Source organism: Candidatus Chlorohelix allophototropha (genome assembly GCF_030389965.1).
Lineage (GTDB): Bacteria > Chloroflexota > Chloroflexia > Chloroheliales > Chloroheliaceae > Chlorohelix > Chlorohelix allophototropha.
Genome location: NZ_CP128402.1, coordinates 115,343 through 173,013, shown reverse-complemented (window position 1 = coordinate 173,013; position 57,671 = coordinate 115,343). Strand labels below are relative to the sequence as shown.

Below are 57,671 nucleotides of genomic sequence, written 5' to 3'. Positions count from 1 at the left end.
GCGTGTGTTACAGGGGTTGGGAACCATGGGTCACACTCTGATGCCGGAAAAAACGAAAATCTTTGCTTAGGTTGGGCTGTGCTGTAACACAACCCAATTTTTATTTACCTCGAATTTTCGTCAATTTATTTTGTTTTAGCTTTTCACTACAATTTTTAGTTGCCTGCTTTTTCTAACCCTCCCTTATCGCACCTTCCTACTTTCAGGCAGATATGGTCATAGGATAATGCCCAGATATCAATATAGGTCATAGATCGGTATTCCCGATCATGTTTCCCTTCTGCTTGCTGGAGACGATTAACTATAATTGTTATTACCTCCGGCAGAACGGGATTTATTGTGATTGAACTGTGCCTCATGGCAGAGCCCAGGGTATTTTCTAGGGTTAATTCTCCGACTCTTTCGGATGGCTGCTTCCAGGCAGCTTTAAGAAAGCTGAAGAGGTGTCTCCAAGCGCTATTTTCTTTGGGGCGGGAGGTTATTCTAGGCAGAAGTGCCGGGTAGGAAGAAACATAGCCTACGCCAAGCCACTCGTAATGTGCTGTCCACATCGGAGTGACCATGCCCAAATGCTTTGGACTAATACAACCCAATGTCAGAAAATTGAGCATAAACTACACCCCTAGCCCTTGACATGGAGTCATGCTTATGTTAATCTTTTACGTGAGAGGACAAATCCTCAGGAAAAGATAACACAAAACCCTCCCTGATAGGGCAAGTTTTAGAGAAAATCCCGCTAGGCCGCCAAGCAAACCGGGATTTTCGGTTTTATAAGCCTTTTTTGGCTGACCGGTACAACGCCGGTAACCTTATCTCTATAATTTCGAGTTGCAGCCGATACCCCACACCGTACATAAGGATTCTAATTTTGAAGTTGATATCAGGTGAGCTTGTCCAAAGTATTGTTACGGCATTATACCCCATGATTTGTTCATCATGCGAGTCCCAAATTCTTAAGGCATAATATATCGGCTGCTCTTAGTCTTCCCAACCCGTTTCAGAACACCCCTTTCAATTAAAAGTTCTAGGTCTTTTTGCGCGGTGCGTTCCGCAACTCCGGCTATCTTGGAGTACATAGGTGATGTTAGTGAACCGTGCTGATGCACATACTGCATGGCAATTCTCAATCGGCTTTCTTGACTCCCACCTACTACCTCTTCTGGCGGAGGTTTTAACAACCCACGCCCTTGGAACGTAACGATGAATTCTTCCATCTCCCTAAAGGTTGGTGTCGGAAGTTCCAACCGTTTGGTTTCATTTAGCATAAAGCGCACACCACTGCCAAGTTGCTCAATGTAGCCACCTGGCCATCGGCTCAGTAACTGTGCCAGAATGGGATTGCGTAGGCGAGAGATCACCTTTCCTCGTTCCATCATCTCTACTTTTATACCGGGCATAAGCAGACCAGGGCTGTGTATCTCGATCCGATCTGGATAGAAGAATAGCCGAATCCGCTCTCCATGGCGGCTGTAATCCCGATGTACCACCGCATTTACTATAGCTTCTCTGAGCGCACCAATGGCATGTTCCGGATAGTCGTGCCGCTTCCAGCCGCTGATTTCTCCAGCCACTGTCATATGTCGGTTCAAAAAAGCGATACAACCGTCTATCAATTCTGGCAATGTCCCAGTTACAACCCGCCTATCCAGAAAGCCGCCTGTGCCCAGTTCATCCTTCAACAATACGCAAGAGATTTCAGTATGAGGCAGGTACAACTGTGGCTCATAGCCAAAGAATAACAAGCCAGCGTTTGTGGGTATTACGAGATTGTTTTGCTCAACCGCGCATTTAAGCGCTAATAGTATTCGTTCCGGAGTATCGAATCGATTCTGGTATTCTTGCTGCTTAAAAGCCTCCCTCTGCTTCAAGAACAACCCAACCTTTTGCATATCTAGATCCGACATAGTAGTACCTGTTGCCGATTGTAGTTCCCAATGCAGAATTCCCCTTTCATTAGCCAGCCGCATGACCTCGTCCATAGTAAGAGGGTGCGTATTAGTACCACGTCTCACCCAGAAAACACCACTAGCTTGGTAAATCGGACCGGTGCTGGGGGGAATGGTGGCTACTACCACTTTTTTCCCGTCTAGGTTAAATACTTCTGGTTCATGTGGGGTGAATTCAAACATAGGCGTAATAAAGCGGGTGGCTCGGTAGAGAGTGTCAATAGTCGGAGAGGGGTCAGTGCCGACTATCCGTAAGGTTGCATCTTCCACACCTATAATAATATAGCCGCCTTTGGCATTGGATAGACCAGCAATACGTTCGGCCAACTCGGTGGGGCGAGGGGCGTTTAGTTTTAACTCTACCGAAGAGCTTTCCCCTTCTTTAATCAGCTTTCTGAGTTCTGTTTCCAATAACGACTGCATGCTCTTTGCCTATTAATCCCGCATTATTCCCGTTACCAATGCGGGATTAGTGCGGGATTCTAACTAACTATTTTCCAACAAATGCCGTAACTGTCTGTATATACAGACATATGTGAGATTTATAACAATACTTAAAGTGATTTCACAAACTCTATTTTGTAAAAACTTCCAAAAGTGTCTGTATATACAGACATATGTGAAAATCATAACAAATCAACTAACTCTTACCTATATCTCACCGTTGACCCTGCTTAATTGTTCTTCTAGGCGGGTAAGATCGTTCTGTAATTGTCTTACATATCCTAATAACTCCCCGTCTATCACCTGATCTTGTCCTGCTGTCGTCTGCCACTTTCGTATAATTGATATCACCACGCGGTATTCTCCTTCTGGCAATTTGCCAGGAGAATGGCGCAACCTTTCTCTGATGCCCTCAGTGGTGATTTCCCTGGAAAGTACCCCGTTTATCAGGATCTGGCGTTCCTCCGGATTTTCCAGATGCGAAATCTCGCGGGCAGCTCTGAGTGTGTCAGGACGACGAGCTACCATCTCTCGGACATCCTCTGGCGCTTTAAGTAAAGCCAACCGATTCTCGATATAACTTTTGTCCTTCCCGATTTTCTCGGCCAGCCCCCGGATAGAGTAACCCATCTCCTCGGTAAGAGTTCTAAAAGCATCTGCTTCTTCAAGAGGATCAAGATCTCGACGCTGAATATTTTCTGCCAGACCTATCTCGATCATTTCCTCGTCCGAGTGATCAGAGATTTCACACGGCACATTTTCCAACCCAGCGATAGCGGCGGCGCGTAAACGTCGCTCCCCGTAAACCAACTGGAAATAGCCATCCTGGGAAGAATCTGGGCGCACTCTCAGCCGACTGATAAACCCCTGTGCTGTAATAGAGGCAGCAAGGTCTTCCAAATCTTCAAAGCGTCGCCGCGGTTGGTAAGGGTTTGGGCGAATGCGGGCTATTGGCAAATTCTGTACCACGGTCTGGCGTGGTGCAATAAGAGCCTCTAGGTCTTCCAGGCGTGCCTGCTCGTCCTCTATCCTTGTGCTCTGTCCAAAACCGAAACTTTTACGCTTTGCCAAACATTACCTCCAGATTGTTCATCCCTATTTGCGATGAATTTCGTATCTTATTTCTAAAAAGCAATTCTTTAGAGGATTGCCGGGTTACCTAAAAGCAACTACTTTACGGTTACTTTGCTGGACAGCACTTCTGCCGCCAGTGCTCTGTATGCTTTTGCCCCTTCACAATTTGGGTCATATTGCAAAATACTCTGATGGCGAGCCTGTGATTCGGTAAACCTCACCGAACGTTTGACCATCGTATCAAAAACAGGCACTTTGCTACCGAAGGTTTTACGCGAATATGCAACTGCCTCGCGATTTATAACCACTCGCTGATCAACCATCGTCAATAGAATACCAGTTATCTGTAGTTTCGGGTTAAGACCGGAACGACGCATAAGCTGAACCTGGTCAAGAATTAAAGAAACCGATTCAGTGGCTAAATATTCAGCTTGTAATGGAATGATGACCTCATTAGCCGCTACTAGAGCATTTACCACCAATACTCCCAGATAGGGTAGAGTGTCAATCAGGATGAAATCGTAGCGGGAGGCTATTGGTGCCAAAAGTTTTTCTAAAACTTGCTCCCGTTGAATCGCTACAGCTAATTCATCGTTTGCAAGATTTAAACGCGCGCTGGTTGGTACTAGGTCAATATTGGGAGCGACATTCTGGATAGCGAGTTCCAATTGTGACTCGAAGCGGGTCAGGAAATATTTGATAGCGCTGTAAACAGTATGCTCTAGATCGGCAGGACGCAAACCCATTGCTTGAGTCAGATTTCCCTGAGGGTCAAAGTCCACTAGTAGCACTTTTTTGCCTTGTTCAGCCAACGCCGCTCCTAGATTGATGGTCGTGGTAGTCTTGCCCGTCCCACCTTTTGGGACACCAATAGCTATAACACGTGTCATATGTTCTCCTTCATCAGGTGGATTAGAATGGGTAGGGCGGCGTTGGCCATCCCTTAAAAACCTTTCAACCTCCGAAGGTAATACCAGCCATTGATTACCGACCCGACGGGCATGCATTCGACCATCCCAGGCGGCTCTACGCAACCTGTCCGGCTTTACTCCGAACTGGCGGGCAACTTCTTGGATGGGAATAGGCTCTTCCAGAATAGACCTCCTTATCGTGAAAACATAGGTTCGCTAGCAATATCTTAACATACTTTCACAAACTTGTGAAGATGTGAAATGGAATTATTGTGCAATTTATTTATCGCAATGTTTAGGCGGTATGGCTATTATTTTGGCAGCAAGTCAATTTGTTTAGGCTTCATTTCAACTTGACATAAATAAATATAATACAACTACACTCTCCTGTTTTCAAAAGTACAAGCGCCTTGTTTGTTACCCCAATGCTAAGGTATTGGTGTGGTCTCTTTTAATTTAAGAGCCAGCGCTTGCAAGGCTTCCACCATGGCAGGATTGCGTCCATTCTCTTGCGCTGCAAACCCTTCCGCCAGTTCTACCAGAGCAGGGAGTTTATCCTGATGCTTCGCTTTCAGGGCAGCCAGTTGCACCGCATCAACCTGCAACATCAGTTGTAGGATACCGATCAAATAGCGCAGTTTGGCGGCTTCCTCACCCTCTGCCCCTACCTCGCCCTTTGCCAGTTGCACCATCGTCTCGTAATTTTCGCTCACCCCGACCTGCACTTGTCCCTCTGCCTCAAATTCCTCCCCTGCCACCTGCCTGAGCATACTCACCAACGGTGCCACCAACTCCTGTCGCGCTTGCTCCGACATCGCCTGAAAGTGGGGAATAAAGCAGGTGACTCGCCCCGGTTGGTACAGCACAAAAGGTACCAGCAGATAACCACTTTGCCCGCAGTGAGGGCAGGTACTCCGGTTCAACTCCGCTTGCTTGAGCGCCTCAAAAGCAGGGCTACCGGGCAGTACAATCGTGTGTACCTGTGTTTCAAAAGGCTTGCCACACTGAGGGCAATCTAGCGGGTAAGGTTGTGGCGCAGGGTAAAGCAAGAGCGGTTCCTTTCAATAATTCTGACAAGCTTGGGGAGATATGCAAGGGATTTAGCCTGTTGGGTAAACGTATCTATGACTGCTTGCTGCACTGCAATTGTTAGGCGCAGCAATGCGTTTTCTTCTTTTAATTTTAGTAGTATACTTTCGTGTTCGGCTGTCATTGCTAAAGTTTACCAAACCAGTCAAGCCTACATATTTGACCCTCCCAGAGTTGTTACTATTACAAAGCCTTAACCACTCTTTAGAACTTCAGTACTGACCACTCATCGTAGTATTGTTTTGATTCCCTCTAGTAGGCGCACTTTAAGATCTGTACTGGTAAAAGGAACATCAGGGCGATGAGGTTTTTCACCGATTTTAATCCTAATTTGGTTGACCTCTTATCGTAGCAATAGTTTGATTCCCTAAACCCATAGTTGACAACTTAAGCTCCAACTGAATTTGTCAAGATAATTACGATGCCACTCAAAGTGGTCAATTTTCAGTAAAAATAATTGTTTGGCAACAAAAAGCCTATAATTTGCCCGAGTAGTAATTGCCAAAGCAGTCAGATTTGCGAAAATTAAGAACATATCAGCCAAAATTGGTATGGAATTCGCCTAAAAATTCCTAGTTTTGTACTTGATAAGTCAGTCAAATCCTTAAGTTGTCAGCTATGCTCAAAACCCCAGTTATTGTGAGAGTTGTGCCAATAGATTACCAGTGAACCAGGAACCGCTTCCGGTCAACTCAAGGCTACTATCTTCCAGCCATTTTACCAACCCATGCTCTAGCCATTGTTTGATCAACTCGGTCTTGTGTAAAATAGCTAATTCTTCGACCAATGCTGGTTGTAGCTTTCCAGATAAAAGGGCTACCCTGAATGGCTGTAACCTTGATTCAATAAAATTCCGTTTCAGCCCTCCCTCTAGACCAGGTAAACCTTCTCGGGCATCTCTTAGGTAGGGCGCGTAACGAGGGTGTCTATAATGATAGTCCCCAAAAACACCATCGGCGATGGTTCCTACTGCTAATAAATCCTCATCGCGTGTTGGAAAAGTAAAATATATATTTTTATCTCGGCAAGTAGCCCAATGGTTGAAAAGATTTTTTGAAAATCCCCGCATTTCTAGAATTTGCACTCCGGCTAGGAACATCAGGAAATTGGGCAAATGGTTTTGCTTAGAAAGCTCGTTTTTCTCTGCCCATCGGCTATTTTGTGGGTAAATTAGCAATTCGTATAGCGAAACCCCATCAACACCTGCTTCAAGCAAGGTTTCAAGACCGGTGATAAAGCCCTCTAGAGTCTGATAAGGTAACCCACACACAAGATCAACCGTTACCACCCAACCCAGTGCTAGGGTATCCTGTATTTTCTTCACTACTTCGTCCGGGGTATTTCTGCGCCCTATTTCTAGGCGCACTGGTTCCTCAAGACTTTGCACTCCGATATGTAATCGCCGAAAGCCCAAGCGGTGCATTTCAGTTATCACGCCGGGAGTCAGAGACTCAACGGTGGATTCCAAAGCCCATTCGGTATCAGGAGAAATATTAAAGAGTTCTTTGCAACACTCTACCAGCCTTACCAAGCCTTTTTCTCCCAAGAAGGTGGGAGTGCCACCACCTAGGTGTACGGTTGAGATAGGGCGTTCTCGCAAATTACCTTGGTTGCTCCACAGGCTTAGTTCGTAACACAGGCGTTCTACGTAGGTCTCAATATGTTGTGCCTGATGCCCACCTAATTTAAAGGAATAGCTATCGCAAAAACCGCACTTGCTAGAGCAGAACGGCACATGTAAATAAATGCAAAACGGTTTAGAATTATTGCTGGCAATTGCAAAGTTCTGGCATAATTTGTTCCAAGCTTGTTCACCTGTATCCTTATAAGGACGTTGTGCCCAAGGAGGCAAGGGGAGTAACCACTTGTTTATATCGTAATTGGGTGACAGCAACAGCCAATCGCGTTTTAACGCAGCTAAGTCTAGTTTAGAAGAGGCATTTCTAAAAAACCATTCAAAAAAATTGAGCTGTTCTGGGTTTACCATCGCCCCACCTCCTTGCCAGTTACTCCTGACAAACGGAAGGCATCCTCCTTTATAGTATTAGCTATTTCCTGAAGTTGAACACTTATAAGCATTTGTTGAACCAAACAGCGAAAACTCTTTTCTGGTATATTCTCTTCCAACACGCAAAAATCTGGACAACCACGCGCACAGTGATAGAGGTTAAAACAGCTTGAGCATTGAGGAATGGTATTTTGTAAAGTTTGCCTCAGCATCCGAACTTTTGGTTGGTCTATATTGAAAACCCCATCATTTTTCTCAAACTGACCTATCAAAAAATCATTTTGACCGTGCCGAGTGGTGTGCGCGGTCTTGAAACAGGCTGTAGCTTCGCCCCCTGGTAACAGATGCAATACATCTCGCAGCACTTGGCAATATGGACCATGAATTTCACCGGGACGGCTACCCGACATTAACAAGCGAACTCCATAATCCCTTGCAATTTTTCTTGCTTCCAGAAAAGCTTCTACAAAGTCCCCTGCCATTTCCGGTTCGAGAACACCCGTGGCTCTCCCACCCCGATAAACTGGCTCCACGTTTATTTCCTTTGGTTCGATCTGGCAGCACAAATATCTGGAAATAGCGGGCAGTAGAAATAGCGTCTGTCGCGTAACCGTAACCCTGACATGCAGTGTTTTTCCCGATTCACGCACGATTTGCGCCGTCCGTTCCATTTTTGGAGAGCTATCACATCCATTCCGTAGTGGTCGCTGAACCGCCTGTACTGGAGGGGGACCGTCGCAAGAAAGGCTGATCAAGTCAAAACGCTGTGCCAACCACCTTGCTCTTGCCTCCTCCATAACCCCATTGGTCGAAATATACCGGAATAAAGCCAGACCATATTCAGTAGTCAGTTGTTCCAACCCATCCAACAGAGTATCCAATATAGGTTGCTCCAGAGTAGGTTCACCACCGCCAGTAAAAGCAACTGTTAAAGGGTATTTCTCTATCAAGCAGTTTTCCGCTACAATTTTTGCTGCTGCCAGTGCAACTGTCGGAACCAATCTTTGCGGCTGTTCCTCCCCGGATTCTGCAAAACAATAGACGCAGGACAGGTTGCAGCGATTGCTAAGGTAAAGGGTCAATCCTAGCGGGGAAAAGGGTCGGTTTTGCTGCTCCTCTAAGGTTTGTTGCGCCCGCGCGGCATAATTGCGCAACTCAGCTACCTCTTTCCAGTATGCCGGATCGTTTGAAATTAAATTGTTTTCGAAAACTGGCGCTTGGCTTGCTTCGACCAAAGTCAAGTGTAGAATACGGGAAGGAAAGGAAAAGGATTCCGGGATAAAAATGCCGTTTTGGGTTTCTCTTAGAAGACCAATTTTGTAGAATAGTTGTTCTAGCAACACTATTGGCAAGAAGGGTGAGAAGAGAGGAGCTACGAGAAGGAGATGTTAGAAGTTATGGCCAGAAGCGCAATAAAGTACCACCGGAAACGAGGGGACAACTACAACGTAATTGCGGGCAAAGTGCAACATGATGCCCGTACCGTAAAAAGAGTGCTAAATGAACCTAGCGACAAGGTACAAACCCGCCCCAATCGTGAAAGTAGTGTGGCAGTCTTCAAAGAACAGATTGAAGGCTGGCTAGAACAAAAACTACAAGTGAAAAGAATGCTGGAACTAGCGTGGGAAGATCCCAAACAGCCCTACTGTGGCAGACCCACCGCCTTCTATGACTATGTGCGCAAGCTCAAAAAAGCCAGAGAGAACCAGGCTCATCAGGTACAGATACGTTTTGAGGGCTTACCTGGAGAGTTTTTGCAAATAGACTGGGGTGAAATTCGGGGAGTGCTGTTCAGTAAACAAGATAGTGTACCCCAAACCTTCTACTTTTTCTGTGCCCGGCTGAAATACTCGCGTTTTATGTATGTGAGCTTTCAGAAAGATATGGCCGAAGAAACGCTGGTGCGCTGCCTGGTGGAAGCCCTCAACCGGATGGGGGGAGTACCGTGGGTAATTACCACGGATAATATGAAGACGGTGGTACTGAGGCGAGATGAAAAGAACCAACCAGTGTGGCATCCGGTGTGGCAGAAACTGGCACTAGAATTCGAGTTTCACCCGGAAGCCTGTGCCCCGGCCAGCGGAAACCAGAAAGGTGCCGTAGAAAATTTGGTAAAGTATACCAAAAACAATTTTCTAGCTGGTCGTACATTCTACGATGCGGCGGATCTGGTAAGGCAGTTGGAAGAATGGTTAGGGGTAGTGAATTACGAGCGTACATGCGCAGCGACCGGGGAAATTCCGGGTAGCTTACTGGAAATAGAGCGTAAACACTTCAGCCCATTGCCTGCTAGTGCCCGGGATTACGGTTTATTTACCAGCCTGGTGGTAAACCGGGAAGGGGTAGTCATTTTTGAGACCAACAAATATAGCGTACCGGCGGAACTAATGGGACAAACCCTGACAGCCCGGATACATCGGGAATGGCTGAAGTTATGGCGGGGTACGGAACTGGTGGCACAGCACCCCCGTTGTTATTCCCGAAACCGCCGCTTAGTAATACCGGAACATTACACCCAAGCTTTTGAGATCAAACCCAGAGCCAGAACCATGGTGTGGCGGGATTGGTTGTTAAATTTAGGACCGCAAGTGTACCAGTATGTGGCGGTAATCTGTCGACGGCAAAGAGCCACCATGAGTGAACAAATCCACCAACTATACGCGCTGGCCCAGCAGGTAGGGCTGGAAGAATTCCAGGCGGCGGTGGAATTGGCAACGGAACAACAGCTTTACGGGGCGGAATATCTCAAGGGTTTATTACTCAAGCCAGCGGGTTCAGGCAGTAATGCCGCTACCCTCAAGCCCACTCAACCAGCGGTGGAACGGCTACTCAGTGAATACGAACCACTGGTGGCCAACCGTTTTTCGGCCATACCTGAGGAAAATGAAATAGAAAGGGCGGTGGGATGAATAGTCTGGAACATAAACTCACCAGCCTAAAACTGGGCAGGGTAAAACAGGTATACAGCGATTGGATTGAACGGGCACGCGAAACCGGAATGGATTACGGGGAGTTTTTAGAAGAATTGTTAAGCGAAGAGTTGCTATCTCGTCAGGAGAACCAACTCAAAAAGCGTTTGCACTCAGCCAGTTTCCCTTTTGAAGCCAGCCTGGAACAATTCGATTTCAGTCGCCACCCGGAACTGAAGCGCAGCGTGATTTTACGCTATTTCGACAGCAGTTTTGTAGAAAAAGCTGGGAATTTACTCCTAATCGGGGCAAGTGGGCTTGGGAAAACCCATCTTTCGATTGCAGCCGGAATTAAGATGGTGCAGTTGGGTTACACCGTAAAGTTCATTACGGCTCAACAACTGGCGAACCAAGTGATTGCGGCTAGCACTCGCCAGGAAATAGCCAGGATTTTAGAGCCGCTTTTGAAATGTCAGGTGTTGGTATTAGACGAACTGGGCTATTTACCGATGGACGCACGTGTAGGTCCGGCCTTATATGAGCTGATCAGCGGACGTTACCTCAGAGGTGCTACGATCATTACCAGTAACAAAAGCCTTTCTAACTGGGGCGAACTGATCGAGGGTGGTGATACTGCCTTGATGGTGGCGATTATTGACCGTTTATTGCATCACGGAGAAGTTTTTTATTTAAGAGGTAGCAGTTACCGCACTTTAGGAAAGGAGAGTTACGGCTTAGAGCGTCGGCAACTTCCACCAGAAGAAAAGAAACCGGAAGCGGGAACTGGTTCTTAAAGATTTCAAGAGGCTAAGATTATTTCAGCCTAATAAGAGCTGGTTGAGCGCAAAAGCTTGGCTTTTGTGCGAACGCCAGCGTGCGACAGGCCACTGCCTGGAGCTTTTTCTTAAAAAAGTGGGTTAAATTCAGATGCATTTTTAGCCCGGAATATTAGGTCTTGACAACCGCAATCTACAACTTTAACCTAGCATATTTTTACGAGCTTCTCACTTCTCCATATTTTAACAGGGAGTCTGCCCAATTGCGAAAATCGGTAATATAAGTGAAATAAACTGAAACAATGCCCTTTACTTTGCAATAAGCTATCTGGACTTTTAAACCGCTGGCAATATAAAGTGGGCTGAATCCCTGCTGCGATGCGAGGTCGCACACTTTGAGTGAGTAGCCTAAAGAACTACTCCAGGTTAGTATCCAAGCCTGTTCCCAATACCTACGTGCGTCACTGGTAACGGTGGGGTGCGAAGCTAGAGATAAAGCCTAAGGAAGTAACCTAACCACAAGGTCAAACCGGGCCAGGGAAAGATTGGACGGGTAAACGCAAGTGAATTCTCATTGAGGCTGCGTCACAGCCAGTCAGCGGAATGTGGTTATAGACGCTGATATTTGGGACGAGGTGATAGTCGAATAGCTATCCCAACTGAGAAACTCAGCCAGGGAGGAGTTGAACGGATACCAGAGGTCCCCGCAGTATAGAGAGTGCCCACCCCAATCGTATCTCAAAGGTGCGGAACGCAGTAACCCCAATGTGGTCTGGCACAAGCCAGTAAGTCAATCGTAAGAGCGAACCAAATCCACAGTGGGAAAGGGAGGTATCAAGAAGCGAAGGCTGCCAGCCGTAAGGCAACGGGAATACATAACCGGGCAGATAGGGCCACCAAAGCAAGTGGAGATACCCTCGCTGAAAGGCGGCTGACGTGATACTGGTAAACCACCCGAATTACGCCGTAATAGTTACTAATGAAGGTAAAAGTTAGATGCAAATTGATAACAATTTAGCAAACGGAGCCAACACATCAACCGACTGGAATATGGTCGACTGGCCAAAAGCTCAGCGGATGGTGCGTAACTTGAGACAGCGCATATTCCGGGCTACTTGTAAGAGCAACTTCAAGAAAGTGCGCTCACTTCAGAAACTCATGCTACGAAGCCAATCTAATCGACTGGTTAGCGTACGACAGGTTACTCAAATTAACCACGGCGCCAAAACCCCAGGGTTGGACAAAGTGGTAGTCAAAACCCCAGCCGCCAGGGGTAAATTGGTGGATGAACTGTGTCAATATCAAACCTGGAAGGCCCAGCCAGCCAAAAGAGTATACATTGCCAAAGCCAACGGCAAAATGCGTCCATTAGGAATAGTGTCCATTCGAGATCGTTGTCTGCAAGCTATTGTGAAAAACGCCTTAGAGCCAAGCTGGGAGAGCCGTTTTGAAGCCAGTAGTTATGGCTTCAGACCGGGTCGAGGCACCCACGACGCGATGTATAGAATTTATACCCTCGCCAACGCCAGAAGCACCAAAAAGTGGGTGCTTGATGCTGATATTTCCGGTGCGTTCGATAATATCTGTCAGGAGTATTTGTTAAACACACTTGGTCCTACTCCTGGTCGAGAACTAATTCGCCAATGGCTTAAAGCTGGTTATGTTGAAAAGGGTGTGTTCCACCAAACGGATCAGGGTACAGCCCAAGGCGGAGTAATCTCCCCTTTATTATTAAACATCACTTTACACGGAATGGAACAGGCCCTTGGCATCTCCTCGAGCGAAACCGGGTACAAGCCTTCCAAGCGGGCCCTGGTAAAGTATGCCGACGACCTGGTGGTTTTTTGTAAAACCCAGGCAGACGCTCAAGCTGCTAAACAAGAACTCAGTCAGTGGCTAGCTGAACGCGGTTTGAGTTTAGCGGAAGAAAAGACCAGAATAGTACATCTCACTGAAGGTTTTAATTTCCTGAGTTTTAACGTTAAACACTATCATAAACCAGGGACTACCAAAACTGGCTGGAAACTTTTAATCAAACCTAGCAAGCAGGCAGTACAAAAATTCCGAAACAGATTAAAGCAAGAATGGCTACAATTCAAAGGTAAAAATGTTAAAGCGGTGTTGAGCCGGCTTAACCCGATAATTCGCGGATGGGCCAACTATAATCGAACTGAGGTAGCCAAGAAATGTTTTAGTGATTTAGATCGTTATATGTATAACCGAGAAGTACGCTATGTCAAACGCAGTCATCCGAAAAAGTCGTGGAAGTGGCTAAAAGCTCGCTATTGGGGGAAACTAAATCTGGACAGAGAGGATGTGTGGGTGTTTGGAGACAAACAAACCAAACGCTATCTGCTCAAATTCAGTTGGTTCCCGATAGAAAGACACATTCTGGTTAAAGGAAGAGCTTCGCCAGACGACCCAGAATTAAAAGACTACTGGAAAGCTCGGCAAACCAAAAAGATAAAAGAACTAATACCCAGCAAACAACGTCTTGCCCAGAAACAACAAGGTTTATGCCTGGTTTGCCGACAAACCCTCTTTAACGAGGAAGAATTACACGCTCATCATAAAATTGCTAAAGCAAAAGGGGGTAAAAACCGTTATGAAAATCTTAGTTTGGTACATCTCTTTTGCCACCAACAACTTCATGCCAAAGAAAAGGTTGAGGACGAGGAGTAACTGAAGACAAGTAGTTAGTGATTTGCTTGAGCGAATTGCGTCGAAAGGACGCACGGTTCGTTCTTAGGGGGCTGAGTGGCAGCAATGTCACTTGGCTACCCGGCTTTAAAATCCTAAAAGAGTAAACGCGGCCCAGTAATAGGGATGGCTGAAGGGATATTTAGCAGCATTTTGACTGCTTTTATTTTCTTCCAAAATTGGTTGAAGATGCCTGTCATTTGCCAGATAATTTTCTAATTTTTTAATTTCACTTGCACTTTCTTCTATCGTTAATTTACGCAACCAATTTTGAGCCTCTTGCAAGGCTACAGGCGGTTGTAAGCCTTCTCTAAAGCATTTTTGATAAAAATATCGCATTAGTAAAAAAGTAGAACAGTCGTCGACTGCCCACAGCGTCCCGAGTACATACTGGCTACCAGCAAACAGAAAACCACTTGTAAGACCCAGATACTCGTCTGCAAGATCTTCAGGATCAGTAATATCGGTTTCGCAGGCAGAAAGTACTGCCAGACTCATTCCAGGAAAAGTCAGGTTATTATCAAAGAATTCCCCTAAAACCAGAGAGTGGTTTCCTGCCAACCTCATATTTGATAATAATGGATCATTCCAATTGTAATTGCCGTGGCCAGCATAGTGAAAAACAGAATAAGGTTTTGTTTTAAGGAAATTTTTCCTGGTGGCAGTTTTACCATTTAATACTTTTACCTTTGCAGCTGGAAAATATGATTTAATAATATTTACTTCTTCTTCTGCATATTCGAGATCACAGGTCGGATTTGAAATTGCCGTTAATCCAAATTCTCTTTTTAATTTTGAAGACCGCTCTCGGCAAATTTGCATGAGAGTAGCGCTGGGAGCATACCGAACAGTGAACTTTTCAATCAGATACTGCCGGTCCCCGTTCTCGAGGGTTTTATAAAGCGCAGCAAATGGAATTAAATGTAAAGCTCGGTGCGGGACTATCTGGAGGTGTTTTATATTATGCCCCGTTAATTCAGATTCTATTGGTTCGATTAGTTCAGAATAAAGCCACTGTTGTTTTCGGTCTAATGCTTCCTTCCAACCGTTAAATCCATCGGAAATATGCCTGTCAGCATATAACTTAAACCAGCTATCAGGAGCTGCCACCATTTGCTCTTTCAATTTTGATAGGGTAAGTTTTTTATTTGTAAAAACCTTAATCCCGTGCTCACCTTTTATATCCGGTAGCAGGTCTGGGGAGTTGGGTACACAATCCTGCCCAAATACTAGGTAGGTAACGGTTCCGTATTCCGAAACAAAAAACTGTAAGAAAGCAGTATTTGCTTCACCAATAAACATAGCGGCAAGCTCACGATAAGTGCATATTTCCCCCCGTGCAAGTTTAAAAACATAGCGCCAGTCGGTTTCCGAATGCTGTTGCATTGTTGTTTCGATAGTGGTTGACCTGTGACTTAAAGAGAACGGGTTCTCACTGCCCCCTTGCCGGATTTCTAGTATTGGTCCAGTAGTTTCCATCTCAAATGGTTCAGGGTAAGCTGCATAAATGGGTTCGTTTTGTAAAATAGAGTTTAAAGCCTCCATAATTGCGTCAAGGAATTCAGGACCACCGTCTACTAGAGGGCTTCTGAGCACCTCACCAAGAGAAGATATAAATTCTCGAAAGACCCAGAACGGTGCTGATGGATTATCCCTTCTAATAATTTCTGCTGTTTCCGTATATTGGTCTAATAGCCCCTCTATCTGACCCCCTGTCAAATTAGTTCCCGCATTCCTACGCCACCAATAAAAAGGAAGAAGTGTCTGATAAATCTCTTCCAGATTTGAACGAACCTCCCCATCATCTGAGGCTAACACCCAGGCAGCAACCTCCCATATACCATTTACCATATCAAGGCGCCACTGGTAATTAGTATTGGTTTTGATAGTATCCTCAAGGGCTAATAGTCGTGCCGGTCTGGCAACCTCAGCACCGGCCTGAATGGTATCCCAACCTGACAAAATTACTTCTGGTTTGCTGGCTTTATGTAATCTGGCAGAAGCCAACCCAACCCTGTAACTTCTGGTGTCCCCCACATTCTCCCAGAAATATCGCAAACTCCGCTCGAGTTGTAGCTTTGGATCCTTTTGTCGACGGGCAATCAGATCCCCCAGAAAACGGGTTTTAGCTTTTTCCCCGAATTCAAATGCGAGTTCGTAGTACCCCAGGCGCAAAGAGCAGAGTGCAGCACGGTCATATAAGAGGGCTTTATCCTCAAAAAAGTGTTGGAGCTTGTCTTCGTCCAAGACGGCGTACCACCAACGATCTATTACACCAATAGCCAAACGATAAGCTTCCAGGGCTTTCTGGTCCTTTTTTAATTCCTCATAACATTTACCAATCGCATAGTGAATACGCCACTCCATATTAGGCGCTTCTAATAACCTGGTGTTATTGAGTGAATTGCGGTAAATTTCAATCGCTGCATTCCATTGTTGATCTTGCAACATCGCTTCAGCACAAGCAAGAGATAGAACTAGGGACATACCCACCGGGGCGAGTGTAGTTGCGCGTCTTCCAACGCTGGTAAGACGATCAATCTTATTGAGAATTAACGGGAGGGGACTCCCGCTCTTAATGCAGGCTGTGCCAAGCCCGGTCAAAAACTTGCCGATAGTGGTATTGTCCATTTTTTCAAAGTTGCATACCCGACCAGTTTTTATTACCTTTTCGGCATAAACGACCAGATCAAAAGGTTTCGAAAACTCTTTTTCTAGCACTTTTGGAAAAAGGTTGTTTACACTCAAAATTCTTACTATTGCTTTATGAACCGCATGCCTTATTTTTTTATCTTCATCATAAAGTTGTGCCATTAAGTAAACGCATGCTCTGAGATCTGCTTTCTTATGGAGGGCTTGGGTTGCAAGTAACCGTGTTGGCGAATCGGAATCAGACACGGCTTCAAACAAAGCTGTTTTAACCTCCAGATTAGGTCTGTCATTTAAAACTTTAGCAGCACCACGGCGAGAATATACGGATTTTGCTTCAAATGTTTTAATAAGGGCGGTGGTTTGATCATTTAAAAGGAAACTCCAAAGCACACTTTTGAAAACTTTCTGAAGATTTTTGTCCTCCTCACTTCCTATAGCTCGAATGATATGAGATAAAGCCTCAGGACTTTTGATTTTTTCAAGAGCCTTGCATGCAGCGATTTTTACTTCAGGATCTTCACCCTGTAGCAGTTGAACAAGCCATTTGGTGGCTGGCTCAAAACGGCGTTTTCCAAGATTCGTTATCCCTTCAAGCCGAGGTTTATTGTCATCGAAATTAAGGAGCAGGATATCCGGGTCTTCAAGTTCATAAACAATGGTGTTATGCTCATTAGTAATTGCCACCAATGTTTTGCCGTCCCTAGTTACTAAATCATTTACTGGATCATTCCAAACATTACACCACAGGCGGAACTTACGATTTTGAACTTGATAAAATTTATATTCTCTTGCGCTATATTTTGAAGATTCCTTAATATAGAAGCTAGGGTGATTATAGGCAACTTCTGTGTAATCACTTACTGGCAGAGAATCGAGCAGCTCTCCTTGCTGGTTAAATAATTTAAGTTTAGGCCCTTCATAAAATGAACCTCTGGTCATAATGCTCATAATAAATTGCCCGTCAGTTGAAAGAGAAATTTTCATTGAATTGCCAGTTTTTAAAACAATTATGCTATCTTTTTGAATCAAGGAATTTCTTTTAGGATTTAATTGATACAACCTTATTTGATTTCCATAACCTGTGGCAAATGCTACTAATCCTGACGGAGAGCATGCAACATCATCCACATACTCCTCTATTTTTTTCTCGAGAAGTATTTTTAGCGCCCCGGTTGCCTGATCTAAAAGTGCTATAAACATTTCTTTGTTGTAGTTTTTTCCTGCCAGAAGGATTTGCTTATTATCAAGCCAGGCTGCCGCCTCTATATCCCAGTCACCAAACTCTTCAATCCAATGGAAACTAAAGCTCTTCTCAGAGGTCCGCCATACACGAAATATTTTAATCGACTTCCTTTCCAACAGAAATAATAAGTCACCATTCTGAGAAAAAGTTAGAATTTTTGGATAAAAGCTCTTGAAAGCGAACGAACTATATACTTCCCCAGTTAAGTAATCCAAAATTCGCAGGTAATTAGACTCATCCTGCTCAAACACCTCCGCTATTAGATTATTTGCAGATGAAAGAGCAACTAATTTTATTGTTCTATCTTTTAATTCAGGAGTAGAACCAAAATGCTTCAATTCGCGGAGTGGTAATTTTTTCATTGTAGTCTTCGCTCACCCATTTCTTTAAATAGTTAGAGGCTAGATTTTTATTTTGTCGTATCTCTAAAAAAATAATAGAACTTACTTTATTTTTGGCATTAGTGGTTAAAAACCCCAATTGGGCCAATATCTTCCTGGCAAATAATAGCTGCCCAGAAAAAGGGATGGGGATTCTTTTCTATTATTGACTGTTGAGCCTCTCTCAAAGCCTGGTACCGTGGCTTACCCTCAAGCAAATTACTGTAAAAAGAAACCATAATTTCTTGAGACTGCTTATCCGGCACCCTCTATAGTATAATGGGTTAGAGAATTTGGTTCAGGCGCAAGTTTCGTGCTCGTCATCGACAGTCCTTTAATTTACAAATTTAAAGGTACGGGTGATAAGTGCTATTAGGACTAAAGTTGCGTCTGAGCCGAGAAATTGGACAAAAAAATAAGACTTTTTAAGATACCTAATAATAACTATCACTGCCTTTGCACTTTTAATGAAGAATAAATTGCGGACAGGTGTACCAAGGCCCATACTTTGTTTACCACAATCAGAGTATGAGAAGGAGGTACGCCATGCCCAAACCCATTATATGCCTGGCTGAGGCGCTGTGCCAGTACGCGGCCCTGTTCCGCCCCTGCTTTTTCTAACCGCCAGTACAAGTACTTTGTGACCGTACTTTTGGGGTTGGTGGAATGTCAGGAGCGTCGCGCGCTTTCCGCCCTGTTGCGCTGCGTTAGCCCAGACCTGACCCTTTCCGGGATGTCGCGCTTCTTTAGTAAATGGCAGTGGTCCCCTCAAACTCTGGCGGAAGGGTGGTTGGATCGTTTCAAAGAGCGGGTCGCTCCCCTGGTGCAAGCCGAGCAGCAAGCCCAAAACTTAAAGCCTTCTTTCGACCCTGAAGTTAAAAGAGGACCAGGACGTCCTCCTAAAGTTAAGGCTAAAACCCTCGTCACAGGCATTTCTTATTATCGCTCAACAGGGCTTGCACTACGAAAAGAAGTTATTGCCAGGGCATAGCTTGTTCGGCGCTCTTTACAGTGTGCTCGACCAACGCACTCCCCTATTACCCAAACTCTATCGCCAGAAAAAAGTATGTGAAAAGGAGGGAGTAGCCTTTAAGAGTAAAATTGAGCTGGCAGTGGACACTCTCGCGACTTTCGAGCCGTTAGCGGACACGACCACCCATGTATTAGTGGATAGCTGGTTTCACTGTCATTCCCTCCGAAAAGCCTGCCGAAAGCGTGGCTGGGATTTGAGTGGGGAGTTAAAGTCCAACCGCCGGCTAAGAGTAGTGAATGCCAGGGGAGAACTGGAATGGCAACGGTTGAGTGATTATGCCAGTGGGTTGAAGGAAGTCGACTGGCAGTTGGCGCAGTGGCCCAGTTCAGCCGAGGGTAAGCCTCAGACCGTGTATGTCCACGTTATCCGCACCAAGGTCTCCAAGTTGGGAGCCACTTTAGTAGTAATAAGGCGTTACCATTTAGCCGGTCAGCCTGGCGAAATCCGTTACTGGGGCACGACGGTGTTGGCGGCGACTGCGCAAGAAGTGTTGGATTGTCTGGTTAAACGGTGGAGTATTGAGGTCTTTTTTGAAGATGCGAAAGACCTGTTAGGGAGCGACCATTATCAGTTGATGAGCGCAGTGGGAGTGGAGCGGTTCTGGACCCTTATCGCTTTGTTGAGCTCATTCTTGGACGAAGAGCGTTTTAAGATGAGCCAGGGCACTGAAGGAGCTCACCATAGCTGGGGTGAATGCAGAAACGAGCTACAAAGGCAGCATCGCCGAAACCTTTTAAGCTGGTTAGAACAGCAGTTTCGTGAAGGTGCCGAGGCCAGCACTTTAGCCCACTTCTTCCATCTTTAATTTTTAAAGTGCAAGGTAGTGATATCAGTTCAGTCCGGCATTTTTAGCACTGAAGTTGAGGGAGAACCAAACTTATTGACAGACCTCGCACAAGATTAGCCAATTTTCTTTACCCGTTTTAATTTAACCAGGCGGGAATACTCCTCTTTCACCAGTTCATCGGGCTGCATTTCCAGATTGAGGCAACTTCGTTCGTAATTCTGGTAAGCCTGGATAATTATTCTTTTATCCCGTTTGACATGTCCAATCTCCATTAGCGCCAGAGTGGGTTCCTCCAGCTCCGGCCTTACCTGGTGGCATTGCCAGTAATATAGTAACGCCCGGTCAAGGAATTCTGGATGTCCCGCCTTTAGCTGACGCAGGTAATAATCCCCCAGCTTAAAGTTCAGCTCATACCACCATTCTATAAGCTCTTCCCGCCTCTCCCAGAGGGTAGCCCAACCAAACTTCCGTTCGTCTTCCCCCAGATCTCCCAAAAGTCTGAGTTTGCTGCCGGGCTGGCCATCCTGGTGGGTAGTCGCCAGCACTTCCACCAGCCGGAAAGTCTCTTCCAACTTTCCAACCCCCTTTTCCTCGCCTTCGACGGTAGGGGTAGAGCGGTACTCGTGCCTTAACCGCTCCAGTTCCCACAAATCTGCCCAGACAAACTGCTGATTCAGGCCAAGCTGACCAAAACGCCGGTCATCCTCGAAAAAAGTCAGGGTTTGAGCCAGGGCTTTCAAATCCCCACCCCACTCCCCGAATATAACTTTCAGGAAGGGTAACAACGCTGCCTCCAATCCCTCCCTGGTACGGCGTAGGCGCGCTTCCAGAGTTTTACGAAAGCGTTGCTCGTCCACCTCGTTAAACCCCAATTCCTCGTTAATTCTATCGCGGCTTACCCCACACCGGTTAAGAGTCAGGTAGACCAGCAGTTGCATTTCTGACAGACTGAGGTTACCTCCCCGACCGTTCAGATTGGCACTTTCTGCCCCATAAGCAAACCGTAACAGCAGGTTCTGCACCCAGTTTTCGACCTGCTCCAGGTAATCTCGCTCCAATTTAAATTTGTCCGGCCAGTCGGATTCTACCAGGTCTTCCCAGCTATTCAGCCCTTCCGCCAGCAGTTTCAGCAGTAGAGAGTCCACTTCCAGAGGAGTGAGGCTGGAATCCTTTAGTACCAGCGCCTCTTGCTCAAACAGGTCGGCAAAAGAAAGACCAAGGTTTTGCATACAGTTGTAAACCTTAAGCACGTCCACCCTCTCGGGGAAGATATAGGCAAAGCGCTGATTACCGGGTTTGTAATTCAGAGGAGCCGGTCTGAGGCAGAAGGTAATAGTAAGCCCGTGCAGCACATAAAAAGATAAGGTTGGCTGCACCAGCCCGCACCTGTAAAGCTCCCAGCGCAGTTTTGCCAGCAGTTCGCTGATGCCAGGGGTGAGGGATTGGGACAGTTCCGCTGCCGGCGCGGGTAGTGTTGTTTCGTTCAATTCGGTATTTGAGGCTACTACTGTTTTGTTGTTATGTGGAGCTAAATCTCCACCTGGGATTAGTTCGGGAGTTTCCAGAGCCTGGAGTAGCGCAGGGTTAGTTTTTGAAGGTGGGTCTTTCCGGTTAGTCAGTTTTTGTTTATCTATGGAACCCTCCGCCTCAGAGTGACCGGATTCCGGAAAATCATCCTTGGTAAAAGGTAATACCCCGTCTTTTGGGGCTTTTAGCGGTTTCTCCTCCAGGTGGATATCTGGTTCTGCTGTTTTATTTGATCCGTTCGGTGAAAGCTCTCTTACCAAACCCGGTGCCTGGGCTGGATCGTATAGTTCAAAATCGGAGTGTTCAGTTGCAAGTAGCCGCGCTTTTCCCTCCGAGGTACCTGGCATTATACTATAATCCGGGTCGTCGCCAACTTCACTGACAGATTCGGGTAAATCAGCCGCAGTGACCGGATAATATTTATTACCGGCACTCGCTTCCATCTGCTCTCTGGCGGGCATTTCTTCTGCCTGTTCTTTAGCCCGGTAAAGCTCTGCCAGCAGGCCGGCACACTCCGTTACCTCTTCTTCAGCGATCCCAAACCCCCATAACTTTACCGCGCTCTTGCCTCCCACCCTGAGCCACATTTCCCCGTGACCTTCCAGTTGAGTTGGAGCGCTACTGCCCCAGACCACTTCGCTGCCTTCTTCGTCCCCGGTAGCAAATACCCCCAAAGAGCGGAATAGTTTTTGGGTCTGCTCCACATACCAGGCCTGGCCTGCCCCTTCCAATCCAACCGGTAATAGCACCTCTTTGACCAGCGCCTCGTAACTGACCGCCGCCAGCACATAAAGCCCGTAGGCCGGACCTTCCCTGAGGAGTTGCGCCAGCTTTTCCCCTTCCAGGGCAGCCACCGCTCCCAGGTCTGAGATAACCAGCCCAATCCGCGGTAAATTTGACCCGGCCACACTGCGCCGCGCCACCAGTAATTCGTAGGCTTGCTCCACCAGCGCCCTAAGTCCTTGCCGCCATAGCACCCCACTACGCTCGTCCCCCGCTACCAGACCCTGCACCTGGGGTAAGGCCGTGAGGGTCTGGAACATGCGCTGGTTACTCTCTATTTCGTCTGCTAATTGCACAGCCGCTTCTCCTACACAGCCCCAACCCGATACCAATTCGGCGATCCTTTCTTCACTTAAACGCTCTGGGCGATCCACCAGGTAAAGAGCCAGTTCCTGAGGTTGGGTCGCCGCCGCCAGTTGCAAAACCGCGCTATACAAAACAGTCAGCGCTTCCTCTTCCCCTTCCTGAGCTACCAGGAGCAAGTGACCGCTATTATCCAGACACAGGTGGTAGTGTTTCCGCTCCGGTTCGGATGGTATTCCCGGCTCAGGGGAACGCAGGGCTTCAGGGTCGGTGGCTCCTAATGGAAAGAGCAGGTAACCGGAAGGGAGCATTTCGTCCGGCAGGGTTTCGTACTCTTCTTCCCTGGTTTTTTCGCCCTGTCCGGTCATTACTTCGGAGGAAAAGGCTTCAGCCTGTACCCCTCGCACTGCCACATCCGGCTCTTCTACCAGGTCTTCGGGCTGCACCGCCTCTGAGCGGGCGTAAACCCCTCCGGGAGTGTAAAAGCTATAGGGATCGAGCGGTTCTTCAGCCGGATCAAATCGATTTAAAGTATCTGGCTCGAAGGGGGCGACTTCTCTTACAGTTGATGGAGTAGCTTTTTCCGGTCCGGGTTGCCGAAACAGAGGGGCGAAGGTGTCGTTAAACTCAATATCCTCCAACGTTATTAATAGCCCACCCCGCTGCTTTTCCACCCAGGCCACTCCACCGAAGTAGCCTGAGATCATTTCGTTTAAAATCTGTTGCCGGCTCCCGGTATCCAAGGCGGGCATTCGGTTGCGCGACCCCTCACTACCGTGGAAAGTCACCATTTTACCGAGTGCTTTTTGGTCTTTTTCGTCCCGGTTAAGTTGTTCCTGTAAGTCTTCCAGGTCGTTTGCGCCATCCGCCTCCAGGTAGGCCGACAGCTCTTGCGGGTTGCCGGTGAACAGAAAAGCAAGGGTGGTACTACCCTCCACACAACTAAGCGGCATTAACCGGGGTAAACCTTCCTTTTCAAATAGCGCCGTGAGGTGCCTTAACACGAGCGTTGGTTTGTCCGCGTCCAGGGCGCCATGCACTTTCAAACGCAGCATTTCCAGGGGGCGTTCGGTCGTGGCGTAGCCGGTTACCTCGCCCGTTCTGGGGTCAGTGGGTACTTCAGGCAAGCTTTCCAGTAGTAAACCAGAATGGCGAGCCCAGCGGTTGACTTCCCGATTTCGCTGCCACCAGAGACGCAGCCTGGGCTTGATTTCTCCAGATCGGCGGCGTAGTCCTAATGCCCTGGCCAGCTTTATCCCCCCAAAACTCAGTACCCCAGCTCCACCCAGTCCCAGAGCCATAAGCCAGGGCCACTCTCCGGTCTGGGGCTGCTGGATGGAACCACCGGTAACGTTGGTTTGCGCTGTCCCGCCAGTGGTTACCGGCGCAAGAGTAGCCAGCGAAGTGGCGGTTGAGACCGGGGTGGCAGAGCTGTTCACCGGCTGCGGGGTGGGTTGAGCTACCGGAGTTATTTGAGGAGTGGGATCTGGTTGCACCTGACTGCCACCCGGTTGCCCGGTAGTCGAGCCGGGCTGACCACCATCCTGGCCTGAGGTCTTTTGTCCGTCACCGCCCACCGGCTTTTCCTGGGGTTGTCCCGTCTGATTTTGTCCTTCGGTAGCGGTAGTCCCCGGCATCAGCAGTTTCCAGCCCGGCTGGATCAGATTGGGATCGTTAAAAATACGACCATCCGCCATGGTATGTCCGGCATTTAAATGCCAGATTTGGGGCCAGCGGGTGGGATCATTTAACTCCCTGGCCGCAATATCCCACAGGCAATCCCCTTTCTTTACTGTATATTCGCTCAGGCTCACTACCGGTCCCCCGGTCTGGTAGGCTATAGCCGGGTAAACCTGATCACCCGGTACCCCCTCGGTGACTACATCAGGAATAATTAACACCCAGCCCGGCTGGATCAGGCCCGTCTGCCCGAAATGCGCACCACCGCCCACCGCCCTACCAAGATTGGCCTTAAATATATCCATATAGCGGTGACCATTTCCGTAAAAATGCTCCGCAATAGCCCAGAGTGAATCCCCCGATTTTACCTGGTATTCCAGTGTGGTGGTTTGAACATGGTAGGACTCTACCTGAGGCTGTAAAAGTGGCGCATTTAGCACCACTAGACCGGCTTTATCAGGCTGCAATTGGGCGGTAAGTTGGGCTGCTTGAGCCTCATTCCGCACCTGCTGGTAATCCTCTTGCGCAGGCTGAGCCGCCCCGTTGTAACCTACCATCAGCGCTGGTGAATATGGATCCTCCTGGTCTCCTCCGCTATTGGCAGGAGCGCCAATGCCGGGCTGACCGGAACCCTGGTGACCGCCTGCCACGGTGGTGGCAAAGGAGAAAAAGGCCAGGCCAGCCAGAAGACCTTCAACCACCCGCTGCGCCGGGGAGAGAGTAAGGCTACCTGCTACTCGCCGCAGTCTGGAAGCCAGGGGGCTGGCGATTCCCCGGTGCCGGCGGGCCGAGGCCAGGTAGAACAAGTTCACTGCCAGTTGTGCCCCCAACGCCAGAGCCAGATATAGCACCACTACCCAGCCCACTGAGGCAACCATATATTTCCAGGGAAAGGCGCTGGCCGGCCCGGTGAGCTTTTCCCAGAGTTCACCCCAACCGTACTGGGGCCAACGGGGTGGGCCATCCATAACCAATAGCGCGCCGGCCAGAAAAACCAGAAAAAGTATATATAATAGGAAGGGACCAAGGGTTTTGAAGATTGAAGACCGGTGCTGGTCGGAAGATGCACGGCCCTTTTTCCGCCTTTTCCGAGGAGTTTCAGCCTCTCGTTCTAGCACCGAAATCCCACCCTTTTGCGCTGCTTTACTTTTCCTATCTATTCTGGAGAACATTACTTAACCCTTCCTATTCAATTTTTCCATGTTTCCCGGTAGGTTCATGGGTTACCGCCTTTCCCGCAATTTATCTCGTATTGTTCCGGTGGGCATACCATTGGTTCCGGAGCAATCAGTTGAACCTGGGCTTCTCTTACCCGGTAGCCTTCGTCTTTCCGCCAGACCGACTCACGAAACAGGTCGGGTAACACAGTAAAACTCCCGCCATTCCAGGCGTAGCGGGGGGTGTAGTGGATGGTGACCTGGGGGTAATAGGTTATGGCGTTGTTGTAGGGATGCTGTACAGCGGAAACCTGGGGGTAGGGTTTCCCAACCAGTTCGGTCTTTTTGAACCTTTTGACAGACTGGTCGGCAAAATCCCAGAGAAGCCAGTTGGCCTCGGCCAGCACTTCTACTCGATAAGTTTGATTTGGAAGCGGAATAGTAACGGTAGCACCAAAAGGGGCACCGCCCTGGTTAGGATCAGTTCCGGACCACCACTCACCGCTCCGGGCAAGTATTAACCAAGTCCAGGCAGGCACGGTTACAATGCCCCAACCAGGGTTCATTTTGATTTGAAGTTCTGGTAACTCTATTCTGGTCCAGATTGAACCGACAATACTCTGGTAATCCCCGGGAGTTATGACGGGGTTACCGATGAAGTTTGTTCCCCCGTTTTGACCACAATCGTCGGCACGTCTTGCTAGGGATCCAATTGTATCTGAAGTGCCTGGTGGAAATATTATCACTACAAAGGCATAGCCCGCGTTGGGAAAACGGTATTGTCCGGTTACAGGATCAATACCACCGCCGCATCTTCCATTATCTACTAGTACTTCATAAAAACTTATATAGGGTTGTGGGTAGTTGGCTGTCACTTGCCAATTACTTCCGTAACCACTGTAACCAACCTCAGGAATTGAGACCAGTTTAACATGCCAAGTAACTGTTACATCCCAACCTTCTCCTCTTGGGCGTACATCTACATTCACCTCTTCTGAGTGCTTAGTTTGCGCTAAAGCCGAGGTGCTACCTACTAATAATGTGGATATAACCAAAATTAGTAATACGAGACAAAATTTCACTATTCTCATTGGTCTGAATCCGCTCCTTCATTGGATACAATCCAGTGACCATTATTTTGTGTCAGCATATAGCCGTGACCAGGGGGAAATTGATATTTAACAGGCTGTTTCTCGTTAACAGGTTCATTAGTGCCCATCTTTTTCCCAAAGGCCGATACCTGTGCTGCGTCAATAACCAGGACATAGCAAATATTTCCAAAAGATTGAGGATTAATTTTTACTTTTAACGGATCACTATGGATTATTTGGTATTCAATGAAATATCCGTTGGAGCGCATCTGGTCAATGTATTTCTTTTCGTTCTCGAAATATTGCCCATCTCTTGAAGTTGGATCAAGATAAGGTTTCAAAATATCAAAATTAACTTCTTTATGAGCTCTTTGAACCGCAGTCCAATAGGCCATGTAATCTTCTCTGATTTGAGGTAAAGGGAGTGGGTTAGGACAATTTTTCGCCCCGGCTGAAGGCCCAACTCCGTTTGGTAATAAGTAAGGTTTTTCCTCAATTGCAGGTAGACCATTTCCACCTGTCACTGGGGGTGCCAGAGACCCGGCTTTTGGGAGCAGGGTCTGGCTTTTCACAGTCAGCGCAACCTGGGTCAGGTTGAGTTGTCCGTTAATTATTGTTGTAGGTGAAGGAGTGGCTACCTGGATCGTTTCAGTTGCAGCTGCAATTGTCGGGGTAGCGGTGAATACCTGTGTTTTAGCCAAGGTCGGACTGGCACTTGTTGTAGGTGGTACGGCAGTGGAAGTGGGCGCCAGTGCTATTTCACTCACCTCATGTTTTGGCAAGGTCAGCGTAATTATCGTGGCGACAAGCGCAAACACCGCTAAAATACCCAGCCCCACCAATATATATCTTGTTATTGGATTCATTTTTTTGGTTCCTTTCTCTATCCCCTGTTGAACACAGCCCAACAAATAACCGGATTTGCTACCCTTTTATTTAACAGGAGTTAGGCTGGTCGGTGTTGTTCAACCGCCCGTTGGCCACCGCCGCTACCGTAAATTCTTTTATTCCTAGGGCTTTGCCAAACCAGGTAGGAATCTTCTTCTGAAGCCTGATCTGGAAATGGCAGGCTCCCCAGCGCCACTCCCATTCGCCCTCGCCATAACCCATTTCCCGCGCCTGATCACTGATCTTCTGCATAGCCGGGGAAGCCCCGCCTGGAGATAACACATCCACCCGTCGCCCCTCGCTATCTCGAACCCCGGTCACATCCAGCTGCATCGCACCCCAGGAGGCCAGAGAGTCAGCATCGTTTTGAAGTTGTCGGCGGGCAACCAGCATATGGCCTACCTCAATTATCACCGCCAGCATCATTACGCCAACTACCATCCACAGCAGTGCCGGGAGTAACATCTGACCCTTCAATGGCCAGTTTAGCCAGGAACGTCCCTTTATCCTTCTTCTCCGGAACGGTTTCCCCTTCTCTTTTAGCCGTGTTAGCTTCAGTTTGCCCGGTAATCTGAACATATTTTTAACTCCCAAGCCTCATGCCTTTACCCGGTTTCATCAACCGGAGGTAGACAACTCCCGCCGCTGTTATCGTCATCCCGCATTCGCCAGCATTCAATCGATTCCTGATGCTGTCCCACCACTGTCAGTTCAGGGAAGATAAAAGCCTTCACCCGGTATCGCACCACCGCTTTTACCACTCCGCCTCTGGCTGGGGTCATACTGTCGCTCACCCCAGTCACCTCGATGCTCAACCGGGCCGGGTCCAATCCGTATTTCTGAGCTACTTCCTCGGCCCGGCCCATACCAATTTCAATATTCCCATTGCCGGTGCTTTTGCTGACGAGCCGGGTTGCCTCCCTGGCCACCCCCTCCAGTTTCTGCTTGTAATCCAGCACGACTCCCAGCGCCACAATAGATATAACCAAGGCCATAATCAGGGGGATAATAAAGATAAATTCAAGTAGTGCCTGTCCAGGTTTATGTTTTTTGAAAAAACATGTCTTGAGTTTTACTTGTCTCATGGCCGCCACTTTTCCTTTAGCATATCGGCCTTTGCTTTCAGGCTAAAGCGAATTTTTTGATCCAGAAACGGCAGGTAGGTGGGGATAACGACGGAGGTCTGGATATAGACCTTATCGCCATCCTCGTCCCCCTGCACCTCCATTTTCACATTGCCGAGTTCCGATTCAAGCCGGCTCTGGGCCACCGCCAACCCGTCGTTTATCCCTTTATCCGCCTCGGAAGCGGCTCTCGCCCCTTCCTGGGCTGCCCCGGTCACCACTTGCTGCCCATAGAGCACTATCCCAAACTGGATTACCGCCAGTAGCAGCATCAGAAACAGAGGGAGTAACAGGGCAAACTCCAGGGCTCCCTGTCCCGGTTTACCGGTTCTGGCCCGGCTTCTGGCCGGGCCGAGGCCAGTTCTGATACTGAGATGGATTTTTGGCATCTGTTACCTCCTCCTTCTTGCCTTTACAAATGGGCAAATTCCCGGCTGACCCGAACTGATGAAATATATCGAGCCTGCCGGTCAGGTTAAAATATCAACCGCCACCCGAGGCATTGGTCCCGGTATCCTTTACAATAATGTCCATGATGTTTTTGATAACAGCGTCAAAGTTCGGCTTTACTACCATCACCATGGCCGTCCCGATAAGCAGCACCATAAAGCCGCCCACCAGCACCCACTCCAGGGAGACCTCTCCCCTTAGCGCTCTTTTACGGGCCGCAGGCTTGCACAGAAGCAGACTCTCTAGAAACACCAGCACCGCCGCTACTCCCAGTTCCAGTTTCAATTGCGCCCTTAGAAGCGCCAGATTGACTTTGTTTTGCATCTCTAAAACTCCTTTCGGTTAGTTTTTTTACTCACCTGGCTAAGCGCCAGGCACCCGACCACGGCTTTTCTTTTCGAGCCCCACCTCCTTATTAAAAGCTACATATTCGCTCAAATCTCTCTGGTCTAAACTGCTTGCTACCCTTGCCTATCCAACTCGTTATCTTTCAGCTGCCAAAAGCCGCCACCTGCAACAGGGCCGGGGTCAGCACCAGCAGGATAAAAGCCGGCAGGATAAAGAGCGCCAGCGGGAAGATAATCTTGACCTGGCTGCGGCTGCCTGCTGCCAGCAGCAGTTCCAGCTTCTTGTCACGCATCATCAGGCTCTGGTTATGCAATACCTCGGTGATTCTGGCCCCTTTAGCGGCGCTGGTCTCCAGGGCGGCCACAAAATCTTCCAGTTCTTCCAGTTCAAAACGCCGGGCCAGCTCCGCCAGAGCGTCAAAGGTAGGGTTGGAATCGGGCCGGTCGTAGCGAGCCTTCAGTTCTTCGGCCGATTCTTCCTCCAGTTCTCCCAGCAGGGTCAGACCACCTGTTCCAGACCGCCGCCTTTGAGCTTCGTAGCGCTTGCGCATATAGCGGGCATCTACAAAAGCCTTGCGGATGGCTTCCGGCAAAGTACCTTCCCCCCGTGCCACCGCCACTTCCAGAGCCTGCTCCAATCCCATCCCACTGCGAGCGTTAATGCTTAACAGGTCGATCAGGGTGGGAAGTTGGGCCGCTACATCCTCCCGCATTCGCCGGACGGTACGGTTCAAGGCCAGGGCCGGGTAGTAAAACCCCAGTGAGAACAGACCCAGGAAGGTCAGGGCCGAGAATTCCAGCCCCCAGGCCACCTGTAACCCCAACCCGGTGAGCGCCACCACCACTCCGCTAAAGAACTGTTGCCCGAAAAAGCCGGAAACCGTCTCCCCTTTAGCCTCAATATCCAGCTTACGCTGGAGTTCATCCCGCCCGCTCCGGCCCAGTCCCACTCTATTAAGGGCTTGAAGAATCTGGCGACCCACCATCTCGGTGAGAGGTCGCAGGTTGCGCTCCAGATAGCCCGAGCCATATAGGGGATGACTTTCCCGCTCCTGTCTTCGCCTGGCTTCACCTACCGCCTCCATCTCCAACCGGACCTTCTCCTCTTCGCTGGGTTCCAGCGCCCGAACCGGCCAGATAAGACCAATTAGCCCACTGGCCACCAGATACAACCCCAGAGCCAGCGGTAGCATTAGCAGCGCTATAGCCGGTTGCCCACCGGGGAAAATGGCCTGTCTTAAGGCATCAAACAGTTCGTCCAACTGGCACCTCATTACTTTCTTAAATCCCAACCCGGTCGTTACCTTCATGTTCGATAGGGATTTCAGCTAAAAGTCACTTAAAACTTCGCCGCTCCGCCGGAATCCGTCCCAACCTTCGCATGGACAGGTAACCACCCAGCATAAGTAGCACGCCCATCAGCAGCACCAACTGACCCCCGGCGGTTTCATATGGGTCGGTGTAACCCCCGCCGATCAGCTTCAGGAAGGTCAAAATGACGATGGGTGAGATCGCAATCACCCTGGCCGACCAGATACTTCTGACCTGCTCCGCTCGCACCTGCCGCCGCACCCTTACATGATCCCGGATGGTGGTGGACAAAAGGCTCAACACATCCCCGACCGGGCCACCGCCCCGGTCGGCCGCTATCAGCGACAGCGCCGCCACATCAAATTGTGAATCCTGCAGCCTTTCCTGGGCGCGGCGCAGCGCTATTTCCAGCCCGTAACCCGGCAACCCCACCTCCTCACTGATCTGCCGGAACTCCTCTCTCAGTCGCTTTGGCCCCTTTTCTCCCAGGTGCTGTAGCCCACTGAGAATCCCGCCGCCACCACTCTGCAGTTGGGAGCGCAGCGAGTCGATGGCAATAGCCAGATCCTTCTGGAAGGCCAGCCGTTCACTCTCCCGGCGGGAAAGCGCTACCCACAGCGGGGCTATAAAACCCAGTATCCCGGCGAACAGCACCAGCACCGGCCAGTGCCACACCAACCAGGCTATAAACATCGCGCCGGTTCCGCCCGGTAGTCCCAGTGCCAGAGCCGCCTGTACCTGCCGGGGTGGTAATCCCAAACGCTCGGCCAGGCTCTTTCGTTTCCCTTTTTTTTGCCGGGTGTAGCGGTCAAGTTCCAGTTCCCATTCTTCCGGTGGCCTTTTAGGTGGTCTGGTCAGAGCGTCAAAGATCAGGTAGGCGGCCAGAGCCGCTACAAAAGCCAGCGCTACTGCCGTCATTGTGCACCCCCCTCTTCCAGATTTTCTTCTTCCTCTTCAGCCAGGATCTGACCCCGCCAGTCCAGTCCCACCTCCTCCAACCGGGGCAAACAGCGGGGCACCAACCCACTCCAGGTCAGGTAGGGCCGGTCTTTGCGCCCTTCCCTAAAACGCACCTTGAAGATTTCGTTTGAGCTGATCTGAAGCCCTTCGCCCCCCGGTGTTACCTCTAAGATCGAGCTTACATAGCGCCGGTTGGAGCGCTTTACCACCACCAGATGTACCACTATATCGATGGCCTGCCGGATCAGTTCCACCACCACCTCTGGACCCGGTCGCCCAGGTGCCTGCATGGCGCAGGTCTTAAGGGCGGTAAAGGCTTCGGTGGCGCTATTGCTATGGATTGAAGTAGCCGAGCTATGGCCGGTACTCATGGCTTTTAGCATATCCATCGCCTCTCCACCGCGTACCTCGCCTACTATCAGCCAGGTGGGCCGCATCCGCAGGGCGTTCCTGACCAAATCTCCCAGGGTGATCTCGCCCAGCCCCTCGATGTTGGCGTTCCGGGCCTGCAGGTACAGACAATCCCGGATAGGAAAGTTCAGCTCGGAGGTCTCTTCGATAATAATCACCCGTTCCTGTGGGTTTATCCTGGCCCCCAGGCAGTTCAGGAGGGTGGTTTTACCGCTGCCGGTGGCACCGGCGATCAGGATATTAAGTCCAGCTGAAACACAGGCCGCCAGAAAGGTGGCGGCTGTACGGCTCAGCACTCCACCCGCCATCAGGTCTTCCAGACTACGGACATCGGTGGTATGGTTGCGAATGGTTACCAGTACGTTCTCCCGGCTGGCCGGGGGGATAATCACGTTCATTCTGGCGCCCCCCGGCAGTTGCAGATCCAGCATCGGGCTGGCTTCGTCCACCCGGCGCCCTGATTCAAAGGCCATCCGTTTGCACCACTCCAGCACCCTGGCATTACTGCCCAGATGCAGCGACACCCTCTTTTTAAGGCCGTTCTGGATCACCAGCACCTCGTCCGGCCCGTTAATAAAAATATCCTCAATGGAGGAATCCTCCAGTAACGGTTGCAATTTACCCAGTCCGAAGAGCTGGTTAAAGATTTCCTGGGTAGCCCTAAGGGTATCGGCCAGAAAAGGTTTGTTAAGCCGGGCGGCAAAGCTGTTATAACGGGAAAGCTCCTCCCCGATCACCTGCCGGACATAGTTTTCCTGCTCTCTTGAAAGGGTGCGGAAAGAGCCTACCAGTGCCATACCGCCCTCTTCGGTCTTAAGGCGAGTTAGAACCTGCTCGCTCACCTCCGCCTGCATGGTCTCTTCCAGATTCAGGTCGGAATCCGGCAGCCGGGTGGGCGGCAACTTCGGAGTATTGAAGCCGTTTTTATGGAGCTGGGTCATCGCTGGCCTCCTGTGGGAGTGATGGTACCTACCGGTATCACGGTAGTAACCGGAGCAGCCTCAGTAGCCGGTGGACTGATGGTTACCAATCCTTCCGCTGCGCCGGTAAGCGGTTGTAGCACCACCGTAATTACCCCCTGCTCCCTGGCCTGGCTGATTTGCCGGGCCTGCTCCAGCGTTACCAGTAAGGTGAGACCGCTTAACGCCCCGCTATTACTACTGCCCGCTCCGCTACTACTGCTGTTAAGGCTAAGACTACTGCCGGAGCGGGCTACCTCCAGCACCTTAATATTTTCGGCCAGCACGATGGCCTGGTTCTTAGCGTCACTTCCACTACTTTTATTGGTAATAAGGAGTGTCACCTGGTCGCCCCGGCTGATCCTGGAAACCGCATAGGCGCTGGTGGTCGGTAGGGAGAGCGCCACCTGTCCTTCGGGAATGCCGCTCCGGTTATATTGGGAAGCTGGAATCAGGTCCTGTTTCATTAACGGTTCGGCTGCCCTAATCAGGCGGGCCGCCACTTTCCTTTCCGAACCATCCCTGGTAAGACCGCTTAACTCTTTGCTGGCAATAAGTCTACTGGCGTAATCGGAACTGCCGCTTAGCCGGGCAGTGGTAAGATCATCCGCCGAGATAATCTGGCCGGTAGCGATCTCCCGGGTAGCCACCACCACCTCCACCCCTTCCACGCTACCCTGTAGCCAGAACAGGGCGGCCAGAAAAGTCATCACCGCAATACCCAGTCCCAAAAGTAGTCGCCAGCGTGAATCCTGGGTTGGGGTCCCTCCTACCGGTTTGCCGGATACCCGGCCTGTTTTACCAGATGGGATTTCTCGCCGGGGCAGGGGGACGCTGGGTTTAACCCGGCTTCCGTTTCCAAAATCCGGAATTGTATGGCCGTTATGTCCCGACCGCGCTGCCTCGATTACCGGAGGCGTAAGGGTAGGATCGAACTCTTCCAGGTCAGGCGGCCGGTGGGAATTGCCGTTTTGGCTTTGCTCTTTTCGATTAAACACTCTTTCTCGCCTCCCTTTCATAATTTCTCTATACAAGCCCGTTACCAGCCAGTCGCCGCTCAGTTCATCACTGTTTAAAACGGCGGTCAGGGCTATGCCCTGGCTTCTCACAAACCGTGCAAAGCAAAAGATGGTTTTAGCCATGGAATCAGGCCGCACAAAACCAACCGATAAATGTCCGGCGTTTATCCTGGCAGGCCGGTCCGCCCGGCTTCAAAGGGAACACTAACCGACCTGTGAAATATTTAGAGATTCTCGCATCAGTTTCGGCGAATTTGCCTGGAACTGCTACACCGGATTCAATCTACCTGATATAAACTGGAGGGTTACTCAAATAAGCCGGTAGATCGGTTTTCGGTTCTGGGAAAACTCCCGGACAAATGTTCAATAGTAGAGTTTTTTGGTAGGAATGTTAAGGCAAATGATGTGGGCTTAGATTATGGCTGGATTTACTACGGTGTCGGGTATTTCATAAATATTGATTTGAGTAGCCTTACATTCACCCTGATTTCAGCATATGGTTGTGGTTAACCTCCTGTGTTATGCGTACTCGGTTTTGTTATCGGAAAATTATTCGTTTTAGGCCACCGAAATAATGAGTGCTAATGTGTAGCCTGAGAATAACAAATAATCAAATGCGAATAATCTAAAATTTAAAGGCACGATACCACATTTAATCCCTTTCACCTATAGGAAAACGGTACTACTCTACCTGATTTTATAAAAATAAACGTTACTATTATTCCGCTACTATTGAGCCTTATCTACTCGTTAATTTCACCTCCTTGATCCTGGTTACCCGGAAACAATTTGTTATTTCATGATCTGCCTTCTGCTGAAGATCAACAAAGTTGTACCCTGATCCGGTTTGAAGATGTTTTTTCCGTTGTACTCACCCATAAAATTGTGATATTGAACCTGTTTTAAGCTACCAAACATAACCTCGTTAAGGCTGCTCAGGTCACAACTTTATTTGTTGCAGAGCAACTTTATTATTCTTTAACAACTTTCTAACGTTGCATAATTCTGGAAACATATTGTTTTATTTGAGTTATGTAAAGCTCAACATTGTTGGAGTCCGCCGCCGGAGCATATACCGGTACAATCCGGTCAACTGATACCAGCCCTTGACCCAGGTAGTATTCCTTGATCAGCCGGAACCAGTCCTCCATCCCATCCGTCCAGGTCGGGTAGGCCCGCCAGATTCCGTCCAGGGTGGGATAGCCGGGCGTCCAGCGGATATTCCCGAAATTATGGGAAGCCAGGTTACTCCCGAAATTCCCGCAGGAACTCTCTTTGGTAAAGAAGGCGGCGGCGTAGGCCGGGTTAATCCCGTATTTTCGTCCCATTCTTAAATATACCTGCCCGATGGTTTCCCCAAGAGGTGCTTCCGCCAGCTGGGGGCTTTTTACTCCCTGACTCCCACAGGTCAAAAGCCAGCGGTCGATTGCCGGGGAGGTGGGTTCCCCTTTACGCACATCAAAGTTCTGCCAGTCACCACCCACCGGTCCGGTATCTTCCTCCACTCCAGTGGTGGGCGGCACCATTCCCGGTCGTTTCGCCCTGGCAAAACCGTACCAGTGCTGCCGGAAAAAGGCATTGTCGATCGGTTCCTCCCGGATGGTCTCTCCTTCCTGAGGCGCGTGTATAGCAATTCCACCCCCTTTGTAAATCCCCACATGGGTCAGCCGGATGGTGGGATCCTGATAGGTGTATTCCAGAAAGAACATGTCCCCCGGCATTACCTGGTCGGCGCTGACCGGTTCTGCCGCGAAATACTGCGCCTGCGAGTTACGGGGCAGCGCTACCGCCAGCCGGGCATAGATATAGGCCGTGAGCCCTGAACAATCAAAGGCAGCAGGGCCTGTGGCACCCCATACATAGGGTTTGCCTTCCTGGGCTACCGTCAGTTGCACCAGCTTTTCTTCAAAGGAGCCGGGCAGGATAAAGCCGTAGCGTCCGGCCACCTGTAGCACCCGGTAAAAGTAATTGTCGCCGCTCTTAAAATCGCCAATGCCCCGTCGGATTCCATCCCCATCCCCCTGTCTGGCGCCGCCGGCTTTCAGTAAAGCGGCCAGCACCTCCAGGGATTTTTCATGGTTACCCGGTTCGTAACCGGTAGGACCACCAAAAACTGCCGGGGCGTAACGCTCCCACTGCGCTTCGGTGAGTCCGGCGTAATTGCCGGAGGCTTGTCCAAAATTGCTCTCAATCCTGACTATAGCCGCCAGCACCTCCCAGGGCAGCTGGTTGTCTTTAGCCACTGACTGCAATAGTGGGCGCTGGCTTGCCGGGATCTGGGCCAGGAAATTGCTATTCGGGGGTTGACCCGCCACCCCGCCGGGTGGTCGACCCAGTTGCCCACCCAGGGGGAAACCAAAGACGGTCATCACCAGTAACAGGAAAATTACCACCACCAAAATGAGCAGGACCAGGGGAGCGAGGAGTACCATAAGCCAGCGCACCACCCGACCAGGCGACAGAAGGCCGAGACCGTAATCGTAGGCTTCCATCATGACGTTTTGCTCCCTTCCTGATTACCGGTTCTTTTAGGGCGGGGGCGGTAAGGACGCAGATCCACCACCCCTGGTCTTCCTCCGCTCTGGGAGTTGGAGGAAGAGTGAAGGGGCGGGTTAGAAGGGCTGTTGCCGGTAGAAGTTGGTTTTAATTCTGCTGCTCCCACATTCCCGCTTTCCCCGGTGCCTGAAGTAGCAGGAAGTCGGGGAGTCGGATTCAACGTTACCACTCTGGCGCGGCTACTACCATCTTCTGAAGCATTTGCCGGCCGGGCTGGAAGGGGAGCAGGTGGGTAGCCCACCGTCATAGGAGATACCGATTGGTCGCCTTGCGCGGGCGGGGACTGCTGTACTCCTCCGGCAAGTGGATTCCCGGGTGACACCCCGGTATCAGTGCCCAGAGCCGGGCTGGCCGGTTTGGATGAATTAGCCGGGGAATAGGCGGAAGTTGCTCCGGCGGTTTGGGTGGTTTTACTGCGGAAGGGAGAGGCTCCACCGTTACCACCGTAGCGCAGGTTGCCCGGCGCACCCCAACCGGCCGTCACCGGTTGTAGTCCTGAAAGCCCCCCGCCCCCGCCACTCCAGGGAGAACGATTAGCTGGTCCAGAGTTACCACCACTACCCCGGTTCCCGGAGTTTGGGGAGTGGCTGTTCCCACCTGAAATAGCCCGGCCCGCCTGCCTGAGATTGCCCAGCGCCATCCGACCCGCCAGCACCAGCCCGACCGGTCCGATGGGAGTAGACCCACCCAGGGCGGCATTAAAGGTGCGGGGTAGACCCAGTGCCAAAAACAGACCACAGATGCCAAACAGCATCGCCAGCGAGGTATCGGCGTAAGCCCTGGCTCCCTTTACAAACATGGTGGTGACGGCTATCACCCCTAGCTGAAGCGGCTGCACAAAGACTGTGGCAAAAAAGTTACTGTAAAGCATCCTGGAATAATACTGGGTACCAGGGTTAAGCCATAAGGCCCCACCGAGTGGCAAAAGGTATAAAAGAAAGCCGGTATAGATCAAGCGGATAGCCATCTGTAGTACAAAGAGCACTGCCACCCCTGCCGCGAACATCGACAGAAGGGTATTAAAGATATTCCCATTGGTATCTACCTGAAGTACACCCTCAAACAGCCGGAGCTTATCGCCTGAATTTAAGGCCTGGGAGAGGGCCTGGCAGATCTGGAGGAACCAGCGGGCAATCTCGTAGCTAATTCCAGAGAGGGCTACTCCCATCAGGGTGCGCACCAGGATATCTTCAACGCCTACCTGCTGCCTGCGCCAGAACAAATTAAGCACCAGCCAGAAAAACTGGAAAGATAAAACGCTCCAGACCAGTCCGTTCCTGAGCTGGTCACCAAAAGCCGGTTGGGACTGGTTGGCAATGTATTCCCAGGGAGTGTCGGTTACAAAATTTAGCTGAATATTATTGCAGCCAGAACCCCAACCCAGAATATGGTTGGCCAGCTGGAAGAAAACCACCGCGATCCACTGGCAGATTTTACCGATCAGCCAGCCGGCCCACTTGCCCAGGTCAAAGTCCAGGCCGGGGTTGCCGTCAAAGTTAAAGCTCTGGTCTGTGGGTGGGGCGCAGGGCGCGATCTGGTAGAGAGCACCGGAGGCCTGGGCTACCCGGTAGAACCCAAAAGCGGCCACCAGCACTAGCGCTGGAATAAGCATCAGTAGTAAACCCCACCGGGGATGGCGGTAAGACCAGGCCAGATAGACTTTCCCGGATTGTCCCAGCATGCGTGCCACCGGCCCCGGCCTGGCCGGTATTGAAAATTCGGCCAGTTCCAGTAACCCAAGCCCGGCTTTTCTGAGATTTTGCCCGATCTTCAGTTTTATAGATGCTTTTGGCCACATAGGTTATTTGCTCGTTAATTATTCCGGTTTTAGCTATTCGCGCCTAACTTCAACTGCCTACGGCTCGTCCAGGATACGTACCTGTTCGGCCCTGATCTCAAAACAGAGATAACGGCAGCCATTTCGTGGATCTTCTGTCAGGTATGAGCGAAGCCGTCCTTCCACCAGTACCAGCCGCCCTTCTACCAGATTGGTGCCGCATAGTCGGGCCAGTTCACCCCAGGCCACCACCCGGTGCTCTGCTGATTCCCTGATCACACCGCTTTTCTTTTTGAACTTCAGCTCGGTAATCAGGGTAAAGTGGGCTACCATTTCTTCCCTTTCGTCCAGGTGCAGCTCCACTTCGCCTAGAATCTGACCTACCAGGATTACCCGGTTATGGTGACCGCTCACCGGCGGAATGACCTTTCCTCTTTGACTGACCCCTGCTGTAACTCGTAAAGCCCGAAGATTGCCTGGTGCGGCTGGAAACCAAATAACACCCGCTCCATCAGCCAGTCCAGGAGAGATAGCCCCTCCAGTTTTAGCAAGGTAATAGCCAGGGCCACCGCCCCTGCCACCACTGTTAATATCAGCCGGAACGGATCGGGTACCCAGCACAGCCCGTAGTTATATAGAAAGGCCAGCCCGCCCAACCCCAGCGCCAGGACGGTGAACTGTTTAAAGGTCAGCCCAAAGAAGGGCCGGTCCTCCACTTCCAGGTGGGTGGGAATTTCATGGGTCAGGGTCATTTAAAACCTCCCTTATACTTACTAGCCACCCACACCGGTAGGCAGGGGGATATTGGCCCCCATCGCGGTAAGAATCAGCCTGACGATGGTACCGCCGATCAACAGTAAACCCAGACCCAGCACAGCATAGACCATGGTTTCTTTACCCCGGTCGGCCTGCTGGTAACGCCAGCCGGAGGTGGTAATCTGGATAGCTCCCCAGCAGAAAAACAGAAAGCCCACTGCCCCACCGATCATTTGCAGAAAAGTTATGCCGGTATTAATCAGGTTGATAATTTTAGTGACATCCATCGAAATTTCCTCCTTCTGTGGTACCCCGGAATTTTCTCCGGTAATAGGTTCTTTTTGCCCCGGTAGTTTACAAAGCAACCGGTTTCCAGCCAGGGTAATACTGAGAAATGGGTTAAGCCGGCAAAGTTATGGGTCAGGTTGCTAAAAAGATCTTCGCCAGACTATCGTCGTTGTCTTTACACCCCTGGCACTTTCACCGGTTTTTAGGCCGGGATGAAAATGAAGATAACAAAAAGGTGGTGACAAGGTGGTGACAAAATATATTTGAACTGGAGCACCAGATAACGGTCAATTTGGCAGGAGCAGTTGAAATCAAGAGGTTAGCAAGGCCGGTGGTAGATTGTGCAAAAAATGGGTATTTATCATACTGGTATGATGCTTTTAGTACTTCTCGCTGGCTTTTCTATTACGGTTTTGCTTGCGTTAAGGCAAGATAATTACTACGAATCAGTGTATAATTAGCTATTCGTGGTAATTATCTATGAAAGGGTTGAAAGTTATGTCCGACCACCGGAACCCGCTCCGCCCAAAGCTTGACCCCCGCCTCGCCCGCCGTTTGGAGGAAAAGAAAGCTGAACTTGACCGCTACCGCCCGCTTAAATCCAATATTTTGAACCGGCTCTACGGAGATTTACGGGTGGTGCTTACCTATCATTCCAACGCCATTGAAGGTAATACCCTTAACCTGCGCGAAACCCAAATGGTAATTGAAAACGGGCTGACGGTCAGCGGACATTCCCTCAGGGAATATCTTGAAGCCACTAACCACGCCGAAGCTTTTGATTTTCTGGTGCGGCTGGTAGAGGGAAATGCGAAAATATCCCTGGAATACATTCTGGCTTTGCACCACCTGGTGTTGAAGGGAATTGATGATGAAAGCGCCGGGCGTTTCCGCGATGGGCCAGTTTACATCCGGGGAGCGACGCTTATTCCACCGCCAGCCCGGCAGGTACCCTCAATGCTGGCCGAATGGCTGGAGTGGCTGGAAGAGTCGGGGCAGTCCTTCGAGCCAATCGTGCGGGCAGCCATCGCCCACCACGATTTTGAGGCTATTCATCCTTTCTTTGACGGCAACGGACGCACCGGAAGGCTTATCCTTAACCTGATGCTTATGCAGGCCGGTTACCCACCGGCCCTGTTGTTACGAGACTGGCGGGTAAATTATCTGCGGGCCCTGGACACTGCCACGCTGGGTAATTATAGCCCGATCGCCAATCTGGTAGGCCGGGCAGTAGAAGGGGGGCTTGACCTGTATCTGGAAGCCTGTCGCCAGGAACCGGAAGATCTATACCAACCGCTGTCCGAACTGGCCAAAGAAACCGGATTTTCAGCGGACTACCTGGGCTGGTTGGTACGCAAAGGGAAGCTGGCGGCTATTAAGCGTGGTAGACGCTGGTATAGCACCCTGGCAGATATTGACCGTTACAAGGCTGAAGTAGCCCAGGAACTGGAGCCAAAAGGACGTCCCCGTAAACAAGTCTAATTTATTCCAAATACATATCCTAAAATAAGAGAAAAGACCTATTGAGGACATCATACCGGTATGATAAAAATAGGCAATAACTTCAATAGTTTTGTCATACCGGTATGACGATAATGCACAGCAGTCACAAATAGCATCCGGTGATAGATTCTATCTGAACCTGAGAGAACCGGAAAGATTCGACAAATCCCGCAGGAGGTGACAAAAGTGCCAAAACCCAATAAGCCCCATTCTGACTCTGAACAGCCGGAAGCTGAACCAGTTTACCAACAGGAACAAACCCTGATTGCCCCAGTACCGCGAAGCGATTTCAGCTACCTAGCCCCGGCCTTAATTGACCCCAACCCCTTCTATCGTTACCACCGCACCGAACTGGACGAGGAACGTTGCCAGTCTCTGGTGGAATATTTTACCCGGCTGTTTAAGGCCGGGAAAATGCGAGAATTTACCGTGCTGGCCCGACCAAATAATGAGCAATCAGGTCGCTATCAGGCGGTTTATGGCCACCTGCGCCTCAAGGCGGCTCAGGCGGCAAGAGTACCGCAGCTCCCCGCCATCGTCCGCCCCATTTCAGACAACGAGATGCTGCAACTGCTCCTGGTCAACGAGACTTTCAAACGGGCCGAACCCTCCAATGTGGCGCTGGCCGGCCAGGTGCGGCTTTTGCACAAAGAACTTCACTGGTCGCTGGAAACCATCGCCCGGCAGTATGGCTTCAGCAAAGCCAGAGCACATATGCTCCATCTCCTCTCCAAAGCCCCACCTGAATTCCTGGAGGAGGTAAATCACCACCCTGAATACACTACGGTGGTAGCGCGAATAGTGGCAGTGGTAGCGGAAGAAGAACAACGGGTCGAGTTACTGGAGTTAATCAGGCAGAAGGTTGCGCCGGGTCTGGTGCGGCAAAAGGTGGAAGCGCTCAGGCGCAAGGTAACTACTAAGGGGACAGATATTATTGGTCAATAACCGCCATCTAAAAAAGGAGGCTCTTGCCAAACTAATTCCCAAACTAAATTGCGTACTTCCGGAACGGTTAAAGGCAATAATTTGACCGCAAGTAGCCAGGCTTTACTCCCACCGGGTGTAATATCCTCAGTATTCGCCGCTTCTTGTCTGGCTGCCGCTAACCTTGTTACACTCAGATAGGCTTGGGCCAGCATTACCAAAGTTATGTGACGGTACCAGCCTTTCCAACAGCGTACTTCGTATTGATCCAGTCCAAATTCCCCCTTGGCAATCTCGAAACTTTCCTCGATTTGCCAGCGCTGCCCAACTACCCCCACCAACTCGCTTAACTTGACCTCAGCCGGTCCGAATATTACATAATAAGCCCGTTCGGTGGGTTTTGCCACATTGCGCCTTACCAAAAGCCAATGCCCTCTTCCCGGCCAACCTACTCGAAATAAGGGAGTGCCTATTTTGGGAGATGTGACTTTTAGTTCTGCTAAAATTCTGAGGCTAATTAGCAAGAGCAAAAAGGTTTTCAAAATCTACGCCTCTCTTCTTTTATTTGAGTTTAGAGTGTTTGGTAGGACTGCTTGAGCTCAGGGCTATTCAAAAAAAGGCAAGTTGGGCATTTATTAGCAGGGTAGAGCGCGGTACAGCTTTCCAAACCTGCCAAAAATTAGGAATCTTATGCAGGCTTGAACTCAGACTTGTTAATTGCCTACTCTAAACTCAAACTTTTAGGCACTCCCCGAAATTAGTGAGCTAATGCCCAGTCATAAATCCGTGGTCCTTTAGCACCCTCGCCACAACTTAAACGCTGCCAGGCTTCGGTCGGTAGACTATTTGCTATTTGATCAGCCTGGGCCTGGCCCGGACCCTGACCATTTCTTAGGTTATAAAACAAGGGTTCATTAGTAGCAACTGCCAGAGCGAAAAAAATGTCGTGCTGTTCCAGCCAGATCCGTAAGCACCGGTTGCCGCCATAGACTTCGTCGCTGGTGACCCACTTGAAAGGTATTTTGGTGCTAATCGCCCGTTCCAACATCTGGCGGGCTAGTTCTGGTTTAGTGGCGAAAGTTCGTTGGATAGGAATGCCGGCCGCTTGTCGCCGTATTGCATCTTCGGCCCATTCACGTGGCAGGTAAAATTCTCGATCAAGCAAGCTACGACCTTGCTCAGGGCTGACGTAAGCTAAAAAGACCCCAATCTGGAAGTTTTCAATTCGTCCAGCCGTTTCACTATATCCCTGACTAATTTTACGTTTTTAGTCAATCAGGATTACATCTTTGCTAAGTGCGGCTGTAGTATTAGGGCGCTGGTAGTACCAGGCCCGATTTACCCCCAGCAGTCGGCAGAGTTGCCTGATCGAGTAGCCTAAACCCTCTTGCTGGCTGAACCGATATAGTCTGGTGATTATTTCACACCGTTGAGCGACGGGGTACAATTCAGCATCGCCGAGACTTTTTTTAAGATCGATATTTCCAGGGCCTGTTGACCCGCTAGTCGTTCCAGTTCACCCACCCGCTGGCGTAAGGCTTCCAACTCCGACTGTTCCGATGAAACTGGAAGGGTGCGGGATTGGGTGGGAGCGGTGAAAGCGGCTTCCCCTTTCTCCCGGTAGAGTTTCTTCCAATTATGGATCAGGCTGTCACTGAGATTATGTTCCCGGCAGAGTTGTATTATGGTTTTTTCGCCGCTCAACACCGCTCTGACCAGTTTCAACTTAAATTCCGGGGTAAAGGTTCTTCCCTTCATTGCTTCCAGTCCTTTCGCAAACTAATCTGCTTTTATTCTACCAAATATTGCTTAGTTTGTGGTCTGGTCTGACAGGGTTCACTCCAACACCACTCAACGAGCGGTATGTAATCAAGCTTTTAAGAAGGGTTGAGTTGGTTACCCGGAAGTTTCTCACTGACACTACCTTAACAACAAGTCACAACGGGGCCGCCAAAAGGGATACAAGATTGGAGAAATCAATGCTTTGAACGAGAAAATCATTTTCCAATAAGTACTAATACAATCGGTCTGATTGTACTAAACCTGTTGACAGTCTGAGTCCAGTAGCCTATGATAATTAGGTCGAACTATTTCCCCAGTAAAAAGCGGTGAATATATGGAAGATCGCTGGCTTTCGGTGGATGATATTGCCGCTTACCTCGGCGTCAAACGCGATACGGTATATAAATGGATTGAGCTGAAGAGCATGCCCTGCCACAAAGTAGGCCGCCTCTGGAAATTCAAAAAAGAAGAGGTAGATGGTTGGGTGCGCTCCGGTTCAGCCGAAGCAGTTGGTACGAATAAACTCAAGAAGGGTATAAGATAGCGCATGGTAAGCGCAATGACAGAAGAGAAAAGTAAAACCGGTCACCGACAAAGGCTCAAGGAACGTTTTATTCAGGATGAGACTACCTGTCGCACTGAAGAGGCCCTTTTGGAACTATTGCTGACTTACGCAATTCGGTTGCAGGAAGTTCAGCCCCTGGCTCACCACTTACTGGTACATTTTGGTATTCTTTCAGCATTACGGGAGGCAGATTCGAAAAACCTTTGTCAGTTTGACGACCTTAAGGATAATACCTCTACCTTGCTAAAACTGGCGGATTGGCTCAGAAATCACTACCAGACTGTTCTATGTGAAACGGATCTAGATAATAATAACAATTATCAGCTAGAATTATTTGAGCCGGTAGTAGAGTTAGCCGCACAGACCGCCAAAGCAACTCCATTTTCGGCAGAACTTCCTTCCAAAAAACCTAATGTCCCAGTACGACGTGGTAGCCAGAAAAATCCCATTGGATCCGAGGAATTATTGTCCTTGATGCACCATCGTGGTGGCGAACGGTATGAAAGTCAGCCTGTTCCAGGCGCTACCCTGGCTGATATAGATTGGCAGCAAGTTGATCGCTACTTGGAGCGACGGGAAGAGGCCCGTTTATCGCGCATTCCTCGCAGTATTGATAAGGTGGAGCTATTGCGCAAGCTTGAGCTGATAGCACCACAGGATGTTCCAACAGTGGCTTGCCTACTGTTCTTCGGTAAAGAGCCGCAAAAGTTCTTCCCCTTCCATACAATCAAAGCGGCCCGGTTTGTAGATACCACCGTACTCAGGTTCCTGGATCAGGCCATTATCACCGGAACCGTACCGGACATGATAGATACCGCATTTGAGTTCGTGCAGCGCAACACCCGCAATCCGGCTCGTATCGAGGGACTGCGTCGCATTGATGAAGATGAGTATCCTGCAGAAGCGGTGCGAGAAGTTTTAGCGAACGCCGTAGTGCATCGCGACTTCACGATGACCGATTCGGCTATTCGCTGCCAGGTATTTAGCAATCGCATCGAGATAGATAGTCCCGGCGGCTTACTACCAGGTATGACAGTGGCTAACCTATTAACCACCAGTCGTTTTCGCAACCGTAAACTGGGTGAGTTGCTGTACCATATTGGATATATTGAGGCTCAAGGCACCGAAGTGCGGCGCGTGGTGGAACTAATGACTGCAGCTGGTTTGCGCTCCCCTCGCTTTGATGACCAGGGATACAGCCTTTTCGTCACCCTGAGCGGGCCAGACTTTGACGTTCCTAACGCCACTACAACTACCGCCTGAATCCAAGTCTCTCAGCTCTGCCTTTCAGCCCGGCCCAGCTGGAAGATCTTAATCAACGTCAGCGTCAATTTTTGCTTATGCTAACCGGTAGTGAATCGCTGTCTCGCCAGGAATATGAAAAAGCTTTTAATGTCTCTGATCGAACTGCAAAAGAGGATCTCAAAAAGTTGAGAGAACTCGGTTTGATACACACCCAGGGTTCTGCCAGAAGCTTACGTTACAGGCTAATCGGGTAAGAATCGGTGAAAAATTTCACCGATTTAATATCAAAGCTCACCGATTTTTGGTGATTACTACGGCGTATGGCTGCACCCGTTATTTTGGAAATGGTATTGCTCCTAGTTTTGCATCGATGTAAAAGTGCAAAAAAGCAATAATGCATAAATGGTATATGTGTGTTATACATCTTGTGCAACTGTTTACTACACAATTTCCAAGTTCAATAACAGGTGCTGCTGGGGAAGATTAATACTATTACCTTTTTACGGGTTTCAAAATAAAATCTTTCATATTTATTAAGATAACACTACCTTTGCACTTTTGACATTTTTAGTTGATTTTGTAATGACACCCTACAATAGGTTGTAGGGTGTCATTACAAAACTATACCACTAATATAAAGTGCAAAGGTAGTGAAGATAACCTAGTAAGTCAAATTTTTAGAAACTTTTGGAATGATAATGATTATGTCTAATGTTGAAGAGAAACCGATATATTTAGATAACCATGCTAGTACTCAAGTTGATCCTAGGGTTGTAGCAGTAATTCTTCACACTATGACAACTGGGTATGGTAACCCAAATAGCGTAGATCACGTCTTTGGTGATATGGCTGCCAAAATGGTTGTTGCCGCACAATGCGAGGTTGCCAAATTAATCGGTGGTGATCCAGATGGTGTACACTTTACAACAGGAGCGAGCGAAGCAATTCAACTAGCGATAGCTCATGCTGTTTCCAATCGACCACATAGAGATATACCTTTACGGGTAGCTTTATCTGCAGTGGAGCATAGAGCAGTTTTAGATGCGATATCGTTGCAAGAAGACAACGGGAATGTTGTTGTCACATGGCTACCCGTTGACAACTTTGCTCGTCTAGATTTGGAGGCATTGAAATCTGCTTGTGCCTCAGGGATTGATCTGGTATGTGTAATGGCTGCTAACAACGAAGTAGGTACATTATACCCAATTGAACAAATTGCCCAAATTGCGAGTTCAGCGAATGCATCAATCTTAATTGATGCAACACAAGCTGCTGGACATATTCCTATTTTCGCAGTTGATTGGGGGATTACCTATCTGACAGTTAGCGGGCACAAAATGTATGGGCCTAAAGGAATAGGCGCATTAGTTACACTTCCAAACATTTCTATTCGATACAGTCATGGTCGATTGCGAAGTACTGGAAATGGAACCCCTAATGTTCCAGGTATCGTTGGACTGGGTGAGGCATGTCGTTTGCGACAAATGGAAATGATTCAAGATGAACCTAGAATCGCAGCGCAACGCAATCATTTAGAAGCCCTACTACTCAGCACTATTAGTGGGTTGGAAGTAAATGGTGATCGTTCAAACAGACTTAGTCACAACTTACATTTGTCATTACCTGATGTACCTAATGACGCGGTGTTAGCCCGATTACGTAACCGTTTGGCTATTTCAACGGGGGCTGCTTGTACGTCCGCTGTGGATACACCATCACACGTTCTTAACGCTATGGGCTTAGCTGAAGAATTGCAAAACGGAGCCTTCCGTATCGGGTTAGGCAAATTTACAACTGATGATGAAATCGAGCGCGCAGCAGGTTATTTTGCTGCGGCCGTAGAAGATACACGAAGGGCAATTGCAGCTATATGAGATTTTCTGGACACGAGACTTTTATTTGTCGCTATACTTGGTTGCCAAAAGCTTGTAGTGCTATTGCAGAGAATCCTTCTGTATTAACTAATGACGAAGAAGCAATGGTCAAGCTTGGCGTTGGTAAAAACATGGTTAACTCAATTCGTTTTTGGGTTGAAGTAATGGGAGTGGCAATTCCTAATCGACAGCAGAAGGTGTTCAACTTAACAACCTTTGGCAGAAGAGTTTTCTCAGAAGATGGGTTTGATCCTTATCTTGAGAATATACAAACTCTTTGGCTACTCCATTGGCATTTATCCTCCCGAAAGGCTGATCCAATTTTCGCTTGGAACTTCCTTTTAAATCGCTGGCCGTACCCAGAATTAAGTAGAAGTGAAGTCGTAACGGCATTTGAACGGGAAGGAAAGCGGCTAGGTTATTCACATTCTTCCGTCACTTTAGCGCAGCATCTGGATATATTTCTTCGTACATATTTACCGTCACAAAAACGGACAGCTATTGAAGATTCTCTGGACAGTCCGTTTGTTGAACTTGCTCTATTGAGGCAATCAGGCCAACGACGAATAGGTTTGAAAGGACCTTTAGAGGATGTTTATTTGTTCCGTCGAGAGGCCAAACCTGAATTGACAAAGGCTGTATTCGAATATTGCTTAGATGACTATTGGAACAGGTGGCATCAAACCGAAAGAACCCTTACATTCCGAGATATTGCTGTCGCAGAGTGTAGTATAGGCCAAGTATTCAAGCTACCAGAGGATGATTTGAGAACACGCCTTGAATTGTATGTAATGTCTGGTGTAGCTCAACCATTTGAATACCAATTATCAGCGGTGCAAGGTCAGGTAACGCGAAACAATATTCCTGATTATGACTTTTTGGCGACAGTTTATGAGACTGGATACAATCATGGATGAACAACCTAAAACCCATTTTTTAGTCGGACTAGAAGAAGATCATAGACTGATTCAAAATCTTTTCCGAATCCCAGACCGTTACCTAAGATCTATACATATTGAACGCGATTTTCATGATGTTGAGTTGTTAGAGCAATACATTTTAACGCCGTCTATGGAGCGATCTCTTATTAGGATAACGGAAGGTCTGCGGCCGAACTCAGGACGCCGTGCCTGGAGAATTACTGGTGACTATGGCTCAGGTAAATCTTCATTTGCCCTTCTTCTTGCGCATGTACTTTACAACCCAGAGAAACCTGCTGTTACTCCAGCGCGGTTAGCTATTGAAAATGCAAATTCAAAGCTTCTTAACCTCAAGTTAATACCAGTAATTGTTACAGGAGCACGCGAGGGTTTAGTCTCTGCTATTGCACGGGGAATATTGTGGAGTCTAGATTGTCTGCTAAGCCAAAATGATATTAGAGACCTTCTAAAAGAACGTGCTAAGAGACTTCAAAATAGTGGAGATAATCAAGAGCTTCTTGAGCTAATTAGAGATTTAGCTAATATTCCAGGTTATTCAGGTGTACTGCTTGTTCTGGATGAAATGGGAAAACTTTTAGAATATGCAGCGCTTTATCCTGACCGAGAAGATGTCTATCTTCTCCAACGTTTGGCAGAAATGGCCGCGCGGAGCGGAAATCATCCAGTTGTTTTAGTTGGGCTTTTGCATCAAGGATTTCACGCTTACGCTGAGCGGCTTCCATCTGCAGTTCGCCACGAATGGGAAAAGGTAGCAGGACGATTTGATGAGATTGTTTTTGATCAACCACTTACACATACGGTAACCCTCGTCTCAAGTGCATTAAATGTTATAACTGAACAATTACCTCAAGAAATCATTCATAATGCGGAAACAATTATAAAGTCAACCCTCTCTACAGGTTGGTATAGCACGGCTGGCAATACATTGAGTGAGCTTAATTTACTTAAGCTTTATCCTCTACATCCAACGGTTATTCCTGTACTTATTAATTTTTTCTCCCGCTTTGGACAGCATGAGCGCTCTTTGTTTGGCTTTCTTCTTTCTACCGAACCATACGGTTTACAAGCTTTTGCGGAACGCCCAATAAAAGCAGGTGGCTATTACCGCCTTTCGAACTTTTACGATTATATCCGTGCAAATTTCGGACATCGTTTAGACGGAGCAAGTTTCCGTAGCCAATGGTTACGAATAGTCGATATTTTAGATAGCGCTGACATAAACGATGAAGTTGCACTAGCTATTCTTAAAACAGTAGCAGTGCTTAATCTTATAGATTCTGAACAATATTTAGCTACAGATGTAGCCTTGTTATCAGCCACTGTTGACAACGATCCAACATATAAGGTAGAGACTGCCATAGCTAAATTAAAAGACCGTGGTTTACTTTTTAAGCGGGGTACTGCAGGAGGGTATCGTCTTTGGTCTACTACAAGCATTAACCTAGAAACACGATTTGAAGATGCGAAGAGAGCTTTGGGTCCAATAGAGCAGGTTGCAATACATTTGCCAAATTATTTAGATGTTCCTGTTCCCACTTTGCTGGCTCGCCGTCATTACATTAAAACTGGTACTATGCGATATTTTGAGGTCAGATATACAGATTTCACATCTTTAAGTAAAGATGCCATACGACCTACGGCAGCGGACGGCTTGGTTGTAGTAGCACTATGCGATACCCCATCTGAACAAATTAAAGCTAGAGAATTTGCGCAAGGATCAGAGGCAGCTTCTCGACCAGAGATATTAATAGCAGTGCCATTTCCATTAATTGGACTTAGAAATGAGGTGCAAGACGTACGATGTTGGGAATGGGTAAAATCAAATGCACCAGAGCTTACAGATGATATATATGCCTCAGCTGAGGTATCCCGTGAAATTGCTGCTACACGCAGGACACTTAGAAATCGCTTGACAGCATTGATTAGCTTTGGTCATGCTGACACAGGAATGGAGATTGAGTGGTGGCGTAAAGGACAACCTCTCTCTATTGAACAAGGACATGGAATATTACTAACTTTATCAGCTGTTTGTGATGAACTATATAATGATGCTCCATATATAAAGAATGAGTTGCTCAATAGATCAATATTGAGTAGTGCTGCCGCCAATGCACGTATGCGTTTAATCGAGAGAATGCTCGAAGCACCCAACAAACCATTTTTGGGTATTAATCAAGACAAAGCACCCCCAGAAAAATCTATGTATTTGTCTGTCTTAAAAGCAGGTGTAATCCACCGTGAATTGGATGGGCAATATATAATAGAAGAACCAGAAGAGGAAAATGATACATTACAACTTCGACCTGCTCTTCTAAAAATCCTAAATATTCTTGAAGAAGCTCAAGAGCAACGAGTATCTGTACCAACAATTATTACTGCACTTACTTCCAGACCATTTGGAATACGCATGGGTGTTATTCCGCTTTTATTGGCAATAGTGGTTGCTGGACACTCCCATGAGTTAGCAGTTTACGAAAATGGTACATTCATAACAGGTCTGAATCCATCCAATTTTCTTCGTCTTATCAAGGCTCCTGCAACTTTTGAATTCCAAATGGTGCGTGTTGCGGGCGTTCGTGTGAGACTTTTCAACAGATTGGCGAGAATTTTTGTAGACTCCCCAGATAAAGATCTTGAATTGTTAGATGTCGTAAGATCGTTTATTAACTTTGCGGCAGAACTTCCAGAATATACCAGACGAACTGTAAATCTTCCCACCATTGCTTCTCGAGTACGCGAAGTTCTATTTAAAGCGCGTGAGCCTAGGCCGCTGCTTTTCAAAGAATTACCTGAAGCCTGCGGTGTTGAAAGCTTCTCTGCCGAGGAAACGCCGGATACTGAACGAATTGAAAAGTTTGTTACACTATTGCAACAAGCACTAAATGACCTCCGCAATACTTATCCGTTATTGCTTGAACGGATTCGCTCAAAAGTTGCCAATGCTCTAGGTGAGGGTGAAGGAGCTATCGATCGAGAGCGTATTGCTAGTCGTGCAACAAACGTTGCTGTTGCAGCTTCTGAATCTCGACTGCGAACTTTCGCTTTGCGGTTAGGGGATACAAGACTTAACTCTGACTCATGGGCAGAAGCATTAGGAAGCTTTGTTATAGCTAAACCTACCCGAAACTGGCTACCGGGTGATGAGAAAAAAGCTGGCGAAGAGATTGAAATTCTTTGTAATACATTCCAACGGTTAGAAGCTATTACCTTCTCACAACACAACTATACAACTAGTGGCCCAGCCGTTCGTGTGGGTTTAACTCATTCTAATGGAATGGAAGCTATGCAAGTTGTTCAGGTTAGACCTGAAATCGAATTGGAAGTAAAAAACAAAGTTTCAGAACTGCAAGGCTTATTACCAGAATCTGAAGAATTACGTTTAGCAATTTTAGTACAGTTGCTTGAACAAAGCCTGAATAAAAAAGACAAATCTGATGTAGTTCCACAGGGAGGAGGTGCATAGTGCCATTTCAAGTTGCTGCTCGAACCCTCCTCCACTTAGGTGCTGAACTTATCAGTTCAGACGGTGTGGCACTTTTTGAGTTGGTTAAAAATGCATTTGATGCCGGTTCGAAACGCGTTACGATTGACGTAACTGTCCGCATTCCCCATTCAATTTTATTGAATTTTATTGAATATTCACGTAGCCAAGACATTAGTGTAGAAAGTGACTCTGGTGCCGTCACTTCAATTGAAGCATTTAAGCAGACAGCGTTAGCTACTATTGACATGACTGTACCTAATATACAGGAGTTCCGTCAGACTATTTTGGAAGCAGAAACCTGGCCTGATCTTCTGCGTGTACTAACAGAAAGTAATTCAATAGTTGTCAGCGATACTGGTGAGGGGATGTCTCTCCAAACACTTAATGATGTGTATCTAACAATTGGTACAAGGTCTCGACGTTTATTACGTGATAAAGGGCATAACAATTCAAGCGGGCGGCCATTGCTGGGTGAAAAAGGTATAGGACGTTTGTCTGCAATGCGACTTGGTACCCAATTACATGTGGAATCAACACAGGCAGATGAAAGCAAATGGAATGTCCTAGACATAGATTGGTCGGTTTTTTCTCACGATTCCGATGCACTTTTAAGCGAATTCAAAATTGAACCCCATCTTGGCGCGTCTAAAAGGGACACTAGTGTATCTGGCACAATTATTCGAATTAGTTGGTTGACTTCAGCATGGTCTAAAGACAGACTTGAAACCTTAGCCATACAGGAGTTCAGTAAGCTAACCGATCCATTTACTGAAACCACCATATTTCCCATCCAGCTTCGATTCAACCAAGAACCAGTAATAATTCCGCGATTCAAAAACCTTTTACTTGAGAATGCTCATGCTATTGTCAAGGCACAATTTATACAGCAGAGCAATGGCGAGATGAGATTATCTGGTTCTGTACGTTATAGAGAGCGACAACAATACTTTGCACTTGAGGGTGCCCATCTAATTTCTGTAGTACTAAACCCTTTAGAAAAACCCAGAGTTAAGAAATCATTAGATCTTACAAACAATCTTTTACCCTCTGAGGGTATGGAACGAATGCGACTACTGAAATCCCTTGGACCATTCAATTTAGAAATTTATTGGTATAACCGGCGGATACTGACTGCACTTGAAGGAATTGGTGATCGCAATACTGTTGCCAACCTAGTACGAGAATGGGGTGGCGGAATTATGGTTTTCCGGGACGGTTTTCGTGTATTACCTTACGGTGATTTACGTGATGACTGGCTCGATCTAGATCGTAGAGCATTTAGCTCATCTGGTTATAAAGTTAATCGCGCACAATTGATTGGGCGTTTAAATATCACAAGTGTCCTGAATTCTGAGTTAATAGACCAGTCAAACCGTGAGGGACTTCGAGACTCTGAGGAAAAGTTTGTATTAATTTCGTTATTAAAATATGTAATCCAAATGGAATTACGTGCATTTCTCGATAAAACGGATAAAGAGCTTAGCGCACGAGAACCAGTACTTATTGAAGAACTTGAGAAGAGGGTAGAAGATGAAGATCGACAACTTCGGATCAATTTAGATAAATTAGCCGGGCGAGTTCCTGAAATTAAAAGGGAAGGGTCTCTTTTCAACGAAATTCGAACATCAAGTTCGCACTTGCGAGAAATTATGCAAGAGGTTCAGGTAATCGCCTCTGAATACGAGCAGGGTCGCAGACAGCTTTTAAACTTGGCGGGAATAGGGTTGTCAGTAGAAGTGCTTGCGCATGAGCTTAATCGTGCAACAGAACACGCTTTGTTAACTCTTGCTAATGTTCGGGAAGGTAGCTCTCCAAACTCACAAGACGCACTTATCCGAACCCTTGAAGTGCAGCTCAAAACCTTACAGAAGCGCCTCCAGATCCTTGACCAACTAAGTACAGCTGGCCGACAGCGCAAGGAAAAATTTGATTTGATCAATGTGATTCGTGATATTTTTGAATCAAAACAAATTCCTTTTGCTAATGAGCAGATTACACCCATATTAGAGTTAGAACCTTCTTCAAAGATCAACAAATTTATGATCAATGCTGTAAAAGGAATGATGATGCAAATCCTTGACAATTTGATCACCAATTCTATTTATTGGCTACGTCAGCAACGAATGCTTGATCCAACCTTCAAAGCAGAAATTAAGGTTACTGTCGATGCTACAGCGAAAGAGCTTAGAGTAACTGATAATGGACCAGGAATCCTCCCAGGGCTGAAAGAGCGAATATTTGAAGCATTCGTTAGCACAAAACCCCCAGGTCAGGGAAAAGGTTTAGGGCTTTTTATCGCTCGTGAGATAGCCAAGTATCATGGAGAAGATGTTTTTCTTGCAGAAAAAACCACAGAACCTGATGGAACATATAATACATTTGTACTTACTCTTGGAGGCGTGACAGCATGACCAATAGTGCTACCAACGCAGAGAACCATGTTACTACTCTACTTGCTAAACATGGAATAACTAATGTAGGCATTATCGATGATGACTATATACCCCTTGAACAGTTAGAAATAAGTAGTTATAACGCTGAGAATCTTTGGGCAGCTATTCAGAATGAGGATACTGCATTTTCCGAGCTTGAGAGCTTTGATGACAGTGTTGTTGGATTTGAACAAATCACAATTACATTTATATGCAAGTTCCTGAGTCAGCGTAATAAGTATCCAGCTCTAGATAAAATCTGGCGGGAGTCCGAATTAGGAATATGGATAGACCAACGTACTGCTTTGTTAGATCCTATCAAAAATCACCTGGAAAAAAATTTCAATCTTAAGGTGCAAACATTTACCCCCGGAGACGAAATCAACGATACATCGATTAACATATTTTTTCTTGACTGGCATTTAAACCCTTCTACAACAGGCGTAGATATAGTTGAACCTGCAGTAAGAAAGGCAAAGGAAATATTTACAGCGTATGAAGCACGACAAGCGACTAAGCCCTTAGTGGTACTAATGTCAAGTCGACCAGGTGTTGTTGAGGAAAAGGATGATTTCCGGAAAAGATCAGGTTTATTGGGTGGTATGTTTTACGCTGTACACAAGCAGGATTTACGCGACCTGTTCAAACTTACCATGAACTTGCAAATGTATGCCCTTTCCTTACCAGTTGGTCATCATATGCAAGACTTTGTCGACAGTGTGTGTAAGAAAATAGATGAAGTTAAATCAATATTCACTGAACATATCAAGGAATTGACCCTGAACGACTATGCCTTTATACAGAGCTTATGTCTCCAAGAGGAGGGTGAACCCTTAGGAAGCTATATGTTCTGGCTATTTAGCTCATATTTTAGTTATCTCCTTTTTGACAAAGGTCTAAAAGATACACGTGATAAGCTAAATGTTGCCGATTTCACCCATGCTATCCCAATTCACACCCCTCCTTCCATACGATTGGCAGAAATATATCAGCATGCCCTTTTTGATACAGAAGTAGGCACTGTTAGTCCGCATCCCAAAATTCCCAATAAAGTTTCAGATCCAGACAGTATAGAGCCATACTTGAGCTTAGGTGATGTATTTCTAGGACAAACAACCCAGCCTACTCCATTAGAGCAAGCTATTACTATAGGTGAAGAACTAGAAGAGTCTTTGTTTGAAACTACAAATAACTTGGCAGTGATAGAAAACAAGCAAGAAATACCTCCAATTACTGAGACCGAAAAAAGCCAATTATTCTCAATTTCAGAGCAAGTGACACCTACAGATAATGAACTAGTAAAACCTAATAAGCCACTTACTGAGAGCCCAAGTTTATTATCTAAAAACTATGAGGAGAGCTTACCAAAACTATATATGATTATTAATAATGAATGTGATCTTACGTTTACTCCAAATAAAGGTAAACGTAAGATAGATTCAGAACAAGCCATTCTATTAATAGAAGGGGAATTGCAACCCGTTAGTAGCAAAGAAAACCGTGGTCCTCGTACAGAATTGTTTACACACGAGAATCAAGCTTACAGGATTATATGGGAACCAAAAAAAGTCAGATCTATTCATTATGGTAGTTTTATGAAATGGTACAACGAGGCAAACCTTGATCGAAAAGCTCGTCTCCGTTTACCTTTCGCATTAGAAATTCAGCGTAGCTTCGCGGCAGATCTCACCCGAGTTGGGCTGCCAGTAGCACCTCCCATTTACCGACAAGCAAATATCAAACTTTTACTACAAAATGGTGGGAACTTTGAAGAAGTTCATTTAGATGATGCTGAAAGTGCTGGTATTATTAGCATTAGGGATGGCTCTAAGTTTATGTTAACCTTATCACTTGTAGAAAAAATCAGAAATGTATTATCTAACAGATATGAAGAAGGTAAAGAGGGAAAACGTAATCCAGTTTTGGCAAATGTTTTAAATGATTTTCAACAATGGGGTAATCTTTGGATATCACAGCACAACCTTCCCAGTGCAGGTAAATTACAAAGTCTTTTAAACCCTGATTGGGTTCTCATGTTAGGTAATGGGTTAACAGACGAAGATAAAGAAAAAAAAGCTAAACAAAAAATACTAATTATCAACATTGATCCTACTAACTGAGGGATAGATAATGGATAAACCAATACGACACATACTTAGTCTTTCAGGTGGTAAAGACAGTGCAGCATTAGCTATATATATGAGGGATCGTATTCCTGAAATGGAGTACATTTTTCACGATACAGATAAAGAACTTCCGGAAACCATCGAATATCTGGGCCGACTCCAAGCTATTTTGGGTAAGCCGATTACCAAAACTTCCAGGGTGGATAATTTCGATCATTGGCTGACAGTTTACGGTGGCATGTTACCTTCGAATCACCGTCGCTGGTGCACAAAAAATCTTAAACTAAAACCTTTTGAGCATTACGTGGGCAGCGATCCGGTTATTAACTATGTTGCGTTACGTGCTGACGAGAAACGTACAGGTTACATCAGTACCAAGCCAAATATCCAAACTGTTTATCCTTTTCGAGAAGATGGGTTAGTAAAAGCTGATATTTTTCGTATTTTAGAGGAATCTGGGCTTGGACTCCCCCAGTATACAACCTGGGGTCGCACCCGCTCCGGTTGTTTTTTCTGTTTTTATCAGCAAAAAATAGAATGGGTACGTCTTAAAGAAACACATCCTGATTTGTTTGAAGAGGCCAAGCGCTATGAGGAACAAAGTGTTTTGCATGGTGAAGAATTTTTCTGGCAAGAGTCGGAGTCTCTGGCCAGTCTTGAGCGCCCTGAACGCATAGCCGAGATAAAGGCAAAATGGGAAGCTTCGCAAGCACGTAAGCTTACACAACGTAAAAATCTCACTTTAGTCGAAACACTTGGTGGTGTAGTAAATTATGAGGAGATTGATGAACCTGAGGGATGTCTTATTTGTTCAATTTAACCTTACCTTTAATTGATTAAGTGGTAACTAATGAAGGATCTAAAGACACAGGCATATAATTGGATTCGCTTTCTCCGGCAATATGGGCCAGTTCCGCATAATGAAAACATGTATGATGAATTTATCAGGCGGTCAGCTATGCGTGCAGGGGTGGTCCCACTCCAATTCGAACATCCCGCAACCGAAAATGTGCTAGAAGCAATAACAGGATCGCAGCCAGTCTCTGTCATACTTACAGGTACCGCTGGCGATGGTAAAACACATCTATGCCGACGTGTTTGGGAAGCCGTTGGTGGCGACTCAAGAATGTGGCAATCCCCTAGCCCATACCTGTCTGTTCAACTGAGCAGGAGCGACAGATTATTGCATATGGTACGAGATTTAAGCGCATGGTCACCTGAACGCGGAATGCCTTGGGATCCAGTAAAAACAGATTTACTACAACGTTTTAGCTCTTCACTCTTTGAGAACAATAGAGATGAGTTATTTCTAATTGCTGCTAATGATGGGCAGCTTATGGAGGCATGGCGTCGTCTTGATCCTTCCAAATATATGACGCAGGCGCAAGAGGTGCTTGAAACACTCCTTGTTGAAGATCACCAGGAACAATCAGGTGTCGCTCTACGACTTTTTAAC

At 47.8% G+C, this 57,671-nt stretch carries 44 protein-coding genes and 3 pseudogenes (1 of these 47 cut by a window edge); 17 read left to right on the top strand and 30 right to left on the bottom strand.

Going from position 1 to position 57,671, the window contains the following annotated elements; genetic code table 11:
* Positions 1-155: 155 nt before the first annotated feature.
* From OZ401_RS25200 to OZ401_RS25170, 7 genes are all read right to left on the bottom strand, one after another.
* Positions 156-611: a hypothetical protein gene (locus OZ401_RS25200; protein WP_341472164.1), complete on the bottom strand. Its 456-nt coding sequence runs from the start codon at positions 609-611 to the stop codon at positions 156-158.
* Between the two features lie 342 nt (positions 612-953).
* The gene (locus OZ401_RS25195) at positions 954-2,369 is read right to left on the bottom strand and encodes an ATP-binding protein (RefSeq protein WP_341472163.1); all 1,416 of its coding nucleotides are present in this window, start codon (positions 2,367-2,369) and stop codon (positions 954-956) included.
* A gap of 228 nt (positions 2,370-2,597) precedes the next feature.
* Positions 2,598-3,461, bottom strand: a complete 864-nt coding sequence (locus tag OZ401_RS25190; RefSeq protein WP_341472162.1) for a ParB/RepB/Spo0J family partition protein — start codon at positions 3,459-3,461, stop codon at positions 2,598-2,600.
* A 98-nt stretch (positions 3,462-3,559) separates the two neighbouring features.
* Entirely contained in the window at positions 3,560-4,540 is a 981-nt protein-coding gene (locus tag OZ401_RS25185) for an AAA family ATPase (protein WP_341472280.1), read from the bottom strand.
* Positions 4,541-4,803: 263 nt separating this feature from the next.
* Positions 4,804-5,424, bottom strand: a complete 621-nt coding sequence (locus tag OZ401_RS25180) for a CpXC domain-containing protein (protein WP_341472161.1) — start codon at positions 5,422-5,424, stop codon at positions 4,804-4,806.
* 674 nt (positions 5,425-6,098) lie between these two features.
* Positions 6,099-7,451: a radical SAM protein gene (locus OZ401_RS25175; protein WP_341472160.1), complete on the bottom strand. Its 1,353-nt coding sequence runs from the start codon at positions 7,449-7,451 to the stop codon at positions 6,099-6,101.
* The gene (locus OZ401_RS25170) at positions 7,445-8,713 is read right to left on the bottom strand and encodes a radical SAM protein (RefSeq protein WP_341472159.1); all 1,269 of its coding nucleotides are present in this window, start codon (positions 8,711-8,713) and stop codon (positions 7,445-7,447) included. Before OZ401_RS25170 ends, OZ401_RS25175 begins: the two co-directional genes overlap by 7 nt.
* Positions 8,714-8,857: 144 nt before the next feature.
* On the opposite strand from OZ401_RS25170, the gene istA reads away from it, so the two are divergent.
* The 3 genes from istA (at position 8,858) to ltrA (ending at position 13,839) form a co-directional block, all read left to right on the top strand.
* Positions 8,858-10,381 (top strand): IS21 family transposase, encoded by a 1,524-nt coding sequence (gene istA / locus OZ401_RS25165; RefSeq protein ID WP_341467827.1) that lies wholly within the window; start codon positions 8,858-8,860, stop codon positions 10,379-10,381.
* Positions 10,378-11,175 carry an IS21-like element helper ATPase IstB gene (istB, locus tag OZ401_RS25160; protein WP_341467826.1) on the top strand — a complete coding sequence of 266 codons (798 nt, stop codon included), beginning with the start codon at positions 10,378-10,380 and terminating at the stop codon, positions 11,173-11,175. Before istA ends, istB begins: the two co-directional genes overlap by 4 nt.
* A gap of 978 nt (positions 11,176-12,153) precedes the next feature.
* Positions 12,154-13,839, top strand: a complete 1,686-nt coding sequence (ltrA, locus tag OZ401_RS25155; protein WP_341472158.1) for a group II intron reverse transcriptase/maturase — start codon at positions 12,154-12,156, stop codon at positions 13,837-13,839.
* 105 nt (positions 13,840-13,944) lie between these two features.
* Here the strand turns inward: ltrA and OZ401_RS25150 are convergent, their stop codons facing one another.
* Together OZ401_RS25150 and OZ401_RS26005 are read right to left on the bottom strand one after the other, a co-directional pair.
* On the bottom strand, positions 13,945-18,114 hold the full coding sequence (locus tag OZ401_RS25150) for a CHAT domain-containing protein (RefSeq protein ID WP_341472157.1): 4,170 nt from the start codon (positions 18,112-18,114) through the stop codon (positions 13,945-13,947).
* A 98-nt stretch (positions 18,115-18,212) separates the two neighbouring features.
* A complete protein-coding gene (locus OZ401_RS26005; protein ID WP_425607651.1) occupies positions 18,213-18,398 on the bottom strand; it encodes a CHAT domain-containing protein in 186 nt (61 codons plus the stop codon).
* A 374-nt stretch (positions 18,399-18,772) separates the two neighbouring features.
* On the opposite strand from OZ401_RS26005, the gene OZ401_RS25145 reads away from it, so the two are divergent.
* Together OZ401_RS25145 and OZ401_RS25140 are read left to right on the top strand one after the other, a co-directional pair.
* Entirely contained in the window at positions 18,773-19,123 is a 351-nt protein-coding gene (locus tag OZ401_RS25145; protein WP_341472156.1) for a hypothetical protein, read from the top strand.
* Positions 19,110-19,970: a transposase gene (locus OZ401_RS25140; protein WP_341472155.1), complete on the top strand. Its 861-nt coding sequence runs from the start codon at positions 19,110-19,112 to the stop codon at positions 19,968-19,970. The genes OZ401_RS25145 and OZ401_RS25140 overlap by 14 nt, the downstream gene beginning before the upstream one ends.
* 95 nt (positions 19,971-20,065) lie before the next feature.
* Here OZ401_RS25140 and OZ401_RS25135 read toward each other — a convergent pair whose 3' ends face one another.
* The 18 genes and pseudogenes from OZ401_RS25135 to OZ401_RS25060 form a co-directional block, all read right to left on the bottom strand.
* Complete coding sequence (locus OZ401_RS25135) at positions 20,066-25,417, bottom strand: LysM peptidoglycan-binding domain-containing protein (RefSeq protein ID WP_341472154.1); 5,352 nt, start codon at positions 25,415-25,417, stop codon at positions 20,066-20,068.
* Between the two features lie 44 nt (positions 25,418-25,461).
* Positions 25,462-26,493, bottom strand: a complete 1,032-nt coding sequence (locus OZ401_RS25130; protein WP_341472153.1) for a hypothetical protein — start codon at positions 26,491-26,493, stop codon at positions 25,462-25,464.
* Entirely contained in the window at positions 26,490-27,359 is an 870-nt protein-coding gene (locus tag OZ401_RS25125) for a hypothetical protein (protein WP_341472152.1), read from the bottom strand. Before OZ401_RS25125 ends, OZ401_RS25130 begins: the two co-directional genes overlap by 4 nt.
* 70 nt (positions 27,360-27,429) lie before the next feature.
* Positions 27,430-27,702 (bottom strand): hypothetical protein, encoded by a 273-nt coding sequence (locus OZ401_RS25120; RefSeq protein WP_341472151.1) that lies wholly within the window; start codon positions 27,700-27,702, stop codon positions 27,430-27,432.
* 24 nt (positions 27,703-27,726) lie between these two features.
* Positions 27,727-27,846, bottom strand: a pseudogene (locus tag OZ401_RS26000) (pilus assembly protein TadG-related protein); the annotation flags it as partial.
* 140 nt (positions 27,847-27,986) lie between these two features.
* A complete protein-coding gene (locus OZ401_RS25115; protein WP_341472150.1) occupies positions 27,987-28,247 on the bottom strand; it encodes a hypothetical protein in 261 nt (86 codons plus the stop codon).
* A 54-nt stretch (positions 28,248-28,301) separates the two neighbouring features.
* Positions 28,302-28,466, bottom strand: a pseudogene (locus tag OZ401_RS25995) (TadE/TadG family type IV pilus assembly protein); the annotation flags it as partial.
* Positions 28,463-28,894, bottom strand: a complete 432-nt coding sequence (locus tag OZ401_RS25110; protein ID WP_341472149.1) for a TadE/TadG family type IV pilus assembly protein — start codon at positions 28,892-28,894, stop codon at positions 28,463-28,465. The gene OZ401_RS25110 and the pseudogene OZ401_RS25995, both read right to left, overlap by 4 nt.
* A gap of 94 nt (positions 28,895-28,988) precedes the next feature.
* Positions 28,989-29,279: a hypothetical protein gene (locus OZ401_RS25105; protein WP_341472148.1), complete on the bottom strand. Its 291-nt coding sequence runs from the start codon at positions 29,277-29,279 to the stop codon at positions 28,989-28,991.
* A gap of 166 nt (positions 29,280-29,445) precedes the next feature.
* Entirely contained in the window at positions 29,446-30,564 is a 1,119-nt protein-coding gene (locus OZ401_RS25100; RefSeq protein WP_341472147.1) for a type II secretion system F family protein, read from the bottom strand.
* Between the two features lie 73 nt (positions 30,565-30,637).
* The gene (locus OZ401_RS25095) at positions 30,638-31,531 is read right to left on the bottom strand and encodes a type II secretion system F family protein (protein ID WP_341472146.1); all 894 of its coding nucleotides are present in this window, start codon (positions 31,529-31,531) and stop codon (positions 30,638-30,640) included.
* Positions 31,528-32,925, bottom strand: coding sequence for a TadA family conjugal transfer-associated ATPase (locus OZ401_RS25090; protein WP_341472145.1), 1,398 nt, complete (start codon positions 32,923-32,925; stop codon positions 31,528-31,530). Before OZ401_RS25090 ends, OZ401_RS25095 begins: the two co-directional genes overlap by 4 nt.
* Positions 32,922-34,085 carry a Flp pilus assembly protein CpaB gene (gene cpaB, locus OZ401_RS25085; protein WP_341472144.1) on the bottom strand — a complete coding sequence of 388 codons (1,164 nt, stop codon included), beginning with the start codon at positions 34,083-34,085 and terminating at the stop codon, positions 32,922-32,924. The genes OZ401_RS25090 and cpaB overlap by 4 nt, the downstream gene beginning before the upstream one ends.
* A gap of 866 nt (positions 34,086-34,951) precedes the next feature.
* A complete protein-coding gene (locus OZ401_RS25080; protein ID WP_341472143.1) occupies positions 34,952-36,457 on the bottom strand; it encodes an NlpC/P60 family protein in 1,506 nt (501 codons plus the stop codon).
* Positions 36,454-38,199: a TrbL/VirB6 family protein gene (locus OZ401_RS25075; RefSeq protein ID WP_341472142.1), complete on the bottom strand. Its 1,746-nt coding sequence runs from the start codon at positions 38,197-38,199 to the stop codon at positions 36,454-36,456. Before OZ401_RS25075 ends, OZ401_RS25080 begins: the two co-directional genes overlap by 4 nt.
* Before the next feature lie 174 nt (positions 38,200-38,373).
* The gene (locus tag OZ401_RS25070) at positions 38,374-38,709 is read right to left on the bottom strand and encodes a single-stranded DNA-binding protein (RefSeq protein ID WP_341472141.1); all 336 of its coding nucleotides are present in this window, start codon (positions 38,707-38,709) and stop codon (positions 38,374-38,376) included.
* The gene (locus tag OZ401_RS25065; protein WP_341472140.1) at positions 38,706-39,047 is read right to left on the bottom strand and encodes a PrgI family mobile element protein; all 342 of its coding nucleotides are present in this window, start codon (positions 39,045-39,047) and stop codon (positions 38,706-38,708) included. The genes OZ401_RS25070 and OZ401_RS25065 overlap by 4 nt, the downstream gene beginning before the upstream one ends.
* A 21-nt stretch (positions 39,048-39,068) precedes the next feature.
* Positions 39,069-39,338 carry a hypothetical protein gene (locus OZ401_RS25060; RefSeq protein ID WP_341472139.1) on the bottom strand — a complete coding sequence of 90 codons (270 nt, stop codon included), beginning with the start codon at positions 39,336-39,338 and terminating at the stop codon, positions 39,069-39,071.
* Positions 39,339-39,837: 499 nt separating this feature from the next.
* Between OZ401_RS25060 and OZ401_RS25055 the strand changes: the two genes are divergently transcribed.
* Both OZ401_RS25055 and OZ401_RS25050 read left to right on the top strand, forming a co-directional pair.
* Positions 39,838-40,821: a Fic family protein gene (locus OZ401_RS25055; protein ID WP_341472138.1), complete on the top strand. Its 984-nt coding sequence runs from the start codon at positions 39,838-39,840 to the stop codon at positions 40,819-40,821.
* 207 nt (positions 40,822-41,028) lie between these two features.
* The gene (locus tag OZ401_RS25050) at positions 41,029-41,787 is read left to right on the top strand and encodes a ParB/RepB/Spo0J family partition protein (RefSeq protein WP_341472137.1); all 759 of its coding nucleotides are present in this window, start codon (positions 41,029-41,031) and stop codon (positions 41,785-41,787) included.
* Here the strand turns inward: OZ401_RS25050 and OZ401_RS25990 are convergent.
* The 3 genes and pseudogenes from OZ401_RS25990 to OZ401_RS25035 all read right to left on the bottom strand — a co-directional run bounded on the left by OZ401_RS25990 (position 41,781) and on the right by OZ401_RS25035 (position 43,524).
* Positions 41,781-42,308: a hypothetical protein gene (locus OZ401_RS25990; RefSeq protein ID WP_425607650.1), complete on the bottom strand. Its 528-nt coding sequence runs from the start codon at positions 42,306-42,308 to the stop codon at positions 41,781-41,783. The genes OZ401_RS25050 and OZ401_RS25990 overlap by 7 nt on opposite strands.
* Before the next feature lie 227 nt (positions 42,309-42,535).
* A pseudogene (locus OZ401_RS25040) lies at positions 42,536-43,012 on the bottom strand (IS701 family transposase); the annotation flags it as partial.
* A gap of 170 nt (positions 43,013-43,182) precedes the next feature.
* The gene (locus OZ401_RS25035) at positions 43,183-43,524 is read right to left on the bottom strand and encodes a transposase (RefSeq protein ID WP_341472136.1); all 342 of its coding nucleotides are present in this window, start codon (positions 43,522-43,524) and stop codon (positions 43,183-43,185) included.
* Between the two features lie 358 nt (positions 43,525-43,882).
* Here OZ401_RS25035 and mads1 point away from each other — a divergent pair, with 358 nt between their 5' ends.
* The 10 genes from mads1 to OZ401_RS24990 all read left to right on the top strand — a co-directional run.
* Positions 43,883-44,092, top strand: a complete 210-nt coding sequence (mads1, locus tag OZ401_RS25030) for a methylation-associated defense system helix-turn-helix domain-containing protein MAD1 (protein WP_341472135.1) — start codon at positions 43,883-43,885, stop codon at positions 44,090-44,092.
* 3 nt (positions 44,093-44,095) lie between these two features.
* The gene (locus tag OZ401_RS25025; RefSeq protein WP_341472134.1) at positions 44,096-45,376 is read left to right on the top strand and encodes an ATP-binding protein; all 1,281 of its coding nucleotides are present in this window, start codon (positions 44,096-44,098) and stop codon (positions 45,374-45,376) included.
* A complete protein-coding gene (locus OZ401_RS25985) occupies positions 45,373-45,612 on the top strand; it encodes an HTH domain-containing protein (protein ID WP_425607653.1) in 240 nt (79 codons plus the stop codon). The genes OZ401_RS25025 and OZ401_RS25985 overlap by 4 nt, the downstream gene beginning before the upstream one ends.
* 450 nt (positions 45,613-46,062) lie before the next feature.
* Entirely contained in the window at positions 46,063-47,232 is a 1,170-nt protein-coding gene (locus tag OZ401_RS25020) for a cysteine desulfurase family protein (RefSeq protein ID WP_341472133.1), read from the top strand.
* Complete coding sequence (locus OZ401_RS25015; protein WP_341472132.1) at positions 47,229-48,149, top strand: DUF4007 family protein; 921 nt, start codon at positions 47,229-47,231, stop codon at positions 48,147-48,149. The genes OZ401_RS25020 and OZ401_RS25015 overlap by 4 nt, the downstream gene beginning before the upstream one ends.
* Positions 48,142-51,636 carry a hypothetical protein gene (locus tag OZ401_RS25010; RefSeq protein WP_341472131.1) on the top strand — a complete coding sequence of 1,165 codons (3,495 nt, stop codon included), beginning with the start codon at positions 48,142-48,144 and terminating at the stop codon, positions 51,634-51,636. The genes OZ401_RS25015 and OZ401_RS25010 overlap by 8 nt, the downstream gene beginning before the upstream one ends.
* Positions 51,636-54,068, top strand: a complete 2,433-nt coding sequence (locus OZ401_RS25005; RefSeq protein ID WP_341472276.1) for a sensor histidine kinase — start codon at positions 51,636-51,638, stop codon at positions 54,066-54,068. The genes OZ401_RS25010 and OZ401_RS25005 overlap by 1 nt, the downstream gene beginning before the upstream one ends.
* Complete coding sequence (locus OZ401_RS25000; RefSeq protein WP_341472275.1) at positions 54,065-56,209, top strand: hypothetical protein; 2,145 nt, start codon at positions 54,065-54,067, stop codon at positions 56,207-56,209. The genes OZ401_RS25005 and OZ401_RS25000 overlap by 4 nt, the downstream gene beginning before the upstream one ends.
* Positions 56,210-56,219: 10 nt before the next feature.
* Positions 56,220-57,035: a phosphoadenosine phosphosulfate reductase domain-containing protein gene (locus OZ401_RS24995; RefSeq protein WP_341472274.1), complete on the top strand. Its 816-nt coding sequence runs from the start codon at positions 56,220-56,222 to the stop codon at positions 57,033-57,035.
* A gap of 363 nt (positions 57,036-57,398) precedes the next feature.
* Positions 57,399-57,671, top strand: partial view of a hypothetical protein gene (locus tag OZ401_RS24990; RefSeq protein WP_341472273.1) — the beginning only. The gene runs 1,263 nt beyond the window's last position; only the first 273 of its 1,536 coding nucleotides appear in the window; its start codon is at positions 57,399-57,401; its stop codon lies off the right edge, out of view.

Bases quoted from the DNA above. Each gene is read 5' to 3' on its own strand.
- OZ401_RS25010 (WP_341472131.1), top strand. From the start codon at position 48,142: ATGGATGAACAACCTAAAACCCATTTTTTAGTCGGACTAGAAGAAGAT.
- OZ401_RS25195 (WP_341472163.1), bottom strand. From the start codon at position 2,369: ATGCAGTCGTTATTGGAAACAGAACTCAGAAAGCTGATTAAAGAAGGG.
- OZ401_RS25025 (WP_341472134.1), top strand. From the start codon at position 44,096: ATGGTAAGCGCAATGACAGAAGAGAAAAGTAAAACCGGTCACCGACAA.
- OZ401_RS25150 (WP_341472157.1), bottom strand. From the start codon at position 18,114: ATGAAAAAATTACCACTCCGCGAATTGAAGCATTTTGGTTCTACTCCT.
- OZ401_RS25110 (WP_341472149.1), bottom strand. From the start codon at position 28,894: ATGCCAAAAATCCATCTCAGTATCAGAACTGGCCTCGGCCCGGCCAGA.
- ltrA (WP_341472158.1), top strand. From the start codon at position 12,154: ATGCAAATTGATAACAATTTAGCAAACGGAGCCAACACATCAACCGAC.
- istA (WP_341467827.1), top strand. From the start codon at position 8,858: ATGTTAGAAGTTATGGCCAGAAGCGCAATAAAGTACCACCGGAAACGA.
- OZ401_RS25080 (WP_341472143.1), bottom strand. From the start codon at position 36,457: ATGATGGAAGCCTACGATTACGGTCTCGGCCTTCTGTCGCCTGGTCGG.
- OZ401_RS25065 (WP_341472140.1), bottom strand. From the start codon at position 39,047: ATGACCCTGACCCATGAAATTCCCACCCACCTGGAAGTGGAGGACCGG.
- OZ401_RS25200 (WP_341472164.1), bottom strand. From the start codon at position 611: ATGCTCAATTTTCTGACATTGGGTTGTATTAGTCCAAAGCATTTGGGC.
- OZ401_RS25020 (WP_341472133.1), top strand. From the start codon at position 46,063: ATGTCTAATGTTGAAGAGAAACCGATATATTTAGATAACCATGCTAGT.
- OZ401_RS25135 (WP_341472154.1), bottom strand. From the start codon at position 25,417: ATGTTCTCCAGAATAGATAGGAAAAGTAAAGCAGCGCAAAAGGGTGGG.
- OZ401_RS25090 (WP_341472145.1), bottom strand. From the start codon at position 32,925: ATGACCCAGCTCCATAAAAACGGCTTCAATACTCCGAAGTTGCCGCCC.
- OZ401_RS25060 (WP_341472139.1), bottom strand. From the start codon at position 39,338: ATGGATGTCACTAAAATTATCAACCTGATTAATACCGGCATAACTTTT.
- OZ401_RS25130 (WP_341472153.1), bottom strand. From the start codon at position 26,493: ATGAGAATAGTGAAATTTTGTCTCGTATTACTAATTTTGGTTATATCC.
- istB (WP_341467826.1), top strand. From the start codon at position 10,378: ATGAATAGTCTGGAACATAAACTCACCAGCCTAAAACTGGGCAGGGTA.
- mads1 (WP_341472135.1), top strand. From the start codon at position 43,883: ATGGAAGATCGCTGGCTTTCGGTGGATGATATTGCCGCTTACCTCGGC.
- OZ401_RS25015 (WP_341472132.1), top strand. From the start codon at position 47,229: ATGAGATTTTCTGGACACGAGACTTTTATTTGTCGCTATACTTGGTTG.
- OZ401_RS25125 (WP_341472152.1), bottom strand. From the start codon at position 27,359: ATGAATCCAATAACAAGATATATATTGGTGGGGCTGGGTATTTTAGCG.
- OZ401_RS25115 (WP_341472150.1), bottom strand. From the start codon at position 28,247: ATGGGCCGGGCCGAGGAAGTAGCTCAGAAATACGGATTGGACCCGGCC.
- OZ401_RS25035 (WP_341472136.1), bottom strand. From the start codon at position 43,524: ATGAAGGGAAGAACCTTTACCCCGGAATTTAAGTTGAAACTGGTCAGA.
- OZ401_RS25055 (WP_341472138.1), top strand. From the start codon at position 39,838: ATGTCCGACCACCGGAACCCGCTCCGCCCAAAGCTTGACCCCCGCCTC.
- OZ401_RS25075 (WP_341472142.1), bottom strand. From the start codon at position 38,199: ATGCTGGGACAATCCGGGAAAGTCTATCTGGCCTGGTCTTACCGCCAT.
- OZ401_RS25000 (WP_341472275.1), top strand. From the start codon at position 54,065: ATGACCAATAGTGCTACCAACGCAGAGAACCATGTTACTACTCTACTT.
- cpaB (WP_341472144.1), bottom strand. From the start codon at position 34,085: ATGGCTAAAACCATCTTTTGCTTTGCACGGTTTGTGAGAAGCCAGGGC.
- OZ401_RS25105 (WP_341472148.1), bottom strand. From the start codon at position 29,279: ATGCAAAACAAAGTCAATCTGGCGCTTCTAAGGGCGCAATTGAAACTG.
- OZ401_RS24995 (WP_341472274.1), top strand. From the start codon at position 56,220: ATGGATAAACCAATACGACACATACTTAGTCTTTCAGGTGGTAAAGAC.
- OZ401_RS25175 (WP_341472160.1), bottom strand. From the start codon at position 7,451: ATGGTAAACCCAGAACAGCTCAATTTTTTTGAATGGTTTTTTAGAAAT.
- OZ401_RS25095 (WP_341472146.1), bottom strand. From the start codon at position 31,531: ATGACGGCAGTAGCGCTGGCTTTTGTAGCGGCTCTGGCCGCCTACCTG.